This is a genomic window from Paraburkholderia sp. PREW-6R (assembly GCF_039621805.1).
In the GTDB taxonomy this organism is placed as follows: domain Bacteria; phylum Pseudomonadota; class Gammaproteobacteria; order Burkholderiales; family Burkholderiaceae; genus Paraburkholderia.
Map to the genome: position 1 here is coordinate 399,157 of NZ_CP155073.1, position 57,671 is coordinate 456,827.

The window sequence follows — 57,671 nt, forward strand, 5'->3', positions numbered from 1 at the left end:
GCAATGGTTGAACGGTTCCGGCTTTTTCTCCCGGAGGCCCGCGATGGAAATCTGTGACGAATGCTCCCGGATCGAGGGGCGTCCGGTCGATGTCCAGAGACAAGCCGGTCTTACGTTAATCGGCGTTGCCGAATGCAACGGGCAGCTCGCGCTCGAGCATTACCGCTGCAACCATTGCCGTGCCGTGATCGCGCGCCGTTTCACCGGCGACTCCGACGAGCGTGTGTGGAGCGTGGTGGAAGTCGCCCGCGAGGACAGTGCGCGCCGTTAGCCGAACCGCGCACATTCATTCCAAAACACTTTCCGTGACCCACCAAGGGTAAACCTTGGACCGTGATCTGGCGGCCCTGAGCGGCCCAATTACGCCGACTCTCCCGCAACGGAACACTTTCCCGTCTTGACATTCATCCCGCACCCGACAATACTTCATCCATAGTTTGTACGGACAAAGTAACAAAGACGTACAAGCAGGCCACAGCGACAATTTTCATGGAATCGGAGTGAGCGCCACATCGCTGACCCCGGTCGACACAGGAGACAAGTATGGAGTCCGAAGTCGTAAGCAAACCCCGTATCCGCGCCAGCTACGGCCGCTACCTCGAAGATTTCAACGTGGGCGATATCTACGAGCACCGGCCGGGCCGCACCATCACCGAAGCCGACAATATTCACTTCTCGCTGCTGACGATGAACTTCCATCCCATGCATTGCGACGCTGCTTACGCCGCGAAAAGCGAATTCGGCCAACTGCTGGTCAACAGCGGCTTGACGGTCGCGGTCGTGCTGGGGCTCACGGTGAACGACGTGAGTGGCAAAGCGATCGCCAACCTGGGATGGAAAGAAATCCGCCTGACGGGTCCGGTTTTCTGCGGCGACACGATCTATGCGGAGTCCGAAGTGCTGGAAAAGCGGGAGTCGAAATCGCGCCCGGGGCAGGGCATTGTCACGGTGCATACGCGCGCGTTCAAGCAGGATGGCTCGCCGATCATGGATTTCGTGCGTAGTGCGCTCGTACCCCAACGCGGCCACGGCGTCGACGATTGACAGGGGCTCCCGCATTTCACCGTCTGGTCTGAACGTCGTTTTCCGCGGCGGGCGGGCGCAGAACGCAACACAAAGCAGCGCAAAGCAGCACAAAGCGTCACCCATGCATCACTAAAAAAACGAAGTGACCAACCCACGCCGACCCGTGCGCAAGAAACGGGCGGCGCGCTGATTCCGGCGACGCCAGCAAGGCGCCGCAATCCAGCGGCATGAATCCGTTGCATGCACACCAAGGAGACAAAGGTGGCTATCGGTATCGTCAACTCGGGCGCGCGACTCGATCGCCTGCCTATCGCGTCGTTTCACTGGAAGGTGCTCGGTCTCATCAGCGCGGGCGCATTTCTCGATGCCTTCGACATCTATCTCGCCGCCGGCGCACTGGGCGCGATGGTCAAGGCCGGCTTCTCCGATCTGAAGCTGAACGCACTCTTCATCTCGGTGACGTTTCTCGGCATGCTGATTGGCGCGGGCTTCGCCGGCTATCTCGGCGACCGCTTCGGCCGCCGATCGTCGTACCAGACCAATCTGCTGATTTTCGGTGTCGCGTCGATCGCGGCGTGCTTCGTGCCGAACATGACGTGGCTGATCGTCCTGCGTCTCATTATGGGCGTGGGCCTCGGCGCGGAACTGGTGGTCGCCGCGGGCACCTTGTGCGAGTTCATTCCGCCGGCCTCGCGCGGACGCTGGACCGCGCTGCTCGCGCTGATCATCAACTCCGGCTTGCTGGTGTCGACGGCGATCGGCTACGTCGTGATTCCGCTTCTCGGCTGGCGCTATATGTTCGGCATTGCCGGCGTGGGCGCGATCATCGTGTGGGTGCTGCGCCATCGCATGCCGGAGTCGCCGCGCTGGCTTGAATCGGTCGGCCGCACCGACGAAGCCGAAGCAACCGTCTCGGCAATCGAGCAGGAAGTGCAGCGTCAGAAAGGGCCGCTGCCGCCGGTCACGCGCACCGAAAGCCTCGAAGTGCCGAAAGCGCCGTTCTCCGCGCTGTTTTCCCAGTCGATGCTGGGCCGCACGCTCGTCGCCGTGCTGACCGCGGTCGCCGTAAACATTTCGGTGTACGGCTTCGTCGCGTGGCTGCCGACGTTCTTCGTGAAGGAAGGGCTCACGATCGTGCAATCGCTCGGCTTCACCACGCTGATGGCGTTCGGCGCGCCCGGCGGCGCGTTGATCGGCTTTCTTTGCGCGGACCGGATCGGCCGGGCGCGCGGCCTCGTGATCTTCTCCGTCGCGACGATCGTGGTCGGCTTCATTTATCCGAACATGCATGCGGGGTGGGCGATCAGCAGTGTCGGCTTTGTTCTCGTCACGTGCATCTATACGGTCACCACACTTGGTCTGTTCGCCTATATCCCCGAACTGTTCCCGACCGAACTGCGCCTGCGTGGCACCGGCACGGCGGGCGTCTGCGGACGCGCCGCGTCGATGAGCACGCCTTACCTCGCGGTACTGCTCTACAACTCGTTCGGTGTGTCCGGTGTGCTGGCGATGGTGAGCGGCGTGCTCGCACTTCTGGTGGTGGGCATTCTGCTGCTGCGCGTGGAAACCAATCAGCACGCGCTCGAACGCATCTCGCCGAGCCTCGACACCGACTCCGATTCGCTGCCCGCTACCCAGCAAGGATAAATCGACATGACTTCATCCGATTCACAACCTACGCTTTCCGACCAATACGCGCGCTTTGGTCTCGGTCTGCGCTTGAGCGATGTGCCGCGCGCCGTGCAAACCCGCGCGCGCCATCTGATGCTCGACGCCATTGGGATCGCGTTCGCGTCGCGCGGCTATCCGTATGCGGACGTGTCGTTTGCGGCGTTCTCCGAACTCTCCAGCGGCGCCTCGCCGGTGATCGGCTACGGACGCCGGCTTGCGTTACGCGACGCCGCGATGATGAATGGCGTGCTGATCCACGGCCTCGATTTCGACGACACGCACTCGCGCGGCGTCATTCATTCGACGACGAGCGCGCTGCCTTGCGTGCTCGCGCTCGCCGATCGCGACGACCTGAGCGGCGCGGATCTGCTTGCCGCCTATATCGTGGCGATGGAAGTGTCGACGCGCGTCGCGTCGGCGGCGAAAAGCGGCTTCCACAAGGCGGGCTTTCATCCGACCGGACTCGTCGGCGCGTTCGGCTGCTCGGTGGCCGCCGCCCGTCTGCTGCATCTCGACGAAGCACGCACGGCCAACGCGCAGGGCATCGCACTTTCCATGGCGGCCGGCAGCCTCGAATTTCTCGAAGACGGCGCGTGGACCAAACGCGCGCATCCCGGGTTTGCCGCCGCGTCGGCGATCACGGCCGCGACGCTGGCAAAACACGGTTTTACCGGCCCGCGCCGCGCTTACGAAGGACGCTTCGGCCTCTATGCCAGCCACCTCGGTCAACCGCTCGAAGACGCCGATCTCCAGCTCGCTCTGGAGGGCCTCGGCAGCAGCTGGCAAATCGAAGAGGTGGCCATCAAACCGGTGCCGGCATGCCACTTCACCCATGCCGTTGCCGACGCCGCCATCGCGTTGCATCGCGAGCATGGCTTTTCCGTGAACACCCTCGATTCGATCCGACGCGTGGTGGCCAAAGTGCCGCGCGGCACCGTGGAGATCGTGTGCGAGCCGGTGGAGCCGAAGCGCAAGCCGGTCACGAGCTACGACGCGCAATTCAGCGTGCCTTACATCGTCGCGACGGCGCTGCTCAAAGGCCGCTTCACGCTCGACGAACTCGAACCCGCCGCGCTCGCCGATCCCGAAGTACTGGCGCTGGCTGCGCGGGTCGATTACGAGATCGATCCGGATTCGACCTTTCCGCGGCACTACACCGGCGAAGTCGTCGTGCAACGCAACGACGGCACGCAAGTCGCGCATCGCGAGGCGATCAATCGTGGGTGCGCCGAGCGGCCGGTGAGCAACGAGGACATCGTCGCGAAGTTCTACGAGAACGCGCAACGCTCCGTCTCGCGCAGCGCCGCCGAACAGATCGCGCAAGCCGTTTTGCAACTCGACGAACGGCCGGCTCGCGCACTTGCCGACACGCTCGCCGGACACACCGCATCCTGAGGAAGTCACCATGACCGCTACTGAACTCGACACGCTGGAAAACGATCAACTGATTCTCGACATGCTGGACCGCTTCCTCGATACCGAGGTGCGTCCGTATGTTCACAAGTTCGACCACGACGACATCTACCCGGCGGAGATCGTCGAGAAGATGAAGGAGATGGGCCTGTTCGGCTGCATCATCGATCCGGAATACGGCGGCCTTGGCCTCTCGACGCGCACCTACGCGCAGATCATCACGCGCATTTCGCGGGTATGGATGTCGGTGAGCGGCATCATCAACTCGCACCTGATTCTCGCCATGCTCGTGCAACGCAACGGCACGCCGGAGCAGAAACAGAAATATCTGCCGAAGTTTGCGACCGGCGAATGGCGCGGCGGCATCGGTCTCACTGAACCCGACTGCGGCACGGATCTGCAGGCGATCCGAACCACGGCGAAACGCGTGGGTGACGAATATGTCGTGAACGGCAACAAGACATGGATCACCAACAGCAAGTACGGCAACACGCTCGCGCTGCTCGTGAAAACCGACCCGACCGCGCAGCCGCGTCATCGCGGCATGAGCCTTCTGCTGGTGCAGAAGGGACCGGGCTTCGAGGTCAGCCGGCAACTCGAAAAGCTCGGCTACAAAGGTATCGATACCTGCGAGCTGTCGTTCAACGATTACCGGGTCTCGACGGACGCGCTGATCGGCGGCGTCGAAGGCAATGGCTTGCAGCAGATTCTCGGCGGCCTCGAACTCGGGCGGATCAACGTGGCCGCGCGCGGGGTGGGCGTCGCACAGGCCGCGCTCGACGAATCGGTCAGCTACTCGCAGCAGCGCAAGACGTTTGGCAAGCCGATCTGCGAACACCAGGCTATCCAGTTGAAGCTCGGCGAAATGGCGACCCGGGTCGAAGCGGGCCGTCTGCTGGTGGACGCCGCCGCAAAAAAATACGACCTCGGCGAGCGCTGCGACATGGAGGCCGGCATGGCGAAATACTTCGCAACCGAAGCCGCGCTGGAAAACGCCACCGAGGCCATGCGCATTCATGGCGCGTATGGTTATTCGAAGGAATACAACGTGGAGCGTCTGTATCGCGACGCACCGCTTCTCACGATCGGCGAGGGCACCAACGAGATGCAGCGGATCATCATCGCGAAGCAGTTGATCGAAAGGAGCCCGGTATGAGCTTGCCTCTCACGGGCGTGCGCGTGCTCGCAATCGAACAGTACGGCGCCGGGCCGTTCGCGACGCAGCATCTCGCCGACCTCGGCGCGGAAATCATCAAGATCGAGCATCCCGCTAATGGCGGCGACGTGGGCCGCGCGGTCGGGCCATACTTTTTCGGCGAGGGTGACAGCCATTTTTTCGAAGCGTTCAACCGCAACAAATGCAGCCTGACGCTCGACCTGAAGAAACCGGAAGCGCGCGCCGTGCTGCTCGATCTCGTCGCGAAGAGCGATGCGGTCTTCAACAACCTGCGCGGCGATCTGCCGGCCAAACTCGGCCTGACCTACGAGCAACTGAGCGAAGCGAATCCGAAGATCGTGTGCGCGCATCTTTCCGCCTATGGCCGCACGGGCAGCCGTGCCGCGTGGCCTGGCTACGATTATCTGATGCAGGCGGAAGCGGGCTATCTGTCCGTGACCGGCGAGCCGGACAGTCCGCCGGCGCGCTTCGGCCTGTCGATCATCGATCTGATGACCGGCACGACCGCGGCCATGGCGCTGCTCGCGGGCCTTGTCGAAGCGAGAGCGTCGGGCACCGGTCGCGATATCGACGTGAGCCTCTTCGATGTCGCGTTGCATAACCTTGCGTACGTCGCGACGTGGTATCTGAACGGCGGCGTGGTGACGGGACGCGAGAACCGTTCGGCGCACCCGTCGCTGACGCCGAGCCAGCTGTACAAGACGAAAGACGGCTGGATCTTCCTGATGTGCAACAAGGAGAAGTTCTGGAGCGTGCTCGCCGAAGTGGTCGACAAACCTTCGTGGGTGACCGATCCGCGCTTCAGCAACTTCAAGGCGCGCCTTGAGCACCGCGAACTGGTGCAGACCGAACTCGACACGGTTCTTTCCACCGCGACGACCGCGCAATGGCTCGACCGTTTCGGCGGACGCGTGCCGGCCGCGCCGGTCTACAACGTCAAGGAAGCGCTGGAAAATCCGTTCGTCGCCGAGCGCGGGTGCGTGGTGGACGCCGAGCATCCGCGCTTCGGCAAGATTCGCGGCGTGGCGGCGCCCGTGCGCGTGAACGAACCATTGCCGACGCGTGCCGCGCCGGATATCGGTCAGGACACGCAGCGTCTGCTGGACGAGCTGGGTTACGACGACGCACGGATTGCTTTGCTGAGAGAGGCGGGTGTGGTGCAATAAGGCCGGGGCGGACACCTGCCCGCCCATGACTTCCTTGCACATCCAGATGGCCACGACGACAGTTCTCGGGCAGCAACCGCGCTACATGCAACTGGCACAAACGCTCCTCAACGAGATTCAGGGGGGGCGGTTTCCAGTCGGCGCATTGCTGCCCACCGAGTTCGAGCTATGCGAGCAGTTCGGCGCGAGCCGCTTCACCGTGCGGCAGGCGATCAAGCAGCTCGAACAGCGCGGTCTGGTGGACCGGCGCCCCGGCATCGGCACGCGTGTGAAAGCGACGCAAAGCGAGACTGCCTATCATCAGGTGATGGAGCGGCTGAGCGATCTGCATCGCTACACGGCGGATACCGAACTGGAAATCGAGTCGACGCAAACCGTCGAGCTCGACGATGCGGAACTGCTCGAACGCCTCGGCGCGAAGCCCGGCGAAACCTGGCTGCTGGCCGAAGGCATTCGCCGCTCGCCCGATAGCGTCGAGCCGATCTGCCACACCGAGGTGTACATCCACCCGGCGTTCCGTTCGCTCAGCGGACTCGGCGGCCGTTCGCACGTGCCGATCTATACGTTGATCGAAAAGCAGTTCGGTGAGCAGATCACCGAAGTGGAGCAGGAAATCCGTGCAATCGCGATGCCGGCCAAACTCGCGCAACGCCTGAACGCGAAACCGCGTTCGCCCGCGCTGTGGTTATGCCGCCGGTATCTGAACCGGCGCGCGCAGGTGGTCGAGTTGACGATCAGCGTGCATCCGGCGGATCGCTATAGCTATTCGGAAACATTTCAACGCGACTGGCACGGCAACTAGCGTCGTTGCAGCGCGCCGGTCCAAGGGGAGCCACGTGGAAGCACGCAGTTATCTGTTCGTACCGGGCGATCGCCCTGAGCGCTTTGCGAAAGCGCTCGACACCGGCGCCGACGCGGTCGTGATCGACCTCGAAGACGCCGTCGCGCCGGCGGCGAAAGCAACCGCACGCGACACGCTGCGCCAGTGGCTTGCCAGCGCGGACACGTCGCGGGTAATCGTTCGCGTGAATGCGTCGGGTACGCCGTGGCATGGCGAGGATGTCGCCATGGTGCGCGACGCGCGCGTGCCCGTCGTCATGTTGCCGAAGTCGGAAAGCGCGCAACAGCTCGGCGATGTGGCGGCGCGCCTGTCGCCGCCGGTGCGGCTCGTCGCGTTGGTCGAGACCGTCGCGGGCGTGGTGGCCATGCGTGAGATTGCCGCCGCGCCGTCGGTCGCGCGTCTCGCGTTCGGTACAGTGGATTTTTGCGGCGACGCGGGTATCGAAGGACTCGGCGTCGAGCTCGATTACGTGCGCTCGCAGATGGTGATCGAGTCGCGCTTTGCCGGGCTTGCCGCGCCTGTCGACGGCGTGACGCTCGAACTCGACAATGCCGACCGTCTCGCACAGGACGTCGCCAGCGCGCGCCGCTTTGGATTTGGCGGCAAGCTGTGCATTCATCCGCGCCAGGTCGACGCGGTGAATCGCGGCTTCGCACCGAGTGAGGAGGAGCGCCGCTGGGCCGCACGCGTGATGGCCGCGTGCGCCGAACATCCGCAAGGCGCATTCGCCGTCGACGGCAAGCTGGTGGACCGCCCGGTCATCGAACGCGCGAAGCGGATCGCGGCGTTCGGTTAAGCCGGCGCGTCAGCGTCGCAAATGCTCAAGCGCATCTCTCATCGGCGCGCTGGAAATGACGATGGGGCCCGTGAACGGCGTATCCAGATCGACAATCACATAGATCGCCGACGCAATCGAGACCGCCCCGAGCATGACCGTGACGAGCGCCAGCGCGTTGCGCGGCGCGATCAGCCCAAAGCTCAGAAAGATCACGCACGTCCAGAAAGTCAGCGTCGTGAAGAATGGCTGCGAGATCGAGCTATGCGCTTCTTCGATGAGTTTCCAGCGCGCGTCCACGGTGCGCCGGTACTGCTGCAGCGCGTCGTCGAGCGCGCGTTGTTGCAACGGGTCGTGCGCGCGTAATTGCCGCAGACTCCGGCCGACCGCGGTCAGCATGTCGCCGAGCCGGGTGTTCTCCAGTCTCTGCGAAACGTCCTGCGCGCCAGTGTCTCTCGGATAATCGCCGGCGGGCGCGGCCTCGCCCGGCCACGTCGACGCGATCGCGGAGGCCGTGTAAGCGCGCAGCAGGCCGCGCGCTTCGCTGGTGTCGGCGCCGTATTCACGCAACGTCGTATCCAGTTCGATCAGGTCGGATGCGTACGTGCGCAGATCGTTCGACGCCGTGTCGAAACTCGATTTCGCGGACGCCGTCATCAGGCCCAGCACGAGCGCCGCGAACGTCACCAGCATGCCGATCACGAGCTGGATCAGTTGCACGGTTTCGTGCGCCTTGTGCTCCTCGGGCAAAAGCGGGCGCACCCCGACGCCGATGCCGGTCGCGATCAGCAGTAACGCAAAAACCAGTAGAGCCGAATCTACTTCTGACATGGGAGTGCTCCGAAATCGCGCGCTTCGTCACTTTCGCCTAATGGCCGGCTGCCCGACACCCGGGTAGTCCCGCAAGTGTTACGTGTCGCTCGCGGCCCACATATTGAGCTGTCGCAAAGCCGCAGCCCCGGGCCATCAAGTTTTCCGGCGAGCCGCCGTAGTCCTCCATGTGGCATTCGCTTACATTCAAGTCGAGGGTGCGATCTGGCCCATGGAGACACGCCAATGTTGAAAAATCTTTCAATCCGCACCTGCCTGACCGTCATGATCGTTTTCTTCGGCGTCGTGCTGCTGTTCGGCGCGGCGGCCGGGCTGCTGTCGCTGCGTTCGAGCAACGCGTCGTTGCAGCAGATGTACACCGTCGATACACCCGCCGTCGCCGATCTGGAAGGCAGCGCCGGGCAGTTGTTGCGCCTGCGGCTTGCGCTCGCCACCTATGCGTCGCTCGTCGACCTGAACGATCAGGACGGCGCGACGGCGGTGCTCAAACGCTTCGAGCAGTACCAGAAATCATCGGATGAGCGTCTCGCCCACTATCTGAGCCGCGCAAGCGCCGACGCGCAGGAGCAGCGTCTGATCAAGGACATGCAGGACAAGCGCGACACGTTCCTGCATGAAGGCCTCGAACCGGCGCTCACCGCGCTGAAGGCGGGCGACCGGACGGCGTTCCAGCAATTGCAGGCGCACAAGCTGCCTTCGCTCTATGGCGCGTACGAGAAGGCGATGCTTGCGCTCGAGCAGTTGCAGCTCGACCACGGCGCGCAGCGCTACCAGGACGCACAGAATATGTTCTTTGCGATCAGCGTCGCGGTGGCGGCCGGCATGGTGCTTTCGCTGCTCGGCGCCTGGCTTGGCCGCGTAGTGCTGGTCCGCGCGATCGTCAGTCCGGTCGATGCCACCATCGCCCAGTTTCAGCGCATCGCCAATGGCGATCTGACCAGCCGGATCGATGTGAACAGCAACAATGAAATGGGGCGCCTCGCGGCCGCGCTGCGCAAGATGCAGGACTCGCTGATCGCGACCGTGAACTCGGTGCGTCAGGGCACGGAATCGATCGACACCGGGGTCAGCGAGATTGCCGCGGGTAATACCGATCTGTCGCAACGGACCGAAGAACAGGCCGCATCGCTCGAGGAAACGGCGGCGAGCATCGAGCAGCTGACCTCGACGGTCAAGCAGACGGCGGAGAACGCCAGGCAGGCCAGCTCGCTCGCCGAAGGCGCGTCGAGTCTCGCGGCGCGGGGCGGCGAGTTGACCGGTCAGGTGGTGGGCACGATGCACGGTATCGTCGATGACTCGCGGCGGATCGCGGACATTATCGGCGTGATCGAAGGGATCGCTTTCCAGACCAATATTCTGGCCCTGAACGCCGCCGTCGAGGCCGCGCGCGCGGGCGAGCAGGGGCGCGGCTTTGCGGTGGTGGCGAGCGAGGTGCGCTCGTTGGCACAACGCAGCGCGGCGGCCGCGAAAGAGATCAAGGCGCTGATTGATGCATCGACAGCGCGCGTGCAAGCCGGCTCGCAACTGGTCGAGCGTTCCGGCTCGACGATGACGGAAATCGTCGATTCCATTTCCCGCGTCAGTTCGATCATGGGCGAGATTGCGTCGGCTGCCAGCGAGCAGAGCACGGGCATCGACCAGGTGAATCTTGCCGTCGCGCAGATGGATGAAGTGACCCAGCAGAACGCCGCGCTCGTGGAACAGGCGGCGGCCGCTGCCAGCTCGCTGGAAGAGCAGGCCAGAAGACTGAGTTCCGCGGTCGCGGTGTTTCAGACAGCGCCTGCGAGAACGGCATCGTCTGCGGGTGTGAAAGCCGACGCCGCTTTTGCAATCGGCGAACCGGCGGTGCTCTGATCATCATGCCGCTTCGGGCTGCGGGCGGCTCGACAGCGGCTCGACAGCGGCTCGCCTAGCTGAACAATCGCATCAAGGCGATGCGTGCATTGCTGACGCGTTCGCTTTCGCCGATCCGCCCCGGCAGCAGGTGAAATTCGACGGGCGGCAGCGTAGGCAAACCGATGCTGGATGGACATGCCATCACGCCTGCGCCGATCGACGATTCATTCAGGCAGGAAATGCCCAGGCCTGCCTTCAACGCCAGCTGTAATCCCGCCACGCCCGATGCGGAGTGCGAAACGATATACGGCACGCTGTGCTCGTCCAGCAGCTTCACGACGAAGCGCTGCAACTGGCACGTCGAGGGCAGCAGCACGAGCTTATACGGCTCCCCGACTTGCGCACCCGCGTCGGCGGCGCTGACCCACAGCAGCTTCTCGCGCCGCACGACTGTGCTCTGTGCTTCGGCGCGTTTGCTTGCGGCTCGCGTGGCGCCCGTAACGAGGCGCAGCGAGAGACCGATGTCGAATGACGCGTCGTCGCCCGCACTGCTGTCGATCACCGCGCTCGGCAGCACCGTCACGTGCAGCTTGAGACGCGGATACTGCTCCGAGAACGTCTTGAGAATGCGCGCGATGTCGTGAGGACGGTAATAGTCCGTGATCGCGATGCGCAGCTCGCCGTCGAGCGAGCGCCCTTGCAGGTCTTCGAACGCCGCTTCGCTCATGGCGAGAATGCGCCGCGCGTGATCGAGCAGGCGGCTGCCCGCAGGCGTGGCGCTCACGCCTTGCTTGCTGCGCACGAAAAGCGGCTGACCGGCGCGTTCTTCGAGCTTCTTCAACTGCTCGCTCACCGACGATTGCGACAGGAATACCCGTTCCGCACCCGCCGACACGCTCCCGGATTCGGCAACCGCTATGAATGTGCGCAACTGTGTCAGGTCGAATCCACGTTGACTCATGATTCGCTTTATCCGATGGATGTGATCTGTATTTCCGGCTTTTCCGATGGAAGCCTCGCCCGTAGCATACCTCCACATCAGCACTTTGGGGGCAATCATGGAACACCAGGCGGGCGTGTCGGGCTTATCGGGCGTGGAGAGCGGGGTGCGGTCGGCGGGGCATCGGTGGAAAGTGCTGGGTGTTGGCTTTGCTGCGAACGCCAGCTTTTCCGCGGCTTTTTCTGGCATTCCGACCACCGCGGTTTTCTTGCGCTCGGGCTATCACCTCGGTAACGACGGCCTCGGGCTGGTGCTCGGCATGCTTGGCCTCGGCATCGCGGTCAGCGAGTTGCCGTGGGGACTGCTCACCGACAGGTGGGGCGACCGTCGCGTGTTGCTGCTCGGCCTGCTCGCAACCGCCGCTGCTTTGGCCGGGCTCGCGGTCTTCGCGTCGCCGTCGGCCGCTCACGTGCCGGGCGTGACGACGCTCGCGCTCGGCCTGCTGCTGGTCGGCCTGCTCGGCGGCAGCGTCAACGGGTCGAGTGGACGCGCCGTGATGGCGTGGTTTCGGGAGGGCGAACGCGGGCTCGCGATGAGCATTCGGCAGACCGCGGTGCCGGCGGGCGGCGGTCTCGGCGCGTTGCTGCTGCCAATGCTGGCCGCGAAGGGCGGCTTCGTCAGTGTGTATGCGCTGCTGGCTGCGGGTTGTGCGGTCACGGCAGGATTCGCATGGTGCTGGTTGCATGAACCCGCGAACGCCGTGTCGGACGCGAAAAATGACGCGTCGTACCCTTCTTCTTCTCGGGCCGGCGCAGCGGTGCCGGCCGCGCCGGCGGTGTCGCCGCTGCGCGATATCGGTATCTGGCGCGTGGCGCTCGGCGCGGGCGTGCTGTGTGTACCGCAACTGGCTATCGTCACTTTCGGCACCGTGTTTCTTCACGACTTTATCCACGCCGGCGTGCTGGGCATCAGCGTCACGATGGCCGCCGTGCAAACGGGCGCGGCGCTCGCGCGAGTCTGGAGCGGCGGCTGGACCGACCGGCGCGGCAACCGGCGCGCTTATATGCGGGCGTGCAGCATGTTGACCGCACTGTTGTTCGCCGCGCTCGCACTGGCGACGGGCGTCGCAGGCCACCATCACGCGGCGTTCACAACGGCGTTCACAACGGCGTTCACAACGGCGTTCGCGCTGATGGTGATAGCCGGCGGCGTGAGCGCGTCGGCGTGGCACGGCGTTGCGTTCACGGAAATGGCGACGCTTGCTGGAACGAGCCGCGCGGGCACCGCACTGGCGATCGGCAATACGTGCTTGTTCCTTACGCTGTTCGTGACGCCGCTTGTGATTCCGCCGCTGCTGTCGCTCGGTTCATGGCCGATGGTGTGGGCAGTGGCGAGCGTGTGTGCGCTGGTTGCGTTGCCGGTTTTTCCGCGCGCGGTTCGTCAGCGCGAACGGGGTGCACCGCGCACCTGCGACGCAACACGCTGACGCGTAGATCCGCCGTTCAGACACGGTTTGCACGAAGCGCGAGTATTCGTATCGGATAAATATGCCTTTCTACTTTCATAGGACCGAAATCGATTAATAGCCTGGTTGCAGGATTCGGACCGATCCGATTTCCGCGGCGTGTTGACGATGATTTTATGGTTTGTCCGGATGTTTAAGCCGTATCCGGATTCATTAATACAGGCGCAGATTAATCGGCCGTATTTTGCGTATTAGCCAGTCATCCACACTACAACGAGAAAAAATCCTGTGAGTCTCCGAATCATTCTTGCCGACGATCACCCGTTCGTTCTTCTCGGCATTCGCGCAATACTGGAAAGAGTATCAGGCGTCACCGTAGTCGGCGAAGCGGATACGCCTCGCTCGTTGATTGAATTATTGCGGTGCACGCCGTGTGATGTACTTGTCACGGATTTGGCTATGCCCGATGCGTCCGCAGACGTGGACGACGGCCCGAGCCTCGTGCGGCGCGTCCGGCAGGACTGGCCCCAACTGCGCATTGTGGTGCTCACCGCACTCACGAATAGCGCGACGCTCGCCGCGTTGCTTGCGGAAAGCGAAGTCAGCGCGCTGGGCAAAACAGAGCCGCTGCTTGAGCTGGGCGACGCAATCGGAACGATCAACAGCGGCGCGCGGTATATCGGGCCCTCGATTCGCGCGATGCTGGAGCATCCGGCAACGTATGAACTGCAATCCGCGCCCGCGCGGCCGTTGTCGGGCAGGCAAAGCGAAGTGGTTCGCCGAGTGATAAGCGGCCAGTCGATCCCTGAAATCGCGGACGCGCTCGGCTGTCACCGCAGCACCGTGACACGCGAGAAGCGCAAAGCGATGGCCAGACTGGGTGTGACAAACGATCCTGGACTTTTCTCATATGTTCGCGGACATTGGATTATCGATTCCTAATTTTTAATCTTATTCTTAAGCCATTTATAGCTGAAATGGGTTAGGCGATTCGGACGTATCTTATATTTAACTCCGCAGAAATGAATAATGATCTGCAATGACTGGTTACACCAGCAGCAGCGGACACTGATAAACGGAGGAGGAATAGAAAGATGAACGATACCGCTGAGATAAGCGCCCCGGCGAGAACCATCATCGCAGACGATCATCCGTTGGTTCTACTCGCAATCGAAAATCTGATGAGTACCTTTTCGAACGTGAAGATCGTGGGGCGTGTTGCCGACGCAACTGAGCTTTTCGAGGAACTCGAGCGAACTCCCTCCGATCTCGTTTTAATGGACCTTTATATGCAGGGCGAATTCGGCGACGACGGATTCGACGTCATCCGCGAATTTAAAGCGCGCTATCCGCGCATAGCGCTCATCGTGCTGACCATGGAGACCGATGCCGCCGCGTTGCAGAAAGTGATTTCGCTTGGCGTGGACGGGTTGATCAGCAAGCGCGACCGGATCGATCTGATCAAGGTAGCCGTGGTCACGGCGTTGGCGCGAGAGTGTTACGTCGGGCCGGCGGTACGTGCGTCGATCGCCAACGCAGCCATGACGCAGCGGCTCGACTATGTGCGGAAAATGCTGTCACGCAGGGAACTCGAAGTGTTCACGCAATATGCATCGGGATACGCGGTCACGGAGATCGCGGCGCGCGTGGGCCGAAGCGTGAAGACGATCAGCGCGCAAAAATGCACGGCCATGCGCAAGCTTTCTCTGCAAAGCGACGCGGAGTTGTTCCGCTTCGCGGTGGAGCACGGCGTGATTGCCGAGGAAAGCGTGAGAAAGCCGTCACGGCGCGGCCAGTGAGCCGCTACGACCTGTAGCGCACCGATGTCGCGCCGTGCGGGCGCGACGAACAGAAGATGAACTGGCGCGGCCCCGGGGAAGCACGTGAAGTGCGGGGCACGCCAGTCGATAAAACAACACAACTAGAACATGACACACAAGATTCGCGTCATCGTGGCCGACGATCACGAATGCATTCGCGTCGGCGTCAAGCGGCTTCTCAAAACCGCTCCGAACATCGAAGTCGCAGGGGAGGCGGCGCACACCGAAGGTCTCGCCGAACTCCTCGATCGCTGCGCGTGCGACGTCATTGTCTCGGACATCGGCATGCCGGGCATTCACGGCGCGAGCAATGCCGTTTCTTTCTTGCGCCGCCTGCTGCGCGGTCGGCCGCGACCCGAGGTAGTCGTGCTCACCATGATCAGTCATCCTCATATGTTGTCGGGGCTGCTGAATCTGGGCGTCGGCGGCATTGTCGATAAGAGCGATACGACCGGCGCGTTGATCGACGCTATCGAGCAGGTCGCCGCCGGGCGCGTCTATCTGTCCGCGGCGGCGCGCTACGCGCTGGAAAGCGCTGACCCGCCGCCGCAGTTGCGCGCGGGGGCGCTCAGCGCGCGCGAGTGGGAGGTCTTCCAGCTCTATGTGCAGGGCCTGGCGGTGCATGAGATCGCGCTGCGGCTTAAGCGCAGCGGCAAAACGATCAGCACGCAAAAGCGGAGTGCGATGCGCAAGCTCGGACTGGTGACCGAGTCCGATCTGATCGAATACGCGCGCCAGATAGGATTGATATGAACGCGCGGCGCGTACTTGTCTGCGTTCGTCAATCGAAAAGCAAGTTTAGGACTCTTCTGATTGGCCCTACAACGTTGACGACTCATAGTGCCGAATTCGCCGCGGTTTTGCTTTCGCCTTTCAATCGACGTTGCGGATCGATTCGCCACACTGAGCGACAGGAAAGCCGGAGGTTCGGGCAGATGTCATACAGTGCTTTTCTGCGCGTCGTCTGCCTCATACAGACAAAGTGGAGGCGGCATGGTCGCGCTGGGTAAGCGGTTGTTGATCGAAGGCATAGGCACCGCCTGGCTGGTACTCGTTGGTTGCGGCAGTGTCGTGTTGAACACCGGCGCACTCCAGCAGGGTTACGGCGTGCTGGACGTGTCGATCGCATTCGGCCTCGCGTACATCACCGCCGCGTACGTGCTCGGTAACCACTCCGGCGCACACTTCAATCCGGCTGTCACGGTCGGCTTCACCGTTGCGCAACGTTTCCCGGTCAGGGATCTGCTGCCCTACATCGCCGCGCAGATTCTGGGCGCCACGTTAGCGGCCGCGCTGCTCGTCTATCTGGCGAGCGGCCGTCCGGGGTTCGAACTCGGGGTGAGCGAATTTGCGGCAAATGGCTTTGGCGAGCATTCCCCCGCCGACTACCAGCTGCATGCGGCCTTCGTCGTGGAATTCGTGCTGTCGTTCATGTTCGTCGTGACAAACCTCCTGCTGGCGAGGCGGCGCAATCTCCGGCTGGTCGCACCGCTCGTCGTCGGCGCCTGTCTGACAGTCGTCTATCTCATTTCTATTCCGGTCACGAACGGCTCGGTGAATCCCGCCCGTTCCACCGGCCAGGCGCTCTTCGTCGGCGACTGGGCGCTGGACCAGCTGTGGCTGTTCTGGGCGGCGCCCATGTCGGGCGGCGTCGCGGCCGGCGCGCTGCTTTCGTTGCTGCACGGCAAGTCCGACACGGCTGCCGCCGCGCGTGGCGAAGCGGTGTGAGAGGCACGTCGTGCGGATTTTTCTGGCGACGCGCTTGAGCATGGGGGGCAACGCAATGCGTCGGGCGTTTTGCCAGATGCGCGCCTACCTGCTCGCGCTGACCTGCTGCATGGCATTGCAGACCGCCGCCGCCGCGCCCGCGCCGTCTCCGCCGCCGTCCGCGCCACCATCGGGCGCGTCTGGCGCAGGCGCCTTTCCCGCCAGACTCACCGTAGGTGTGCTCACTCATAACTGGCTGCCGTTCGACTCGATGCAGGACGGCCACCCCGGTGGTCTGAGCTTCGATTATTTGCGAGCGCTCGTCGGGCCGGACGTCGAAATCGAACCGCGTGCGTTCGACGACATGCCTGAACTGCTCGCCGCCGCGTGTGCAGGCAACGTCGACGTGCTGATGAGCATGGCTCGCACGCCCGAGCGTGAACGCTGCCTCAGTTTCACCGCGCCCTACTTTCGCGCGACCACGTCGGCGGTGGTACGGCGAGACGTCGGCGGATTCGAGCGTGCCGAACAGCTGGCGGGTGCGCGTATCGCAGTCGAAAAGGGCTTTGCACTCGAACGGTCGTTGCGCGAGCGTTTTCCGCGCGCGCAGATTGTCTCGTACAGCACGACGCACGACGCGCTGTTGGCCGTCGTGCAAGGGCACGCCGATGTTTATCTCGGTTTCACCCCGGCCGTGCTTTACGCGCTCGCCACGGACGAGTTCCGCAACCTGCGCGTGGCCTTCGAAGAAAGCGGCAAGACCGCCGATCTGCGCTTCGGTGTGCCGCGAAGCAACGCCGCGCTCCGGGATCGACTCGACGCGGCGCTCGCCTCGCTGAATCCGGCCGACGAGGCCGCGATCCGTGTGCGCTGGCTGTCGGCCCCGTTCGACGTGACGTCCGTATCAACCGCGCCGCGACTCGTGCTGACGCCGCAGGAGCAAACGTGGCTGCGATCGCTGCCGCCGTTGCTCGTGGGCGTCGACAGCAACTGGCGGCCATTCAGTTACGTCGACGAAGCCGGTCAGCCGGCAGGCGTCACGGCGGATTACCTCGCCTACCTGAGCCGCGCGCTCGGCGTCACGTTCAAACCAGTCGATTCGGCTGACTGGGCAGCTACCGTGCAGGCTTTTTTGCGGGAGCAGTATGCAATGCTCGCCACGGTGTCCAGTCACGACCCCGGCCTCAAAACCGCGCTGCACTCGCGCGTGTACGAAAGCTTTCCACTGGTGATCGTCGCGCGCGAGGACGAGCCGGCGGCGCGCTCGCTCAGCGACTTCGCGGCGCGGCGTGTGGTCGTTCCTCCGCATGTCGCCGAGTCGATGCCGGTCGACATCGCATCCATTCCGCCGGATCACATCGCCGCCGCGCCGAGTCTGGACGACGCGCTGAATCGCGTGGCCACCGGCGAGGCAGACGCAGTGATCGCCAATGTGGCGACCGTGGACACCGTGCTCAGGGAACGTTATCCCGGCGTGCTGAAGATCGTCGGCGCGCTCGGCGCGTCGGATTCGCTCGACTTCGCCGTGCGCGGCAATTTGCGCCCGCTCGCCGGATTGATCGACCGCGCGCTGCTCGCCATGCCGGCGGCCGACAAGCTACGTATCCGGCAGAAATGGGTGGGCGGCGCTGCGTCGCAAGGCGGCGTGTGGAGCGTCACCGCGGTGCGTCTTTTGCCGCTGCTGATCGGCATTGGTGTCGTGCTGTTGGTCACGCTGCGCGCCTATCTGTTGCTTCAGCGTGAAGTCAGATTGCGCAAGCAGACCGAGCGTGAACTGGCGCTGCAACTGAACTTCCAGGAAACCATGATGAAGATGGTGCCCTATCCGCTGGTTGCGAAAGATCTGCAAGGCCGCTATATCGCAATCAATCGCGCGTATGAAGACGCATGCGGTCTGCGTCGCGAGGAGGTAATCGGACGCACGACCGTCGAGGTCGGAACCTGGGGCGTGGAAAACAGCCACCTGCTGGACGACATGTCACAGCGCATGCTCGATGGCGGTGAGCCTTCACAGGTCGAGTTGCAGTTCGAAGGGAGCGCAGGCGATCTGCGGCATGGGCTCTTCTGGACGAGTCTTTGCCGTGGTGCGGACGGCCAGCCGGTGTGCGTGCTGGGCACCATGGTCGATATCACCAATATCCGGCGCGCCGAAATGCTCGCGCGTGAGACCGAGCGGCGCCTTTTCGACGTCACCCGCTCGTTGCCGGCCGTGGTGTTTCAGTTGCGCCGCACGCCCGATGGTGCGTACTCGTTCCCGTATGTCGGCGGCGACACGCGGCATCTTCTGCGTCAGGGCGACGCGGTGTCGTCAGGCCGCGAGCCGTTCGATCTGGAGCGCGTGTGCGAGCCTGACCGTCAGTTCGTACGGAGCGAGCTGGAGCGCTCGGCCCGTTTCGAATCGCCAGTCCAGATGGAGTTCCGTTTCGAAAGCGACCACGAGCAGAAATGGGCGCGTGCTGAACTGGTGCCGCGGCGTGAGCCGGATGGCAGTGTCGTGTGGAGCGGTTACGGGGTGGACGCGAGCGCGGAGCATGCGCGCGCCGAAGAACTGGCGCGGGCGCGCGACATCGCGGAAGCCGCGTCGCGTGCCAAGGACGACTTCTTCGCGATGATGAGCCATGAAATTCGTACGCCGATGAATGGCGTGCTCGGCCTCGTCGAAGTGTTGGAGCGCACGCAACTGAACGCCGACCAGGGCGAAATGCTCGGCATGATCCACGAATCGGCGGGCGCGTTGCTGCAGATCATCGACGACCTGCTGGACTATTCGAAAATCGAAGCCGGCCGCTTGACGATCGAAGCCGAGCCGATCGACATACGCGAACTCGTGGACAACGCGGTGGGGCTGCTCGCGGGGCGCGCACATGAAAAGGGTCTGAAAGTGCGCGTAGATATCGCGCCGGACGTCGCGGCCACGCTGCGCGGCGACAGCGTGCGAGTACGGCAGATCCTGTTCAATCTGCTCGGCAACGCGATCAAGTTCACGCCAGATGGCGAAGTGGACGTATGCGTGTCGGTCGCGTCGCAAACGGGTGGCGTGCAGACGCTGGAAATGACGGTGGCCGATACCGGTATCGGTATCGCGCCCGAGGTTCAGGCCAAACTGTTCGAACCGTTCGTGCAGGCCGAGTCGTCCACTACGCGCCGCTTCGGCGGCACCGGGCTCGGTCTGACGATTTGCCGCAAGCTGATCGAGCTGATGAACGGATCGCTGTCGTTGCGCAGCGAGCCCGGCCAGGGCACGAGCATGACTGTGCGGCTCGCCATGCCGGTCGAGACGCGGCGCTATTCGGTCAATGGCCTTCGCGGCAAACGCGCGATCGTCATGTGCGGCGACGTTCAGGTGAGCCAGGCGCTCATCCATTTCGGCACGGCGCTCGGGCTCGAATGGCGGAGCCTCTCGCCCGATGCCGCGCAACTGAACGACGCCCACGCGCTTGCCAACACCGATCTGCTTTTTGTGAGCGAGGCCGTGCAGGTGCCCGCTCGCACCGGTCCCACGCCCCGGGTCATCTATCTCACGGAGAAACCCAAGCCAACCGGTTACCGTGTTCTCGAGAACAACGTGCGACTCAGCATCAATCCGATATCCTGGCGCGGTTTCGGCGCGGCATGTGCGGCGGCAATGACAGGCCTGCCGGCGATGACGCAGCGCGCAGCGGGTGCGGCGCGCCATCCCGAGGGTGCCGCCGTGCCGCCGGATCGTGAGCAGGCAATCGCGAGCGGCCGGTTGATCCTTGTCGCAGAGGATCATCCGGTGAATCAGGAGTTGATCCGTCATCAACTGGCGTTGCTCGGTTTCGCCTGCGACGTGGCGAATGACGGCGCGGAAGCACTGCTCGCGCTCGAACGCACGCACTACGGTTGCCTGATCACCGATTGCCATATGCCCAACATGTCGGGCTACGAACTCACGCGGCGTGTTCGGGAAGCCGAGCAGGGCGGCGCGCAGCGCTTGCCGATTCTCGGCATCACGGCAAACACCGCGCCGGAAGACCTGAATCTCTGTCGTGATGCAGGTATGGACGACAGTCTCGTGAAGCCCACGCGTCTTGCTACTTTGCGCGATTATCTGAGCCGCTGGTTCGGCACCGACAGCGCGTGGCAAGCGGCGCCCGCGGAGCCCGGCGGTGCAGCGGTAATAGCAGACTCACCGGTTAGTTCGGCCACTGCGCCATTCGTGCCGGTCGACCTCGGTCACATGACGCAGTTATGGGGCAGTGAATCGACGGTCAAGGCATTGCTCGACTCGTTCGTTTCGTCGGTGAGGAAAGACGTGCAGTCGTTGTCGCCATTGCTCGAATCCAGCGATGTAGCGCGGGTGCGCGAGTGGCTCCATCGGGTGACGGGGGCGGCGAGCGTGTTGCAGTACCCGCCGCTGATTAGCGCGCTGGAGGAATATCGTCGCGATATAGCGGGCAAGACGCCGGAGCGTGTGCGTTGCGAAGGGCTGGCGCTGGTCGACAGGTGCAATGCGATGCTCGACGGAATCGAGCAGCAAGCCGCTTTGCTTGCTTGACGGATCTGCGTCACCGTAGTGCGTGAGTGTCGTTTCAAACGGGCTGCGTGAAAAAAAACGCGGCCGAAGCCGCGTTAAAGATTTGGAGACATCCCTCGATGAAGGAGTCACTTCTCGCAGCCGGAAGCATAACCGGGATGACGCAATCGATTCACAACAAAAACCGCAATTAACTGTTTGAATAAATCGATTTAAACATGGCAGCGCGCGGCGCGCGCGAGTGCCAGTCGCATCGTATGCGGTGTGCCGGCATGCGCCTGTCAGCCCAAACGGGCCCGGGCGATTTGCACTAGTATGTGGTGGCTGCGCACGACATCGAACGTCGGTGTGGCGGCGCATCCAGTCCGGAGAAGACCATGAGTGCAATTCGAAAATTGAACGTTGCGGTGGTGTTGTGGGCATTGGCGTCGGGCGTCGCCCTCGCGGATACGGTGGCCTTGAAAGCGGATCTCGAACCTTCGAGCGAAGTGCCGCCGCGCGTGAGTCACGGGCACGGCATGTTGAACGCCACATTCGACACGTCGACCCAATCGCTGCAATGGACCGTCACTTACGAAGGATTGACCGGGCCGGCAACCGCCGCGCACTTTCACGGTCCCGCGCCGGTCGGGCAGAACGCCAAGGTCCAGGTGCCGATTGGCAAAGACGCGCTCGGCAGCCCGATTAAAGGTTCTGCTGCACTCACCGAGCAGCAGGTGACGGATCTGATGGCGGGTCAGTGGTACTTCAACATTCACACCGCACAGAATCCGATGGGCGAGATTCGTGGACAGGTTCTGCCCGCCAACTAGCGCACGACCCACGCTGTATCCGGCGGTACGCGCGGTTTTTGAGATTAGAAGCCGGCGTCCACCGATGCCGCCGCGAACGCACGTAACATGACAGGACACACCAAGGAGCGTGTCCTATGAGTTGGCAAAGTGCACTCGCATGCTGGTTTCTGCGCAGGCAGTTTCGTCCGGAAACGCTCAAGCCGACCATCAACGTTGAGAAAGCGCGTGCGCTGACTGCCCGGCGCGCCTGGTCGCCACGCGTGCCCAAGGGTTGGGTTCTGCGCGAATGCAATGGGCCGAACGACATGCCGCTGCGCGGCGAGTGGTTCGGGCCCGTCCATTCTGCGCAGGCGTCGAACATACACGCATCGACTGACCGGCCAACCGTGCTGTATTGCCACGGCGGCGGTTACTACTTCTGCTCGCCGCGCTCGCATCGCTCAATCGTGTTTGGTCTTGCAACGCGTGCCGATGCGCCCGTCTTCTCGCTCGACTACCGGCTTGCGCCCGAGCACCGTTTCCCCGCCGCGCTCGACGACGCCTGCGCCGCCTACCGCCGGCTCATAGCGACGGGCATTGCTGCGGAGTCGATCGTGATGGCGGGCGATTCCGCGGGCGGCGGCCTCGCGCTCGCCACGCTGCTTGCATTGCGCGACGCCGGCGACCCGCTGCCGTCCGGATGCCTGCTGTTCTCGCCGTGGACCGATCTGGCAGCCACCGGCGCGACCCTTCGCACCAACGACGGCCGCGATCCCATGTTCAGCGGTCCCGCCATCGCGCTTGCCGCGAAGGTCTATCTCGGCGACGCGCCGGCTACGCATCCGTATGCTTCGCCCGTCTATGGCGATCTGAACGGCTTGCCGCCGCTATACATCATGGCCGGCAGCACGGAGGTGTTGCTGGACGACTCGCAGCGCGTCGCGGACAAAGCGCGCGCTGCGGGCGTCGACTGCGAATTTGAAGTGTGGGAGAACATGCCGCACGTGTGGCCGATGTTCGCGCCGTTCATTCCGGAAGCGAACCGCGCGCTCGACAATGCCGCCGCCTTCGTCCGCCGGGTGACGAGCGCGCGCAGCGGCGCGGCCGCTCAGCCACCGGGCGCGATGTCGATGGTCTGATAGGCGGACTCGATCGCCTGGTGGCCGTACTGGCGCTCCAGACGTCGCACGGTGAAGTGGCCGTGCGCGACCTGCTGGAAGTGATCGATGAACACGGTGTTGACCATTGCGCCGAGTACCGCGCCGATCGCGGGGATCGACTTGGCGGCAATCTGTTCGCTGACCTGCACGGAAAAGCGCGATGCAATTGTGTTGAGCAGACGCAGCAACGCCGCCGAACCGTGCGCGGTGAACCCCTTCGTCGCAATCTCCGACGATGCCTTCGACACCGCCTGCGCGAGTGCACCGCGCATGATGAAGTAGCCGAAGTCGGCGTCGTCGTCGGACTTCGACGTGCCGCCCATACCGAGTACGGTCAGACATTGGAGTTGCGTGTCGATCGCGGTCAGATCCTCGCCCTCGCTGCGCGCAATGTCGCAGATCGAGCGGAACATCAGCGTGGTCGTCACCGGCAACTCGACGGGCAGCGCGAACATGCCGAAAGCGCCGCCGGCCGCGCCCGTGGTCGCCACCGCGAACTTGTGCAGCAGGTTGCTCGGCCTGTCGGGGACGACCAGCGGTGAAGCGCCGTCCTGGCGCCCGAGCGTGCGCAGCGCGATCGACAGGCACTTGCGCAACGCCAGCTCGGTGGCGTCCGTGACCTTCTCGTTGGCGAAAGCCGGCATGCGCGAGAGCAGCTTCTCCAGCGGCGAGCCGACGATGCTCGCCAGCTTCATTGCCAGCGCGGGACTTTCCAACTGGTGTTTCGCGCGCCGCAGCGCGGCCAGATCGTGATCGGATAACGGTTGTGCTTCGAGCGAACTCGGCTCCATGTGCCTCCCTGGCGTAATCCGTTGTCTGTATCGAGTCGATGGACGGGGCTTGCGCTCCGTCGCCGTGGTCCAGCTTAGAGCGCGACCGCGTGGTATGATTCCCAATCGTTTGACAAGTCAACTGTTGTACTATCAAAAATGGCTGTCCATACCGCGGCTCACCATTCGAGTGGGCAAGTTTTACCATTCCGCGAATCACTGCTGGCGATGCTCGGCATCTCTTTTGTCACGATGCTGGTCGCGCTCGATCAGACCGTCGTCGGCACCGCGCTGCCGACCATCGTCGCCGAACTCAAGGGTTTCGAGCTGTACGCGTGGGTTGCGACGTCGTACCTGTTGACCTCCGTCATCACGGTGCCGATTTTCGGGCGGCTCGGCGACTATTACGGGCGAAAACCATTCGTGATCGCGTCGATCGTCGTCTTTACGGGGGCCTCCGTGCTGTGCGGCGCGGCGAACAACATGCTCTTTCTGGTGCTTGCGCGGGGATTGCAAGGCATCGGCGGCGGCATGCTGGTCGGCACCGCGTTCGCCTGCATTCCTGATCTTTTCCCGGACTCGGTGGTGCGCCTGCGCTGGCAGGTGCTGATGAGTTCCGCGTTCGGCATTGCGAATGCCGTTGGGCCGTCGCTCGGTGGTTTTCTCACGCAGTATTACGGCTGGCGCTCGGTGTTTTACGTGAATTTGCCGGTCGGCTTGCTGTCGTTGTTCTTCGTCTGGCGCTTTCTGCCGCATCTGCGGCACGTCGAACATAAGGGCAAGATGAGGCTCGACTGGCCCGGCGCGTTGCTGATTGCCGTCGCGCTCGGCTCGTTGCAACTGTTCGTCGAAATGCTGCCGAAGCATGGCGTCACGCTGACTGCCGCCGCATTGCTTGCGTTGAGCGTGGCGTCCGCCTACGCGCTGTGGCAGTGGGAAAAGCGTTGCCCGACCGCAATCCTGCCGGTCGATATGTTCCGCAACGCCAGCCTTTCCGCGCTCTTCACACTCGCCGTGATGGGCGGCTTCTCGATGTTTTCGCTGTTGTTCTACGCGCCGCTGCTCTTCCAGGGCGGCTTTGGAATGTCGCCGAAAGAAGCGGGGCTCGTGATTACGCCGCTCGTCGTGTTCATCACGGTCGGCAGCATTGCCAACGGACGGATCGTGTCGCGCGTGCGCAATCCGAATCTGATGCTTTATGTGGGCTTTGCGCTGCTGGCGCTGGCGTGCCTGGGTGTGGTCGTCGCCACGCGTGCCATGCCGCAATGGTTGCTGATGACCTTCATGGTGCTGGGCGGCCTCGGGCTCGGCTTCGTGATGCCCAATCTCACGATCTTCGCGCAGCAAACGGCGGGTCGCGAGCATCTCGGCATTGCCACGGCGCTGCTGCAGTCGCTGCGGATGATCGGCGGCATGATCGGCACCGCGCTTACCGGCACGCTGGTGAGTCACATGTATGCGAGCGGCGTGCGCAGCACGCTGGAAAGCGACCACGCGACGCACTGGTTTCCGGACCTGGGCGATCCGCAGATCCTCATCAATCACGACGCGCAAAACACCTTGCTCGGCCAGTTGGCGCATGCCGGCCACAATGGCGCGATGCTGCTCGAAAGCGCGCGCGAGGCGCTCGTCTCCGCCATTCATGTGGGTCTTGCGATGGCGGCAATCGTCGCCGTGCTGTCGGTGTGGCAAAGCCGGCGCGTGCCGCCGGTCAAGCTCCAGCGCAAGCTCGAGCCGGTGATCCACGCGGATTGATTTTGCGACTTATCGTTGGGCTGGAACATCATGGAAGAACAGGACCGTGTCGCCGTCATGCAGCAGTTCGGCCGCACTTATCGGGCGTTCATGTCGGCATTCGAGACACACGTGGGCCATCCGCTGCCGCGCTGGCGCATTCTGCTCGCGTTGCACGAGCAGGCGGGTGAATCGTCGCAAAAGCGTCTGGTCGAGCGCTTGCGTGTCGATCCGGGTGCGCTCACGCGTCAGTTGAAGACGCTGGAAGGGATGGGCTGGATCGCGCGCAGCATGGACACGCGCGATAACCGGGTGACGAACGTGCGTCTGACGCACGCCGGGCTGATGGCAACAGAAGCCAGCTTGCCGCGTCGCAATGCTTTTCTGCACGACACGATGGCCACATTGCCCGAAGAAGCGCTGGGCGCGCTGTCGGGCGCGTTGCAGATGCTCGAGGCGCGGATTGGCGAAGTGGCGTCCGCGTCCTCTTCTGATGAAGCCGGCGCCGATCAGAAAAACGTTTCGATGACCTCGGTGACGCGATAAGCCGGATCGACCACGAGCACCTGGCGCCATTTGTCGAACGTCAGGCACGGATGTGAAATGTCGAACGCGATCATGTCGCCCACTCTCAGATCAGCGCCAGCGGGAATCCGCAGATATGCGTGCTGATCCATCAAACCGAAAATCTCCCAGCCTTCGTCCGCCGCAATATCTCGCGGCGCCTCGTTACCCGGACGATAATGACGCGCCGGTTCGGGCAGGCCTGCGTCGAAAGCGGAGTCGCGTTTGCCGAGGCCGATGATCGCGCGATCCGGTTCGGGAATGGATTGCACATACGCCCACAGTTGAAGCGCCGGCACCAACCCTTCGCCCATTTTCTTTGCGACCGGATTGCGCGCAAAAATCTCAGTCTGCGCCTTCCGATAGATGCCGACGTCATGCGTGAGGTAGCAGCCGGGCCGCAATACGACCTCTACCTTGCCGGTTCCGGATGCCTTCGCAAATTCTTCCGCGACCACGTCGTACCATGCCGAACCCGCGCCCGACAGCACCGCCGGCGTGCGGGCGAAGCGTCCTTCTTCGACCAGTTCGCGTGTCACGGCCACTGCGCTTTGCAGGAACGCGCGCACGTCCTGTTCTTCTTTCAGCACGCCCTCGTACAACTCGACGCCCGCAAGCTTCAGTGCATTTGGATAACGGGCGATCGCTTCGAGCACCGCGTTGCGCTGCGCTGCGTCGCGCACGCCGGTGCGCCCGCCCGGCACGCCGAGTTCGAGCAACACCTGCAGCGTCTTGTTCACTGACGTAAAGAATGTGCCCAGCTGCTCGACGCCTTCCGCGGAATCCACGAGGCAAAAGAATTCGAAGTCCGGATCGCTCAGCAGTTCGGCGACCATCATCATATTGCGACGGCCCACGAGCTGATTAGCCATGAGGATGCGCGTAACGCCGCCGTGATAAGCCGCGCGCACCTGATGCGCGGTGGCGAGCGTGATGCCCCACGCGCCGGTTTCCAGTTGCCGCCGGAACAGTTGCGGCGCCATGGTGGTCTTGCCATGAGGCGCGAGCTTCACACCGTATTCGGCGACGAACGCCTGCATCCACTTCAGGTTGTGTTCTACGCGATCGGCATACAGCACGGCAGCAGGCAGGCTGACGTCTTCGTTCAGCAGATTCCACTCGAGGCGTGCGGCGTCCGTGAGCTGGATGCTGGTGCCCGGAACCATGCCCAAGCCCTTGCTATAAGGATCGATCGTTGCGCCCTGATAGTTTGTAACTTTCATGTCTCCCTGCTCCATCGTCCGTTTAAATTGCACTAAAATTGACTTTAGCATGTTACCGAAAGTACGATGTGCAGAGAAATGTTATTTAATACCACAGCCTGCGGAGGCGCTTCGACGTCCTTTGCGGCCTCCCGCCGTGCGTCATGAATTCAACCGCTGAACCGCTGACCTTCGACATCGTCGCACGCATTGCCGAATGCGCGCCCGAGTTGCGTTCGGCTGAACGCAAGGTCGCTGCGCTGATTCTCGATGATCTGACCGGCGCTTCGCGCGCCAGCATCGGCGCGTTGGCGGAGCGCGCGCAAGTGAGCGTGGCGACGGTCACGCGCTTTGCCAAGGCAGTGGGCTGTCGCGACGTCCGCGAACTGAAGCTGCGGCTTGCGCAGGCGGCGGCGGTCGGCCAGCGCTTCCTGCAGCCGGGCAGCACCAGTGGCGCGCCCGAGCCGATCGCCACGCGCGTATTCGATGAACTGCAGACCACGCTGGCGCACAACCACCAGTTGTTGCGCCAGGCGCCGCTGAGCGAGGCCGCTGCCGCGCTGCGCGAAGCGCGCATGATCTACGTGTTCGGCATGGGCGGCGGGTCCACCGCGCTTGCCGACGAGATGCGTTTCCGGCTCGTGCGCCTCGGCCGGCCCGTCGCGACCTATCAGGATGCACTCCTGCAGCGCATGGTGGCGAGCACCGTGTCGCGCGAATGTGTAGTGATCGCGTTGTCCACTACGGGGCGCGTGCCGGAAATGCTCGAGAACTGCAAGATCGCGCGCAGCTACGGCGCGACGGTAATCGCGCTGACCGCGCCGGCCTCGCCGCTCGCCAAGCTCGCCGACTGGGTCATCCCGATCGTTGCGTTCGAAACTGACTTCATTTACAAGCCTTCGTCATCCCGTTACGCGATGATGATGGCGCTCGATGTGCTCGTCACCGAACTTGCGGTCAGCCAGGGCGACGAGAGCCGCGAACTGCTGCGCCGCATGAAACACGCGCTGGATACGCATCGCGGCGGCGGCGATCGACAACCGTTAGGAGACTGATACATGCATTCGCATCCCGAAGCTGCCGATACGCTGATCGTCGGCGCGCAACTCTACGACGGCACCGGCGCGCCGCCTGTCGAGCGTGACGTGGCAGTCCGCGACGGCCGCATCGTCGCGATCGGCAATCTGTCGAACTGGCTCGCCGAAGAAGTGATCGAAGCCGAGGGGCGGGCGCTCGCGCCGGGTTTTATCGACGTCCATACGCACGACGACACGCACGTCATCCGCTCACCGCACATGCTCCCGAAGATCTCGCAGGGCGTGACGACGGTGATTGTCGGCAACTGCGGGATCAGCGCGTCGCCGGTGTCGCTCAAAGGCGATCCGCCTGATCCGATGAACCTGCTTGGCGAGCGCGACGCGTTCCAGTATCCGACCTTCGCCGCGTATGTCGATGCGGTGAATGCGGCGCGGCCGGCGGTGAACGTCGGCGCGTTGATCGGACACACGGCGCTGCGCAGCAACCAGATGGACCGGCTGGACCGCGCGGCGACGCAGCAGGAGATCGAGGCTATGCGCGCGCAGTTGGAGGAGGCGTTGGCAAACGGTGCGCTCGGGCTGAGCTCGGGCCTCGCGTATGGCTCCGCATTCGCCGCGCCGACCGAAGAAGTGATGGCGCTGGCCGAACCGCTCGCCGCTGCTGGCGCGTTGTACACCACGCACATGCGGACCGAGTTCGACGCGATCCTCGACGCGATGGACGAAGCGTACCGCGTCGGACGTCATGCGCACGTGCCGGTGGTGATTTCGCATTTGAAGTGCGCGGGGCCGTCGAACTGGGGGCGCAGCGAAGAGGTGTTGAAGTCGCTGGAAGGCGCGCGGCGCATGCAGCCGATCGGTTGCGACTGCTATCCGTACGACCGCAGTTCGTCGACGCTCGATCTGAAGCAGGTAACCGGCGACATCGATATCACGATCACGTGGTCCGAGCCGCATCCCGAAATGGCGGGCAAGCTCGTCAGGGAGATTGCAGCGCAATGGGGTGTCACGCAGCAGGAGGCGGGCAAGCGCCTGCAACCGGCGGGCGCCGTGTATCACAACATGTCGGAAGACGACGTGCGGCGCATCCTGTCACATCCCGCAACGATGGTCGGTTCGGACGGCTTGCCGAATGATCCGTTGCCGCACCCGCGCTTATGGGGCGCGTTTCCGCGCGTGCTGGGTCATTACGCGCGCGACGCCCGGCTGCTGCCGCTCGAAGAAGCGGTGCGCAAGATGACCGGTTTGTCCGCGCGTCGGTTTGGACTGGCGCAGCGCGGCGAGGTGCATATCGGCTATCACGCGGATCTCGTGCTGTTCGACCCGGCCAAAGTGCGCGACGCCGCGACGTTTGAAAAGCCGCAGCAGGCGGCGGACGGCATCGACGCCGTGTGGGTGAACGGCGTGCTCACTTACCGCGACGGCGAAGTGACCGGCGAGCGTGCTGGACGATTCGTGGCGCGCGGGGCGGCGTCGAAAGGCGACGCGCACGGCGCGTTCTGATGGTTTTGATTGCGGCGCGCGGGGCGATTTTGCCGAACGCGTGCTGGACCTTTTCAGGGAGTGGAACGATGAAGCGATATGGCGTTGAAGGTGGCAAAGGAACAGGTGGTCAGCATATGCCGTTTGCGCGTGCGGTCGAAGCGGACGGCTGGCTGTTCGTCTCTGGTCAGACGCCGATGGAAAACGGCGAGGTGATCAATGGCGGGATTGTCGAGCAGTCGCATAAGGCGATTCAGAACGTGATCGCGATTCTGAAGGAAGCGGGCTACGGCACCGAGCATGTCGTGCGTTGCGGTGTGTGGCTCGATGATCCGCGGGATTTTGCTTCGTTCAACAAGGTGTTTCGCGAATACTTCGGGGACAATCCGCCGGCGCGGGCGTGTGTGGTTTCGTCGATGGTGATCGATTGCCGGGTCGAGGTGGATTGTGTGGCCTACAGGAAGCCGGCGGAGTAAGAAAAGCCAGCGGTTCGCGCCGCCGGCCATCAAGCGAGCCGCATGGCTCGAAGTGGCCGGTGGTTCGATCTACGAATGATCGCTGCAAGATGCAGTCGGCCCCGTTGATTCGTTACTGGAAACCCGCCACGCCGTGGCGGGAATGCCGGAATCACTGCCGCGCCAACCTCATGTTGTCCGGCATCGGCAAATTATAGTTCGTGCGAAAAGGATTGATATCCAGGCCGCCGCGCCGCGTATAGCGCGCATACACCGCCAGTTTGACCGGCTTACAGGCCTTCAGCATATCGATAAAAATCTTTTCGACGCACTGTTCATGAAACCCGGTGTGATTCCGGTAAGAGATGATGTACCGGAGCAAACCGGCATGATCGATTTGCGGCCCGACGTAATGAATCTGCACGCTTCCCCAATCGGGCTGACCGGTCACCGGACAATTCGACTTGAGCAGATTGGAAACCAGCGTCTCCTCGACCGGCGATTCATCCAGCGCCGCTTTTAACAGCGACGCATCCGGATGATAAATGTCCGTGTCCAGATCGAGACGATCCAGCGACATCCCGTCAAACTCTTCCATCTGCATTTTGCCGAAATCGCCCGGCGCAGTCAGATGAACCGAAACCGTTGCGCCGCACGAAGCCGATACATCGCGCTTGATCGTATCGCGCACCGTGTCGATCGAATCGAACGAGGTCTGCGCAAACGAACCGAGATAGAGTTTGAACGATTTGGATTCGACGATATTCGGCGAGTCGGCCGGCACGAAAAACGTGGCCACGGCGATCTGCGGCTTGCCTCGCGCATTCAGCCAGGACAGTTCATACGCGTTCCAGATGTCCGTGCCGAAAAACGGTAACTGCGCGCCGATGCCGATCGCGTCACGCGCATTCTTGCGTGCAATCGGAAAGAGGAGCGAAGCATCGTATTGTTCGGTGTAAGCAGAGGGTTTGCCCAGCGGTGACTGTTCAGGTGTCATGATGCGTTCACTATGCCACTCAGCACGTGCCCCGTCGCCGTAACGACGCGGGCCGATTCGCAATGGCCGATTTGATCGTCGAAGAAAAAGTCTGGCTCGAACTCGCGCAGGAATGCGCTCTTGTCGAGGCCACCGAGGAACATCGCTTCGTCGATTTCGATGTTCCACGCCATCAAAGTGCGGATCGCGCGTTCGTGCGCGGGCGCCGAGCGCGCCGTAACCAGCGCGGTGCGGATATGCATGGGCGCAGCATGGTCCGCGAGTTTCTGCAGACGGTGCAGTGCTTCGAGCAACGGCTTTAGCGGGCCGTCCGCGAGCGGCAAATCCTTGTTGTGAATCTCGTGGCCGACGAATGCGCGCAAGCCGTCCTTCTGGAACACGCGCTCGGCTTCGTCCGAAAACAGGACGGCGTCGCCGTCGAACGCTATGCGGATTTCGTCGGGGTACGTGCTCGCCATTTTCGCCGATTCCGGCAAGACGCGCGCAGCCGGGAATCCGGCAGCCAGCGCATCGCGCACATCTGCCTGATTTGCGGACAAGAACAGCGACGCATTCAGCGGCTTCAGATAGCCGAATGGTGCGCGTCCCCGTGTGAAAACGCCGCGCTCGATCGCGAGGCCGTGTTCGCGGCACGAGTGGAAGGCGCGCAATCCGCTGATCGGGTCGCTGCGCGACAGAATCACCACTTCCACGCGATGGCCGCCGGCGTTCAATGCGAGCAGTTTGCGGATCAATGGAAACGCCACACCCGGTTTCGCGGGCAGTGTCAGCCGGTCGCGCTGCAACGCTTCATAAGCGTGCAAGTCGCCTTCCTCGTACACGCGGTTCTCTTCCTCGAAGTCGAACAGCGCGCGCGATGAAATGGCCACTACCAGTTTATCGACGAGCGTGAGAGCCATCGTGTTGCGTGTTCCAGTCGTTAAAGATCATGCGAGGAATAATCGATACACCGGGTTCTGCGTCTCTTCCCAGTTCGGGTAACCCAGCGTCGCGAGGAAGCGGTCGAACTCGCGGTTTTCGCTCTCCGGCACCTGGATGCCGACGAGAATCGAACTGTAGTCCGCGCCCTGGTTGCGGTAATGGAACAGGCTGATATTCCAGTTCGGCGCCATCGACTTCAGGAATTTCATCAGCGCGCCGGGCCGCTCGGGAAACTCGAAACGGAACAGGCGTTCGTCGCGGGCGAGCGGCGAGCGCCCACCCACCATGTAACGGATGTGCTGCTTCGAAAGTTCGTCGAACGTCAGATCGACCGTCGCGAAATCGTGCGCCTCGAACGCACCCGCAATCTGCGCCGATTCGCTGCGATTCCTGATCTGCACGCCAACGAAGATATGGGCGGAGTGCGCATCGGCAATACGGTAGTTGAATTCGGTGACGCTGCGCGTGCCGACCAGTTCGCAGAAGCGCCGGAAACTGCCGCGCTCTTCGGGAATCGTCACCGCGAACACGGCCTCGCGTGCTTCGCCCACTTCGGCGCGTTCGGCGACGAAACGCATGCGGTCGAAGTTCATGTTCGCGCCCGAGGTGATCGCGATCAGCGTCTGGTTCTCGATGCCTTCGCGCTCGGCATACTGCTTCGCACCGGCGACAGCCAGCGAGCCGGCGGGCTCCAGCACGCTGCGCGTGTCCTGAAACACGTCCTTGATCGCTGCGCACAGCGCGTCCGTATTCACGAGCAGCACGTCGTCGAGATACTCGCTGCACAGGCGGAAGGTTTCCTCGCCGACGAGCTTGACCGCCGTGCCATCCGAGAACAGACCGACCTCATTGAGCGTGACGCGCTCGCCCGCTTTCAACGACGCGGCCATCGCGCACGAATCGTCGGTCTGCACGCCGATCACCCTGATCTCGGGACGCACCGATTTCACATACGCCGCCACGCCCGCCGCGAGACCGCCGCCGCCGATCGGCACGAAGATCGCGTGGATCGGCCCCTGATGCTGGCTGAGGATCTCCATCGCCACCGTACCCTGTCCCGCGATCACGTACGGATCGTCGAACGGATGCACGAAAGTCAGGCCGCGCTCTTCCTGCAGTTCCAGTGCGTGTGCGTAAGCGTCGCTGAACGACTCGCCGGCCTGCACCACTTCGACAGTCGGGCCGCCATGCGCGCGCACCGCATCCACCTTGACCTGCGGCGTCGTCACCGGCACGACGATGATCGCCCGCACACCTAATTTGGCCGCCGACAGCGCGACGCCCTGCGCATGATTGCCCGCCGACGCAGTGATCACGCCGCGCCCGAGCGCTTCGGCCGACATATGCGCCATCTTGTTGTACGCGCCGCGCACCTTGAACGAGAACACCGGCTGGTTGTCCTCACGCTTCAGATAGACCGGGTTACGCAGACGCGCCGACAGGTTCGGCGCGTGTTCGAGCTCGGTTTCTCGCGCCACGTCGTAGACACGCGCGGTGAGGGTTTTCTTCAGGTAGTCGTGGGAAGCCATGCGGGTGGCGCGGTGCGCTGTGTAAGACGGGAAAGGGGCAATGATAGCGCCAACGGTGCGCGCTCAGGCCTTCGCGTGGCTGCCCAGCGCGCGGTCCTAAGCGGTGCGGGATGAGTCAGGAAAGGCCACCCGACCGTTCGGTTGGCGAACATAGGGCGCAGAAACCGGGTGCCGAATCCCGCTGAAAACGCGCGAAGCCCCGTCAGCATTCCGATTGCAGCCGTCAACGCGTGGCGGGATCATGCGGTAGAATTCCGTTTTGGAATAAGGATCGGAAGATGCACTGGCAGCCTCGGATCGCCCACCTGATGCCCGTCCCGCGTGAATCTTGCCCCGCGGCGCAGCGTCATGTCCGCCACGCACGATCGTGTAGTTACTTCTGAGCGCCGCGAAGCGATCGGTGTGGACTGGCCGTCGGTCGTGCTTCGCTCCCAAGTAGATTCTCAGCAGATTTCCAGCATTGCGCCCCACGCGCACCGTCAGCCGACGCCTCAGCCTTGAGCGCGCCGGTCTGATCTACCGAGTCGTCCAAACATGAACGCACCTCAAGTATTCAATCCGCACGGGGCCGCCGCTGCGGTAGCCGCCGACCCCGAAGCGCGTCTGCGCGAAATTCCTTACAACTACACGTCGTTTTCCGATCGCGAAATCGTTATCCGACTGCTGGGCAACGACGCGTGGGCCGCGCTTGCCGAACTGCGCGCGGAACGCCGTACGGGCCGCTCGGCACGGATGCTCTACGAAGTGCTCGGCGACATCTGGGTCGTGCGCCGCAATCCCTATCTGCAAGACGATCTGCTCGATAATCCGAAGCGCCGCGCGATGCTGATCGAAGCGCTGCACCATCGTTTGAGCGAAATCGAGAAGCGCCGCCGCGCCGATCTCATCGAGCACGGCGACGAAGCGGGGGTGGACCGCGCCGCTCGTGTCGAAACGCTGGTGCAGGCGGCACGCAAAGCCGTCGACGAATTTTCGAGCGAATTCCAGAAGACCTATGATCTGCGCCGTCGCGCGACCAAGGTGCTGGGCCGCGTCACCGAAAAAGACAATATCAAGTTCGACGGCTTGTCCCGCGTTTCGCACGTGACGGACGCCACCGACTGGCGCGTCGAGTATCCATTCGTCGTGCTCACGCCGGATACCGAAGCCGAGATCGCCGGCATGATCAAGGCGTGTTTCGAGTTGGGGCTGACCGTGATTCCGCGTGGAGGCGGCACGGGCTACACGGGCGGCGCAGTGCCGCTCACGCCGTTCTCAGCGGTCATCAACATGGAAAAGCTCGAACAGCTTGGCGCGGTCGAGATGACCGAGCTGCCGGGCGTCGAACGCAAAGTCGCGACCATTTTCTCCGGCGCGGGCGTCGTCACGCGCCGTGTGACCGAAGCGGCCGAGCAGGCCGGTTTCGTGTTCGCGGTGGACCCCACGTCGCTCGACGCGTCTTGCGTGGGCGGTAACGTCGCGATGAATGCGGGCGGCAAGAAAGCCGTGTTGTGGGGCACGGCGCTCGACAATCTGGCCTGGTGGCGCATGGTCGACCCGGAAGGGAACTGGCTCGAAGTCACGCGCCTCGACCACAACATGGGCAAGATTCACGATATCGAGGTGGCGCATTTCGAACTCAAATGGTTCGACGGCAATTACGCGCCGGGCGAGAAGCTGCTGCGCACCGAGTCGCTCGACATCAAAGGGCGCGTGTTCCGTAAGGAAGGTCTAGGCAAGGACGTCACGGACAAATTTCTCGCGGGTTTGCCGGGCGTGCAGAAAGAGGGCTGCGACGGGCTCATCACGTCTGCTCGCTGGGTGCTGCACAAGATGCCGGCGCATACGCGCACCGTTTGCCTCGAATTCTTCGGCCAGGCACGCGACGCGATTCCGAGCATCGTCGAAATCAAGGATTACCTGTTCGAAACGTCGAAGCAGGGCGGCGCGATTCTCGCGGGCCTCGAACATCTCGACGAACGCTATCTGCGCGCGGTCGGCTATGCGACCAAGAGCAAACGCAATGCGTTTCCGAAAATGGTGCTGATCGGCGATATTGTCGGCAACGACGCCGACGCCGTCGCGCAGGCCACCTCGGAAGTGGTGCGCATGGCCAACGGCAAGAGCGGCGAAGGCTTCGTCGCGGTCAACGCCGAGGCGCGCAAGCGCTTCTGGCTCGACCGCAGCCGCACCGCCGCGATCGCCAAACACACCAACGCGTTTAAGATCAACGAAGACGTGGTGATCCCGCTCGACCGCATGGGCGAGTACACCGACGGCATCGAGCGCATCAATATCGAGTTGTCGATCAAGAACAAGCTGCAACTGGTCGATGCGCTCGAAGCGTTCTTCAAGGGCGGCAAACTGCCGCTCGGCAAGAGCGACGACGCCAACGAAATCCCAAGCGCCGAATTGCTGGAAGATCGCGTGCAGCAGGCGCTCGATCTGCTCAAGCGCGTGCGCATGCGCTGGGAATTCCTGCGAGACAGGCTCGATCTGCCGTTGCGCGAAGCGCAGCACTATCTGGTTGGCCTCGGCTATGAGGGGCTCGCGGAGAAGTTTGCCGATCGCGTCGACACGCAAGCGGACGCCACCGTATTTCACATCACGCAGGACAGGACGATCCGCGTGTCGTGGAAACAGGAGATTCGCGCCGAACTCCGGCAGATTTTCAATGGCGGGGAGTTCAAGCCGATCCTCGACGAAGCGCAGGCAATCCACAAGAAAGTGTTGCGTGGCCGTGTGTTCGTCGCGCTGCACATGCACGCGGGCGACGGCAACGTTCACACGAACCTGCCGGTGAACTCCGACAACTACGAGATGCTGCAAGACGCCCACACGGCGGTGGCGCGCATCATGAAGCTCGCGCGCTCGCTCGACGGGGTCATTTCCGGCGAGCATGGAATCGGCATCACCAAGCTCGAATTTCTGACCGACGACGAAATCAGCGAATTCCGCAAGTACAAGCAACGCGTCGATCCGCTTGGCCGCTTCAACGCGGGCAAGCTGCTCGAAGGCGCCGATCTTCGCAATGCCTACACGCCGAGCTTCGGCCTGATGGGCTACGAATCGCTGATCATGCAGCAGAGCGACATTGGCGCGATCTCCGAATCGATCAAGGATTGCCTGCGCTGCGGCAAGTGCAAGCCGGTCTGCGCGACTCACGTGCCGCGCGCGAATCTGCTGTACAGCCCGCGTAACAAGATTCTCGCCACCTCGTTGCTGGTGGAGGCGTTCCTGTATGAGGAGCAGACGCGCCGCGGCGTGTCGATCAAGCACTGGGACGAATTCAACGACGTCGCCGATCACTGCACCGTCTGCCATAAGTGCGTGACGCCGTGCCCGGTGAAGATCGATTTCGGCGACGTGACGATGAACATGCGCAACCTGCTGCGCAAGATGGGCAAGAAGAAGTTCAATCCGGGCAACGCGGCCGGCATGTTCTTCCTCAATGCCACCAACCCGCAAACCATCAACCTCGCGCGCACGGCGATGATGGGCGTCGGCTACAAGGCGCAGCGCCTCGGCAACGAAGTGCTGAAGAAGTTCGCGAAGAAGCAGACGGCGCACCCGCCGGCCACCGTGGGCAAGCCGCCGGTCACGCAGCAGGTGATCCACTTCATGAACAAGAAGATGCCGGGCAACCTGCCGAAAAAAACCGCGCGCGCGTTGCTCGATATCGAGGACAACAAGATCGTCCCGATCATCCGCAATCCGAAAACAACCACGGCCGACACGGAAGCGGTGTTCTACTTTCCAGGCTGCGGTTCAGAGCGCCTGTTTTCTCAGGTCGGTCTCGCTACGCAAGCGATGCTGTGGGAAGCCGGTGTGCAAACGGTGCTGCCGCCGGGCTATCTGTGCTGCGGCTATCCGCAGCGCGGCTCGGGCCAGTTCGACAAGGCCGAGCAAATCGTCACGGACAATCGCGTGCTGTTCCACCGCGTCGCCAACACGCTGAACTACCTCGACATCAAGACCGTGGTGGTGTCGTGCGGCACGTGCTACGACCAGCTCGCCGGCTACGAATTCGAGAAGATCTTCCCGGGCTGCCGGATCATCGACATTCATGAATTCCTGCTGGAAAAGGGCATGAAGCTCGACGGCGTGAACGGCGTGCGCTACATGTACCACGACCCTTGCCACACGCCGATCAAGACGATGGACCCGGTCAAGCTGGTGAACTCGTTGATGGGTTCCGAGAAAGACGGCTACAAGATCGAGAAGAACGACCGTTGCTGTGGCGAATCCGGCACGCTCGCGGTCACCCGTCCTGACATTTCGACACAAGTGCGTTTCCGCAAGGAAGAGGAAATCCGCAAGGGCGCTGCGAAGCTGCGCGGCATTCCGCTCGTCGCCGAGGCGGGTGCGAACGGGATCAATCCGGCCAATGCATCGGCCGGCGCGGCGGGTGCGCCAGAGGGCTCGGTGCTGAAGGCCGGCGACGGCCCGCAGCCGAAGGGCGCCACCGACGTGAAAATCCTCACGAGCTGCCCGTCCTGCCTGCAAGGCCTGTCGCGCTATAACGACGACGCAGGTATCGAGGCGGATTACATCGTCGTCGAGATGGCCCGCCACGTGCTCGGCGAAGACTGGATGGTCGACTACGTGCAGCGGGCGAATAATGGCGGAATCGAGCGCGTGCTGGTTTAATGGCACGACTGACGATTTTTGCCTGAGGTCGACGATGGATTGCGTTTTTTGCCGTGAAGATGGCGGCGATGTGCTGTGGCAGGACGACAGGCTGCGCGTCGTCCTCGCCGACGAACACGATTACCCGGGCTTTTGCCGCGTCATCTGGAATGGTCACATTGCTGAGTTTTCGGATCTCGACGGAAACGATCGCGATCACGTGATGAAGGCGGTGTATGCAGTGGAACGCGCGATGCGGCGCGTCCTTCATCCGGTAAAGGTGAATCTGGCGAGCCTCGGCAACCAGGTACCCCACGTGCATTGGCATGTGATTCCGCGTTTTTCGAACGACGCTCATTTCCCGCTGCCCATCTGGGCGCCCCGCCAGCGCACCGTTTCCGAAGCCATGCTGTCGTCGCGGCGCGCGCAGGCCACGTTGCTGCGCGAAGCGGTGCGGCAGGAAATCGGGCAGGCTTTCAACAATTGAGCGCATTGAGCTGCTCGCTTCACGCCAGACCTGCCGGCCGCAACGGCTCCGCCAGGTCCGGCGTTTTCCCAAAGGCCACATCATGAGCGGATTGACTCCCGATACCCCGGTGCCGACGGGCGTCGTCGTACATTCGAAGTCGCGCGTACTCGAACTTCAATACGCGAACGGCGAATCGTACCGTCTGCCGTTCGAATTGCTGCGCGTGTATTCGCCGTCGGCGGAAGTGCAGGGCCACGGGCCCGGCCAGGAGACGCTGCAAACCGGCAAGCGCGAAGTGACGATCACGTTGATCGAGGGCGTCGGCAATTACGCGCTGCAGCCGACTTTCTCCGACGGGCACAGCACCGGCATCTATTCGTGGGACCTGCTTTACGACATGGCCGTGCGCCAGGACGAACTCTGGCGCGACTATCTCGCCAGGCTGGCAGCGGCCGGCGTCGAACGCGACAGGCCGATGGCGCCGGCCGCGGCTGCGCATGGCCACTGTCACTGATACGATTCGCCCTGACCGCCGCGCTAATGCGGCGCAACATTTCAGAATACGCGAAAGGACGAGCGCGATGAGCAAAACCCACTTCGGCTTTCAGTCGGTCGACGAACAGGAAAAAGCACAGAAGGTGGCAGGCGTATTCCACTCGGTCGCCGCCAACTACGACTTGATGAACGACCTGATGTCGGGCGGCCTGCACCGGGCGTGGAAGATGTTCACGATCGCCCAGGCCAACGTGCGGCCGGGCTACAAGGTGCTCGACATCGCGGGCGGCACGGGCGACCTGTCGAAGGCGTTCGCGAAGCAGGCCGGTGCAACGGGCGAAGTCTGGCATACGGACATTAACGAATCCATGCTGCGCGTGGGCCGCGACCGCCTGCTGGACAAGGGTGTGATCACGCCGGCGCTGCTGTGCGACGCCGAGAGGATTCCCTTTCCGGACAATTACTTCGACGTGGTCACGGTGGCATTCGGCTTGCGGAACATGACGCACAAGGACGTCGCACTCGCCGAGATGCGCCGCGTGCTGAAGCCGGCGGGCAAACTGCTGGTGCTGGAATTTTCGAAGGTGTGGGATCCGCTCAAGAAGGTCTACGACGTCTATTCTTTCAAGGTGCTGCCGTGGCTGGGGGAGCGCTTCGCGAAAGACGCCGAAAGCTACCAGTACCTCGCGGAATCGATCCGCATGCATCCCGATCAGGAAACTTTAAAAACAATGATGGAACAAGCAGGCCTGGACGGCGTCAAATATTACAATTTGTCAGCTGGCGTGGTAGCTTTACACGTGGGGACCAAATACTAGGGTCTCTAACCCATCGATTTTTAAAGGAAAGTACGAAAATGTCCGATTCGAACGTGTTATCTCTCCGTAAGGTTTCGGGGTCATTGGTGAGAAGAATCGGACTGATCGCGATGGTCGGCCTGATCATGGCGGGTTCTCTCGCCTCGCTGGACGCCGAAGCACGCCGCATGGGCGGTGGCCGCAGTTTCGGCCGCCAGTCGAATACGGTTCAGCAGCAGCATCAGGCTACGCCGTCGCAGTCTTTCCAGAACAATCAGGCCACGCAGCAGCGTGCACAGCCCGCGCCTGCGCCCACGCCGGCGCCCGTTGCGCAGCCGAACCGTTCACGCTGGCTTGGGCCGATCGCCGGCCTCGCCGCCGGGCTGGGCATTGCCGCGCTGTTGTCGCACTTTGGACTGGGCGGCGCGTTTGCGGGCGCAATGGCCAATATCATCGTGATCGCCGTCATCGCCATGATCGCAATCTGGCTGATCCGGCGCTTCCTCGGCCGAAAGCGCGATGCGTCGCAACCGGCGTATGCAACCGGCGCAACGTCGTTCAATTCGGGCAGCACGAGCTATCCGCAGGAGCCACGCTACAGCGCGCCGTCCAGTGGCTCGTATCTCGAGCCGCAAGGCAGTTCGCAGAGCACGCCGACGGCATTCGCCACGCCTTCCGTGCCCGCCGGGTTTGATTCGGAAGCGTTCCTGCGCAACGCGAAGGTCTATTTCGTGCGCTTGCAGGCCGCATGGGACGTGGGCAACATGGAAGATATTCGCCAGTTCACCACGCCGGAAATGTTCGCCGAGGTGAGAGTGGACCTGTCGTCGCGCGGCACGGAATCGAACCAGACCGACGTGGTGCAGTTGAACGCCGAATTGCTCGGCGTCGAAGAGCGCGCGAGCGAGTACTTTGCCAGCGTGCGTTTTTCAGGGCTGATCCGCGAAGTGCCGGGCGCGCCGGCGGAGCCGTTCGTCGAGGTCTGGAATCTGTCGAAGGCGAACCGTGCCGGTGAAGGCTGGCTGCTGGCTGGCATCCAGCAGGTGACCCAGCATTGACGCGCGGCTGGAACGCCGCGAAGCCGATTGCGTAACGGCGTCAGCACGACTTTTCCTGTTCCGCTTTCCGGTGCAATGTTGGCCGTTCGGCATAGCGGGCCGCGAAGCGAACGGACGTTACAATAGGAACCCGCGCGAGCACCTCGCTCGCGCGGGTTTTTTCTTGCCACTCTCAATGACTCTCGCCGCCAAGCCTTTTGCCGCCGCTGTCAATCATCTGCTCGCCCGCGAGTCGTGGGCTCGTGAGCGCCTTGCTCCGTATGCCGGCAAGACCGCCCGGCTCTCGTGCCCGCCGGTCGTCCTCACGCTGCTGGTGCAGCCGGACGGCTATCTGAGCGCAGTCGGCGAGAGCGAGGCGCGGCAGGTCGACGTGACGATCACCGTGCCGTCGGAGGCGCTGCCGGCCTTCGTGCAGGGCGGCCAGGCCGCTGTGATGAAGCACGTGAAGATCGAGGGCGACGCCGAGTTCGCCACCACCATCGCGAAACTCGCCGAGCATCTGCGTTGGGAGCCGGAAGAAGACCTGGCGAAGTTCATCGGCGACGGACCGGCATGGCGAGTCGCGTCGGTCGTGCGAACGGTGGGTGAGCACGTGCAGCGCACCGGGCGCAATCTGCTCGATACCGCCGCCGAGTATCTGCTCGACGAAAACCCGCAACTGGTGCGGCGCGCAGCGCTCGACGACTTCAACGCCGAGCTGGCCCGTGCGCGTGACACGCTGGCGCGCGTGGAGAAGCGAATCGAGCGTCTCGAACAGAAGGTCGAAGCCCACGGCGCCAATGCGTCGGGCGGCGCCGCCACGTCGCGCGGCACGCGCTAGTCACCGGGCACAACCATGCGTTTTCTGCGTTTCCTCAAGATTTTTTTCACGGTTATCCGCTTCGGTCTCGATGAGATGATGCTCAGCCGCGTCAACGACCGGCGCGTGCGTCTGCTGCTGCGCATCACCACGATCGGCCGCAAGTTCGACGCGCCGCCGGGAGTGCGGCTGCGGCTCGCGCTCGAAAGTCTCGGGCCTATTTTCGTCAAGTTCGGCCAGGTGTTGTCCACACGCCGTGACCTGCTGCCGGTCGACATCGCCAACGAACTCGCGAAGCTTCAGGATCAGGTGCCGCCGTTCGACTCGGCGGTGGCGATCGGGCTGGTCGAGAAGTCGCTCGGCGCGCCCGTTGACGTGCTGTTCGACGATTTCGAGCGGGTGCCCGTGGCGAGCGCGTCGATTGCGCAGGTCCACTTTGCGAAGGTCAAGGCCGGGCAGCACGCGGGCAAGGCGGTCGCCGTGAAGGTGCTGCGCCCGAACATGCTGCCTGTGATCGATTCCGACCTTGCGCTGTTGCGCGACATCGCCGTCTGGGCCGAGCGGTTATGGGCGGACGGCAAGCGCCTGAAGCCGCGTGAAGTGGTCGCCGAATTCGACAAATACCTGCACGACGAACTCGACCTGATGCGCGAGGCCGCCAACGGCAGCCAGTTGCGCCGCAACTTTGCCGGACTCGACCTGCTGCTCGTGCCGGAGATGTACTGGGAATTCTGCACGCCCACGGTGCTCGTGATGGAGCGCATGGTCGGCGTGCCGATCAGCCAGGTCGAAACGCTGCGCGCGGCGGGCGTCGATATTCCGAAGCTGGCGCGTGAAGGCGTCGAAATATTCTTCACGCAGGTGTTTCGCGACGGTTTTTTCCACGCGGACATGCACCCCGGCAATATTCAGGTGAGCCTCGCGCCGGAAACCTTCGGCCGATATATCGCGCTGGACTTCGGAATTATCGGCGCGCTGTCGGACTTCGATAAGAACTACCTCGCGCAAAACTTCCTCGCGTTCTTCAAGCGCGACTACCACCGGGTCGCCACGCTGCATCTGGAGTCGGGCTGGGTGCCGCCCAACACCCGCGTCGAGGAACTGGAAAGCGCGATCCGCGCGGTCTGCGAGCCGTATTTCGATCGCGCGCTGAAAGACATTTCGCTCGGCCAGGTGCTGATGCGGCTTTTTTCGACGTCGCGGCGCTTCAATGTCGAAATCCAGCCACAACTCGTATTGCTGCAAAAGACCATGCTCAACGTGGAAGGGCTCGGTCGCTCGCTCGATCCCGAACTGGATTTGTGGAAAACCGCCAAGCCTTATCTCGAACGCTGGATGAACGAGCAGATTGGTCTGCGCGGCTGGTATGAGCGGTTGAAGATCGAGGCGCCGCAGTGGTCCAAGACGCTGCCGCAGCTGCCGCGGCTCATCCACCACGCGCTGGCCGAGCGTCACAACATGACCCGTGGCGGGAACGACGAGATGATTCGCCAGATCCTGCTCGAGCAGAAGCGCACCAACCGGCTGCTGCAAGGCTTGCTGCTGTTCGGCGTGGCAGTCGGCGTGGGCGTGGTGCTCGCGCGGGTGTTTCTCGCGTTCGCGTACGGCGGCTAGGCCCGCGTCCGCCTGCGTCACCCTGTTCCTGCGAGGTATGCAATGAGCGATCCGATCGAGCCTTCCGCAACAGATTTCACGACTCGCGATCCGGATTCGCCCGCGTTCTGGGACGAGCGTTTCGAGCGCCGTTTCATGCCGTGGGACCAGGCCGGCGTGCCATCGGCATTTCAGGCGTTTGCTTCGCGTCACAGTGGCGCGGCAGTGCTGATTCCCGGTTGCGGAAGCGCGTACGAGGCGCTCTGGCTGGCCGGGCAGGGTAGCCCCGTCAAGGCAATCGACTTTTCGCCGGCTGCGGTTGCGGCGGCGCGTGAACAACTGGGTGCGCAGTATGCACACCTCGTCGAGCAGGCCGATTTTTTTGCTTTCGAGCCGCCGTTCGAGCCGGCATGGGTCTATGAGCGCGCGTTTCTTTGCGCGTTGCCGCCAGGCCGGCGGACCGATTACGCGCGGCGCATGGCCGAACTCGTGCCGAAAGGCGCATTGCTCGCGGGATTCTTTTTCTTCGGGGCCACGCGGAAGGGTCCGCCTTTCGGTATCGAACGCGCCGAACTCGACGCGCTGCTCACGCCGTATTTCGACCTGATCGAAGACGAAGCGGTGAACGACTCGATTCCCGTATTTGCTGGACGTGAGCGCTGGCTCACATGGCGGCGGCGCGGGTAAGGCCGCGCGTCGCGCCCGCTGCTCCCGGGATCGGCGTGCTTCCCCGGTCAGGTCGGACTTGATTCGACCAACGCCGCCCTCATTTAAGCGGCGGGCGGCTGCGCGGAATGTTCGCCCCCAAAAACCGGGGTGGGATATTGTTTGCGGCTATAATTCAAGGCTTTGCAAGCGTTTATCAGATTTCAGTAGGGAAAAGGATCATGCCGATCTACGCTTATCGTTGTGAGTCATGCGGCTTCGGGAAGGACGTCCTTCAGAAGATGAGCGACCCGCAGTTGACGCAATGTCCCGAATGCGGGAAAGACACGTTTCGCAAACAGGTGACGGCTGCGGGCTTTCAGTTGAAGGGCTCGGGGTGGTACGTCACGGATTTCCGCGGCGGCAATAGCGGCGCTGCCGCGGCGGCCAAGCCGGACGCGGACGGCGCGTCGAATGGAAATGCTGGCGGTGCCGGCGAGAAAGCCGCCGCCAATGGCGAGAGCGCCAAATCCGACGCGGCACCGGCCAGTAGCACGGCTGCGGCGGGTTCGTCGGCCGCCTCGGCTGCGCCGGCAACGCCCGCGGCCGCACCGGCCGCTTCAGGCGGCTCCGGCAGCGGCTCGTAGGAATGCCGCCCTGCGGGGCGGCGCATACGCCGCGCAACCGGCCTCGGGCCGCGCGGCTTTCTGGCGGTACACATGACGACGAAAAAAACGACGCTCAAATCGGTGTTCCTGACCGGCCTGCTGGTGCTGGTGCCTCTGGCTATCACACTGTGGGTGCTCGGTCTGATCATCGGCACGATGGACCAGACGCTGTTGCTGCTGCCCGAGTCATGGCAGCCGGAGCGTGTCTTCGGTTTCCGCCTGCCAGGTCTAGGCGCGGTGTTGACACTCGCGTTCATCTTCGTGGTCGGTCTGCTGACGCAAAACTTCATCGGGCAGAAGCTCGTGAAGTGGTGGGAACTCGTGGTCGGGCACATCCCGGTGGTGGGTCCGATCTACACCAGCGTCAAGCAGGTGTCCGACACGTTGCTGTCCAGCAGCGGCAACGCGTTTCGCAAGGCGCTTCTGATCGAGTACCCGCGCCGCGGTTCGTACACCATTGCGTTCCTGACCGGCATTCCCGGCGGCGACGTGGTGAACCACCTGAAAGAAGATCACGTCAGCGTGTACGTGCCGACCACGCCGAACCCCACGTCCGGCTTCTTCCTGATGGTGCCGAAAAGCGAAGTAGTCGAGCTCGACATGACTGTCGACGCCGCGCTCAAGTACATCGTGTCGATGGGCGTGGTGGCGCCGTCCGCGCCGCCGGCGCCGGTGCGCCGCACGACAGTCGAGCCTCCGCTGTAACGCGGCGCGGGGCGAGTCATTGCCCGCGCGCCGTTCAACCAATGCAAAACGAAAGACAAACATCATGTCGATGAGATCTGAATACTGCGGTCTGGTGACCGAAGAACTGCTGGGCCAATCCGTTTCGCTGTGCGGCTGGGTAAGCCGCCGCCGCGACCATGGCGGCGTTATCTTCATCGACCTGCGCGATCGCGAAGGGCTCGTCCAGGTCGTCTGCGACCCGGATCGCGCAGAGATGTTCAAGGCCGCCGAAGGCGTGCGCAACGAATTCTGCCTGCAGATCAAGGGTGTGGTTCGCGCGCGTCCGGAAGGCACGACGAACCCGGCGCTCAAGAGCGGCAAGATCGAAGTGCTCTGCCACGAACTGAACGTGCTGAACGCGTCGATCACGCCGCCGTTCCAGCTCGACGACGACAACCTGTCGGAAACCACGCGCCTCACGCATCGCGTGCTGGACCTGCGCCGCCCGCAAATGCAGCACAACCTGCGTCTGCGTTACCGCGTCGCGATCGAAGCGCGCAAGTACCTCGACTCGCTGGGCTTCATCGACATCGAAACGCCGATGCTCACCAAGAGCACGCCGGAAGGCGCGCGCGACTACCTGGTGCCGTCGCGTACGAACCCGGGTCAGTTCTTCGCGCTGCCGCAGTCGCCGCAGCTGTTCAAGCAGTTGCTGATGGTCGCCAACTTCGATCGCTACTACCAGATCGTCAAATGTTTCCGCGACGAAGACCTGCGCGCCGACCGTCAGCCTGAGTTCACGCAGATCGACTGCGAAACATCGTTCCTCGACGAGCAGGAAATTCGTGACCTGTTCGAAGCGATGATCCGCCACGTTTTCAAGGAAACGATCGGCGTGTCGCTGGACGAAAAATTCCCGGTCATGCTTTATTCGGAAGCGATGCGCCGCTTTGGTTCGGACAAGCCGGACCTGCGCGTGAAGCTCGAATTCACGGACCTCACGGACGCGGTGCGCGACGTCGACTTCAAGGTGTTCAGCACGCCGGCCAACACGAAAGACGGCCGCGTTGCGGCGATCCGCGTGCCGAAGGGCGGCGAACTGTCACGTGGCGACATCGACAGCTACACGGAATTCGTGCGTATCTACGGCGCGAAGGGTCTGGCGTGGATCAAGGTCAACGAAGTGGCGAAGGGCCGTGACGGTCTGCAAAGCCCGATCGTCAAGAACCTGCACGATGAAGCGGTCAAGGCGATCATCGAGCGCACCGGCGCGCAAGACGGCGACATCATTTTCTTCGCAGCGGATCGCGCGAAGGTGGTGAACGACAGCCTCGGCGCACTGCGTCTGAAAATCGGTCACTCGGAATTCGGCAAGGCGAATGGCCTCGTGGAAACCGGCTGGAAGCCGCTGTGGGTGATCGACTTCCCGATGTTCGAGTACGACGAGGAAGACAATCGCTACGTGGCCGCGCATCACCCGTTCACGAGCCCGAAGGACGAGCACCTCGAGTACCTCGAAACGGACCCGGCGCGTTGCCTCGCGAAGGCCTACGACATGGTGCTGAACGGCTGGGAAATCGGCGGTGGTTCGGTGCGTATTCACCGTGAAGAAGTGCAGAGCAAAGTGTTCCGCGCGCTGAAGATCGGTGCGGAAGAGGCGCAGGCCAAGTTCGGCTTCCTGCTCGACGCGCTGCAATATGGCGCGCCGCCGCACGGTGGTATTGCGTTCGGTCTGGACCGCATCGTCACGATGATGGCCGGCGCCGACTCGATCCGCGACGTGATCGCGTTCCCGAAGACGCAACGCGCGCAGTGTCTGCTCACGCAGGCGCCGAGCGAAGTGGACGAGCGTCAGTTGCGCGAGTTGCACATCCGTCTGCGTACGCCGGAACCGAAGGCATAAGCATGACAAGGGTTCGAGCCGCGCGAAAAACAGCTGACAGCAGCAACTGAAGTGGTCATGAAAAAGGCGCATCTGCGCCTTTTTCGTTTTTTGCGTTACAGTCGATGCAACCGCGTCTGACCGCCTTTTGGACGAACCGCCGACAACGACTACGCCCAGCGTCGCGCCCAGTTTTCAAACCATGCAGAAACCGCCGAAGATTCCGCAATCCGTTCTCGTCGTCGTCCATACGCCCGCACTCGACGTTCTGCTCATCGAGCGCGCCGATCATGCCGGCTTCTGGCAGTCGGTCACCGGTTCCAAAGACAGGCTCGACGAACCGCTTGCGGAAACGGCCGCACGCGAAGTCGCCGAGGAGACCGGCATACGGATCGGCACCTCGCTCGTGCCGCAAAGCGCGCTATTCGACTGGCAATATTCGATCGAATACGAGATCTATCCCGAGTTCCGGCATCGTTATGCCGAGGGCGTCATTCACAATACCGAGCACTGGTTCAGCGTGCAGGTGCCCGAGCAACTCGAGGTCAGGCTTGCGCCGCGCGAACACACCGCGTTTGTGTGGCTGCCGTATGACGAGGCGGCGTCGCGCTGCTTCTCGTCGTCGAATGCGGACGCAATCCTGCAATTGCCCGCGCGGCTCGAGCGCCGGGCGAAGGAGCGTGGCCGGTGAGCGTCGGCACCGCGCGCCGTTTCGCCCGCCTGCGGCAATCGCTGCTCGGCCGCCGCTACTGGCAACGTTATCGCTTCACGGCTGGCAACCAGGTCAGGTTGCTGCGTTCCGGCGCCGAGTTTTTTCCCGCGCTGATCGAGCGCATCGACGGGGCCCAGAGCGACGTCGTTCTCGAAACCTATATTTTTTGCTACGACAACGCGGGTCAGTCGGTCAGCGCAGCGCTGATGCGCGCCGCTTCGCGCGGCGTGAAAGTGCGGGTGATCACGGACGGCGTCGGCACTGCCCGTCTTGAGATGTTCAACGAATGGCCGAAGGCGGGCATCGATCACCGCATCTACAACCCACACATTTTTGGCCGCTTCGGTTTCTCCCGTACCCACCGCAAGCTGGCGGTGATCGACGACAAGTTCGCGTTCTGCGGCGGCATCAATATCGTCGATGACTATGAGAACAACGGCGAGAAGCTGCCGTACCGCCGCTGGGACTTCGCACTCGAACTGCAGGGACCGGTCATCAGCGACGTACGTCAGGCGTTCGAACTGCAATGGCGGCGGATCAAGCTCGGGCATCGGCCAATCGAATCACTCGGGCCGGATCTGGCGCCGCAGACTGCCGCGTCGCTCGGCAGTCTGCGGCGGCGCCGGCGGCGTCGTAACGAGCAGCTGTGGGCCGGCGGACAGCCGTGTGTGGCGTTCGTCGCGCGCGATAACCTGATCAACCGCCGCGCGATCGAAAAAGCGTATCTCACGGCAATCGGCCAGGCGCGCAGCGAGGTCCTGCTCGCCAACCCGTATTTCATGCCGGGGCGCAGGCTGCGGCGCGCGCTGGTGTATGCGGCGCGCCGCGGCGTCGTCGTGAAGCTCATCATCGGACGCAAGGAATTCAAGGCGCTGGATTATGCGGTGCCGTTCCTGTATCGCTCGCTGCTGAAGGCCGGCGTGCAGATCGCGGAGTACGAAAAGACGCTGCTGCACGGCAAGGTGGCGGTGGTGGACTCGAATTGGGCGACGGTCGGCTCGTCGAATCTGGACGCGCTGAGCCTGATGCTGAACAACGAGGCCAATGTCGTGCTGGTGAACGATCCCGTGATCGACGCGCTGCGCGACGCAATTCTCGTCGCGTTCAAGGACGCGCGGCGCATCGACGAGGCGCGTTACGACGCGCGCCCGGCCAGTGTGCGCGCGCTCAACTGGCTGGCGTATTCGACCTACCGGATGGTCATGAAAGTACTGACGGTGGGCGGCTACGACTAGCGTTCTCTCGTTCTTTTCACCGAGAAACGGCGCGGCGTCGAGGAATGACAAAAAGAAGGCAAAGGCCTCTAAAAAATCTCCTTCCTCCGATTGATGAATGCCGCAGAATTGAAACTTCGTTAGAAACCGGTTTCTAATAAAGTCCTTGTTTCGCGGACGGCGCCACTCAATAATAGTACGGCCGTTCGATTTTGTTTTGGTCACATTAGAACGGTAAAAAAGCTATGCGAAAAGGCGAACAAACACGAGCCGCAATTCTGGAAGCAGCACTCGATCTGGCAAGCCGCGACGGACTGGAAGGTCTGACGATCGGCCTGCTGGCCGAGCGCATGCAGATGAGTAAAAGCGGCGTGTTCGCGCATTTCGGGTCGCGCGAAGATTTGCAGGTTGAAGTCGTGCGCGAATATCACCGTCGTTTCGAAGACGAGGTGTTTTTCCCGAGTTTGCGAGAACCTCGTGGATTGCCGCGCTTGCGCGCGATGATTTCCCGCTGGATTGAGAAGCGCATTCAGGAAGTGACCACCGGGTGCATCTACATCAGCGGCGCCGTCGAATACGACGATCGCGCGGACAACCCGGTGCGCGAGCAACTGGTGTCGAGTGTGACGATCTGGCGGGCGGCGCTCACGCGCGCTATTTCGCAGGCCATGGAAGAAGGGCATCTGCGTGCCGACGCCGATCCGCAACTGATGCTGTTCGAACTGTATAGCTTCACGCTCGGTCTGCATCACGACGCGCGTTTCCTGCATCTGCCGGATGCGGTGCGCCTCACGTGGGCCGCGCTGGAAAAACTGATTATTTCGTATCAAAGCGAAAGCCGTTAGCAGCGCCGCGAGACCACACCGATTCGACGGCGCAGAAAGTTTCGATTTACGGACTCCGCTAATGGCCTCGCTTCTCGTCAAACTTGGAGAGAGTCATGGGACAGTACGCCGCGCCGCTGCGCGACATGCAATTCGTGTTGCACGAACTGCTCAACGTCGAAGCTGAAATCCGGCAAATGCCAAAGCATGCGGATCTCGACACCGACACGATCAACGCGGTGCTCGAAGAGGCCGGCAAGTTCTGCTCCGAAGTGCTGTTCCCGCTCAACCATAGCGGCGACCAGGAAGGCTGCACGTACGTCGGCGACGGCGTCGTGACCACGCCGAAGGGCTTCAAGGAAGCCTATCAGCAATACGTCGAGGCCGGCTGGCCCGCATTGGGCTGCGATCCGGAATACGGCGGACAGGGCCTGCCCGCGTTCGTCAACAACGCGCTGTACGAGATGCTGAACTCGGCGAATCAGGCGTGGACCATGTACCCCGGCCTCTCGCATGGTGCTTACGAATGTCTGCACGCGCACGGCACCCCGGAGTTGCAGCAGCGCTATCTGCCGAAGCTGGTGGCGGGCGTGTGGACCGGCACCATGTGTCTGACCGAGCCGCATTGCGGCACCGACCTCGGCATCCTGCGCACCAGAGCCGAACCGAACAGCGACGGCTCATACTCCATCAGCGGTACGAAGATTTTCATCTCCAGCGGCGAACACGATCTCGCGGAGAATATCGTTCACCTGGTGCTCGCGCGTCTGCCAGATGCGCCCAAAGGCACCAAGGGCATTTCGCTCTTCATCGTGCCGAAGTTCGTTCCGAACGAGGCAGGCGAGCCGGGCGAGCGCAACGGGGTGAAGTGCGGCTCCATCGAGCACAAGATGGGCATTCACGGCAACGCCACCTGCGTGATCAATCTCGACAATGCGAAGGGCTGGCTCGTCGGCGAACCGAACAAGGGCTTGAATGCCATGTTCGTGATGATGAACGCCGCGCGCCTCGGCGTCGGCATGCAAAGTCTGGGCTTGACCGAAGTCGCTTATCAGAACTCGCTGCCTTACGCGAAAGAGCGTCTGCAAATGCGTTCGCTGACCGGCCCGAAAGCGCCGGAAAAGGCCGCTGACCCGATCATTGTGCACCCGGACGTGCGCCGCATGCTGCTCACGCAGAAGGCCTACGCCGAAGGCGCGCGCGCGTTCTCGTACTGGTCCGCGCTGCATATCGACAAGGAGTTGTCGCACGCGGAAGAATCGGTGCGCAAGGAAGCCGCCGACCTGGTCGCGCTGCTCACGCCGATCCTGAAAGCGTTCCTGTCGGACAACGCATTCGAATGCACTAACCATGCGATGCAGATCTACGGCGGTCACGGCTTTATCGCCGAGTGGGGCATGGAGCAGTATGTGCGCGACGCACGTATCAACATGATTTACGAAGGCACCAACGCCATTCAGGCGCTCGACCTGCTGGGCCGCAAGATTCTCGGCGACATGGGCGCGAAGATGAAGAAATTCGGTAAGCTGGTCACGGAATTCGTCGAGGCCGAAGGCGTGAAGCCGGAAATGCAGGAGTTCATCAACCCGCTCGCCGACATCGGCGAGAAGGTGCAGAAGCTGACGATGGAAATCGGCATGAAGGCGATGCAGAACCCGGACGAAGTCGGCGCCGCCGCCGTGCCGTATCTGCGCACCGTCGGCCACCTGGTGTTCTCGTACTTCTGGGCGCGCATGGCGCGCATCGCGCTGGACAAGGAAGCATCGGGCGACCCGTTCTACAAGGCAAAGCTCGCCACCGCGCGTTTCTACTTCGCCAAGCTGCTGCCGGAAACGGCCATGACGATCCGTCAGGCGCGCGCCGGCTCCAGGTCGCTGATGGAAGTCGACGAAGCGCTGTTCTGACCCGCTCATCACGGCGAGCGCCGCGCTGTTCTTGCAAGACAGCGCGGCGCGCCGCCAGGCCTGACATCGCGAACACAAGAGCCGTTCGCGACACCGCATAACTCCCCGGAGGAACGACGTGAGCAATCTGATCATTCGCAAGGTCGCCGTGCTCGGCGCCGGCGTGATGGGCGCGCAGATCGCCGCGCACCTGGTCAACGCCAAGGTGCCCGTGCTGCTGTTCGACCTGCCCGCCAAGGAAGGCGTGAAGAACGGAATCGCGCTGAAGGCGATCGAGAACCTGAAGAAGCTGTCGCCGGCGCCGTTCGGCGTCAAGGACGACGCGCAGTACATCCAGCCCGCCAATTACGACGACGACATCGGCAAGCTCGCCGAATGCGACCTCGTGATCGAAGCGATTGCCGAGCGGATGGACTGGAAGCACGATCTGTACGGGAAGGTTTCGCCGCACATCGCGCCGAACGCGATTTTCGCGACCAACACGTCGGGGCTGTCGATCACCGAACTGTCGCAAGGTTTCCCGGATGAACTGAAGGCACGCTTTTGCGGCGTCCACTTTTTCAATCCGCCGCGCTACATGCATCTGGTCGAATTGATCCCGACCGCGAGCACACGCCCGGAAATCCTCGATCAACTCGAAACGTTCCTGACGAGCGTGGTCGGCAAAGGTGTCGTGCGTGCGAAAGATACGCCGAACTTCATCGCCAACCGCGTCGGCATTTTCTCGATTCTCGCCGTCATTGCCGAAGCCGCGAAGTTTGGCCTGCGTTTCGACGAAGTGGACGATCTGACGGGCTCGCGTCTGGGCCGTGCGAAGTCGGCGACCTTCCGCACCGCGGACGTGGTCGGTCTCGACACCATGGCGCACGTCATCAAGACGATGCAGGACACACTGCAAGACGACCCGTTCTTCCCGGTCTACGAAACGCCGGCGGTGCTGGCAGAACTGGTCAAAAAGGGCGCGCTCGGCCAGAAGACCGGCGGCGGCTTCTACAGGAAAGAAGGCAAGGCAATCAAGGTGCTCGATCCGAAGACGGGCGAGTACGTGGACGGCGGCGCGAAAGCCGACGAACTGGTCGGCCGCATTCTGAAGCGTCCGCCGGCTGAGCGGCTGAAGCTGCTGCGTGAATCGCAGCATCCGCAGGCTCAGTTCCTGTGGTCGATTTTCCGCGACGTGTATCACTATATCGGCGTCCATCTGGAATCGATCGCCGATAACGCACGCGACGTCGATCTGGCCATCCGCTGGGGCTTCGGCTGGAACGAAGGTCCGTTCGAAGGCTGGCAAACGGCCGGCTGGAAGCAGGTCGCAGAATGGGTGCAGGAGGACATTGCGGCGGGCAAGGCGCTGTCGAACGTGCCGCTGCCGTCGTGGGTGCTCGAAGGTCCGGTCGCGGAGAAGGGCGGCGTCCACACGAACGAAGGCTCGTGGTCGCCCGCGTCAAAGACGTTCGTTCCGCGCTCGTCGCTGTCCGTTTATGAGAAGCAGGTATTCCGTGCGCCGCTCGTCGGCGAAACGACCACCGATCCGAAAACCTACGGCAAGACGCTGTTCGAAACCGACGCCGTGCGTGCATGGGTCGACGATCGGGCCGGCGAAAGCGATGTGCTGATCGTGTCGTTCAAGAGCAAGATGAACACGATCGGACCGTCGGTGATCGACGGTCTCACGCAGGCAATCGAACTCGCCGAGAAGGACTACAAGGGTCTGGTGGTGTGGCAACCCACGTCGCTGAAGCTCGGCACGCCCGGCGGCCCGTTCTCGGCCGGCGCGAACCTGGAAGAAGCCATGCCCGCGTTCATGATGGGCGGCGCGAAGGGTATCGAGCCGTTCGTGAAGAAGTTCCAGCAGGGCATGCTGCGTGTGAAGTACGCCAATGTGCCGGTGGTGTCGGCGGTGTCGGGCATCGCGCTCGGCGGCGGCTGCGAACTGGTGCTGCATAGCGCGAAGCGGGTCGCGCACATCGAGAGCTATATCGGTCTGGTCGAAGTGGGCGTCGGTCTGGTGCCCGCGGGCGGCGGCCTGAAGGAAGCAGCGTTGCGTGCGGCCGAAGCGGCGACGCAAGTCGGCGCAACCAGCGACCTGCTCAAGTTCGTGCAAAAGTCGTTCGAAAACGCCGCGATGGCAAAGGTCTCCGCCTCCGCGCTCGAGGCCCGCGCGATGGGCTACCTGAAGCCGTCGGACACAATTGTGTTCAACTTGTTCGAACTGCTCGACGTCGCGAAGAAGGAAGCGCGCGCGCTGGCCGCAGCGGGTTATCGTCCGCCGCTGCGTGTCACGCAGGTGCCGGTGGCCGGCCGCTCGGCCATCTCGACCATCAAGGCATCGCTCGTAAATATGCGCGACGGCCGTTTCATCAGCGAGCACGATTACCTGATCGCGAGCCGCATTGCAGAAGCCGTGTGCGGCGGCGACGTGGAAGCGGGCAGCCTCGTCGACGAGGAATGGCTGCTGCAACTGGAGCGCCGTGCGTTCGTTGACCTGCTCGGCACGCAAAAGACGCAGGAACGGATCATGGGCATGCTGCAAACCGGCAAGCCGGTGCGCAATTAAGCGACGCACGCGAGAGGAATTCAAAATGGCAAAGCAATTGCAAGACGCATACATCGTCGCAGCGAGCCGCACGCCGATCGGCAAGGCGCCGCGTGGGATGTTCAGGAACACGCGCCCGGACGAACTGCTGGTGCACGCCATCAGATCGGCCGTCGCCCAGGTGCCCGGACTCGATACCAAGGTGATCGAAGATGCGATCATCGGCTGCGCGATTCCCGAAGCCGAACAAGGGCTGAATGTCGCGCGGATGGGCGCGTTGCTCGCCGGCCTGCCGCAGTCGGTGGGCGGCGTGACGGTGAACCGCTTCTGCGCATCTGGTCTGACTGCGCTCGCCATGGCCGCCGACCGCATCCGCGTCGGCGAGTCGGACGCAATGATCGCGGGCGGCTGCGAATCGATGAGCATGGTGCCGATGGTGGGCAACAAGCCGTCGCTGTCGCCGCACATTTTCGACCGTAACGAAGACGTGGGCATTGCGTACGGGATGGGCCTGACGGCGGAGAAAGTCGCCGAGCGCTGGAAGATCAGCCGCGAAGCGCAAGACGCGTTCTCGGTCGAGTCGCACCGCCGCGCCATCGCCGCGCAGCAGGCCGGCGAGTTCAATGACGAAATCGCCGCCTACACGATCACCGAGCGTTTCCCCGATCTCGCTACCGGTGAAGTGAAGGTCAGAACGCGCGAAGTGTCGCTCGACGAAGGCCCGCGCGCGGAAACCACGCTCGAAGGACTCGCGAAGCTGCGCGCGGTGTTCGCCAACAAGGGTTCGGTGACGGCGGGCAACAGCTCGCAGACGTCGGACGGCGCGGGCGCGCTGATCGTCGTGTCGGAAAAAATTCTGAAGGAATTCAACCTCACGCCGCTCGCGCGTTTCGTCAGCTTCGCGGTGCGTGGCGTGCCGCCGGAAATCATGGGTATCGGGCCGAAGGAAGCGATTCCGGCCGCGCTGAAGGCCGCGGGTCTGAAGCAGGACGACCTCGACTGGATCGAACTGAACGAAGCGTTTGCCGCGCAGTCGCTCGCAGTGATTCAGGACCTGGGTCTGGATCCGTCGAAGATCAACCCGCTTGGCGGCGCGATCGCGTTGGGCCACCCGCTCGGCGCGACGGGCGCGATTCGTGCGTCGACGGTGGTGCACGGCCTGCGCCGCCGCAATTACCGGTACGGCATGGTGACCATGTGTGTAGGCACCGGCATGGGCGCCGCGGGCATTATCGAGCGCCTGTAAGTCTGCTGACGGCATCGAACGAACGGTCCGCAGGTCATACTGGCTTGCGGACCGTTTTACTTTCTGAGTGGGAGTACGAGGAGATGACAATGGATATTCTGGTCGAGCACGCCGACGGCGTACTGACGATCGCCTTCAACCGGGCCGACAGGAAAAACGCAATCACGGCCGCCATGTATCAGACCATGGCCGACGCGCTGGTGCAGGCGCAAGGTGACGTCGCGGTGCGTGCGATCCTGATTCGCGGCAGCGCGGGCATTTTCAGCGCCGGCAATGATCTCGAAGACTTCATGAAAACGCCCCCAATGGGCGAAGACGCGCCCGTGTTCCAGTTCCTGCGCGCAATCAGTTCAGCGGAAAAGCCCGTGGTGGCATCGGTGGCGGGCCCTGCAGTGGGCATCGGCACGACGCTGCTGCTGCATTGCGATCTCGTCTACGCAGCGGATTCGGCGAGCTTTTCACTGCCGTTCACGCAACTCGGCTTGTGCCCGGAAGCGGCGTCGAGCCTGTTGTTGCAGCGGGTCGGCGGCTATCAGGCGGCGGCGGAAAAATTGCTGCTCGGCGAAGCGTTCGACGCCGCCGAGGCGCAGCGCATGGGTTTCGTGAACCGTATCCTGCCGGCGGCGGAAGTGGATGCGTATGCCGCGTCGCAGGCCGCGAAGCTGGCGTCGCTGCCGGCTTCATCGCTGCGAGTGACGAAGAGCCTGATGAAACACGCGAGCCGCCAGGAATTGTCGACGCAGATGAGCGAGGAGGCGGTGCACTTCGGCAAGATGCTGCTCGCGCCCGAAGCGCGCGAGGCGTTCAAGGCGTTCTTTGAAAAGAGAAAGCCGGATTTCCGGCAGTTCGATTGAAGCCGACTGCCCTTGAGCTTTTCAGCGCTTTAGCGCTCTACTGTTTTCACTGAGCCGTAGCCTGCGTCGGCTGCCAGGTATCGTAGTCGACGTAGCTTTTCTCGCGGCAGAAGCTCACCAGCCGTACGCCGGCCTTGCGGGCAATCGCAATGGCCAGCGACGACGGCGCGGAGATCGTCGCGACCATCGGCACGCCCACGCGCGCGGCTTTTCGCACCAGTTCATAACTGGCACGGCTCGACAGAAAAACGAAACCTTGCTGGCTATCCACGCGGTCCAGCACGAGTTGGCCGATCAGCTTATCCAGCGCGTTGTGCCGCCCGACGTCCTCGAACGCGTAGCGAATCGCGCCCGACGCGTCGCACCATGCGGCGGCGTGCAGGCCGCCGGTGAGCCGCGTCAGCGCCTGGTGCTCCGGCAGTTCACGAGCGGCGCGCGCAATCGCATCCGGCGCGAGCCGTTGTAGAAAGCCGGTGTCCGGCACGCGTTCGGGAGTCAGATCCAGCAGATCGATGCTCTCGATCCCGCACACGCCGCAGCCGGTTCGGCCGGCCAATGCGCGGCGCTTTTCCTTTAACGCGACGAACGCCTGCTGCACGACCTGTAGCTGCACTTCGGCGTGCGGCAGTTCGGGGTCGTCATACAGCTCCACTTCGATGTCGTGAATGTCGCTACCGCGTTCCACGATGCCTTCCGAAATCGCGAATCCCACTGCAAACGCTTCCAGATCGCGCGGCGTACACATCATCACCGCGTGCGAAATGCCGTTGAAAACGAGCGCCACCGGCCATTCCTGACCGACGTGGTCGCTAACGGTTTCGACCGTGTCGCCGCGATGCCGGCGCACCTCGCGCTCCACCGCGCCGGGCTGTCCGGCTGTGTCCAGATCGTTCAAGCTACTTCACTCCTCGTGT

The 57,671-nt window shown here is 62.9% G+C and carries 48 protein-coding genes; 40 read left to right on the plus strand and 8 right to left on the minus strand.

What is annotated here, in order from left to right:
* Nucleotides 1–43 precede the first annotated feature (43 nt).
* The 8 genes from AAGS40_RS01815 (at nucleotide 44) to AAGS40_RS01850 (ending at nucleotide 8,090) form a co-directional block, all read left to right on the plus strand.
* Nucleotides 44–271 carry a hypothetical protein gene (locus AAGS40_RS01815; RefSeq protein ID WP_345812813.1) on the plus strand — a complete coding sequence of 76 codons (228 nt, stop codon included), beginning with the start codon at nucleotides 44–46 and terminating at the stop codon, nucleotides 269–271.
* A 272-nt stretch (nucleotides 272–543) separates the two neighbouring features.
* Nucleotides 544–1,044: a MaoC family dehydratase gene (locus AAGS40_RS01820; protein ID WP_345812814.1), complete on the plus strand. Its 501-nt coding sequence runs from the start codon at nucleotides 544–546 to the stop codon at nucleotides 1,042–1,044.
* A 222-nt stretch (nucleotides 1,045–1,266) separates the two neighbouring features.
* Nucleotides 1,267–2,673: an MFS transporter gene (locus AAGS40_RS01825; protein WP_345812815.1), complete on the plus strand. Its 1,407-nt coding sequence runs from the start codon at nucleotides 1,267–1,269 to the stop codon at nucleotides 2,671–2,673.
* Between the two features lie 6 nt (nucleotides 2,674–2,679).
* Nucleotides 2,680–4,092: an MmgE/PrpD family protein gene (locus AAGS40_RS01830; RefSeq protein ID WP_345812816.1), complete on the plus strand. Its 1,413-nt coding sequence runs from the start codon at nucleotides 2,680–2,682 to the stop codon at nucleotides 4,090–4,092.
* A gap of 10 nt (nucleotides 4,093–4,102) precedes the next feature.
* The gene (locus AAGS40_RS01835; protein ID WP_345812817.1) at nucleotides 4,103–5,266 is read left to right on the plus strand and encodes an acyl-CoA dehydrogenase family protein; all 1,164 of its coding nucleotides are present in this window, start codon (nucleotides 4,103–4,105) and stop codon (nucleotides 5,264–5,266) included.
* On the plus strand, nucleotides 5,263–6,453 hold the full coding sequence (locus tag AAGS40_RS01840; RefSeq protein WP_345812818.1) for a CoA transferase: 1,191 nt from the start codon (nucleotides 5,263–5,265) through the stop codon (nucleotides 6,451–6,453). Before AAGS40_RS01835 ends, AAGS40_RS01840 begins: the two co-directional genes overlap by 4 nt.
* A 25-nt stretch (nucleotides 6,454–6,478) precedes the next feature.
* Nucleotides 6,479–7,255: a GntR family transcriptional regulator gene (locus AAGS40_RS01845; RefSeq protein ID WP_345812819.1), complete on the plus strand. Its 777-nt coding sequence runs from the start codon at nucleotides 6,479–6,481 to the stop codon at nucleotides 7,253–7,255.
* A gap of 34 nt (nucleotides 7,256–7,289) precedes the next feature.
* Nucleotides 7,290–8,090, plus strand: coding sequence for a CoA ester lyase (locus AAGS40_RS01850; protein ID WP_345812820.1), 801 nt, complete (start codon nucleotides 7,290–7,292; stop codon nucleotides 8,088–8,090).
* A 9-nt stretch (nucleotides 8,091–8,099) separates the two neighbouring features.
* On the opposite strand, the gene AAGS40_RS01855 is transcribed toward AAGS40_RS01850, so the two are convergent.
* Nucleotides 8,100–8,900, minus strand: a complete 801-nt coding sequence (locus AAGS40_RS01855) for a hypothetical protein (RefSeq protein WP_345812822.1) — start codon at nucleotides 8,898–8,900, stop codon at nucleotides 8,100–8,102.
* Between the two features lie 225 nt (nucleotides 8,901–9,125).
* Between AAGS40_RS01855 and AAGS40_RS01860 the strand changes: the two genes are divergently transcribed.
* Nucleotides 9,126–10,754 (plus strand): methyl-accepting chemotaxis protein, encoded by a 1,629-nt coding sequence (locus AAGS40_RS01860; protein ID WP_345812823.1) that lies wholly within the window; start codon nucleotides 9,126–9,128, stop codon nucleotides 10,752–10,754.
* A 55-nt stretch (nucleotides 10,755–10,809) separates the two neighbouring features.
* Here the strand turns inward: AAGS40_RS01860 and AAGS40_RS01865 are convergent, their stop codons facing one another.
* A complete protein-coding gene (locus tag AAGS40_RS01865) occupies nucleotides 10,810–11,697 on the minus strand; it encodes a LysR family transcriptional regulator (RefSeq protein ID WP_345812824.1) in 888 nt (295 codons plus the stop codon).
* Between the two features lie 97 nt (nucleotides 11,698–11,794).
* Between AAGS40_RS01865 and AAGS40_RS01870 the strand changes: the two genes are divergently transcribed.
* From AAGS40_RS01870 to AAGS40_RS01905, 8 genes are all read left to right on the plus strand, one after another.
* Nucleotides 11,795–13,162: an MFS transporter gene (locus AAGS40_RS01870; protein ID WP_345812825.1), complete on the plus strand. Its 1,368-nt coding sequence runs from the start codon at nucleotides 11,795–11,797 to the stop codon at nucleotides 13,160–13,162.
* Nucleotides 13,163–13,429: 267 nt separating this feature from the next.
* Nucleotides 13,430–14,083: a response regulator transcription factor gene (locus AAGS40_RS01875; RefSeq protein WP_345812826.1), complete on the plus strand. Its 654-nt coding sequence runs from the start codon at nucleotides 13,430–13,432 to the stop codon at nucleotides 14,081–14,083.
* Nucleotides 14,084–14,235: 152 nt separating this feature from the next.
* Complete coding sequence (locus AAGS40_RS01880; RefSeq protein ID WP_345812827.1) at nucleotides 14,236–14,940, plus strand: response regulator transcription factor; 705 nt, start codon at nucleotides 14,236–14,238, stop codon at nucleotides 14,938–14,940.
* 129 nt (nucleotides 14,941–15,069) lie between these two features.
* Nucleotides 15,070–15,714, plus strand: coding sequence for a response regulator transcription factor (locus AAGS40_RS01885; RefSeq protein ID WP_345812828.1), 645 nt, complete (start codon nucleotides 15,070–15,072; stop codon nucleotides 15,712–15,714).
* A 240-nt stretch (nucleotides 15,715–15,954) separates the two neighbouring features.
* Nucleotides 15,955–16,689 carry an aquaporin Z gene (gene aqpZ, locus AAGS40_RS01890; protein WP_345812829.1) on the plus strand — a complete coding sequence of 245 codons (735 nt, stop codon included), beginning with the start codon at nucleotides 15,955–15,957 and terminating at the stop codon, nucleotides 16,687–16,689.
* A 76-nt stretch (nucleotides 16,690–16,765) separates the two neighbouring features.
* Nucleotides 16,766–21,187 carry a transporter substrate-binding domain-containing protein gene (locus AAGS40_RS01895; RefSeq protein WP_345812830.1) on the plus strand — a complete coding sequence of 1,474 codons (4,422 nt, stop codon included), beginning with the start codon at nucleotides 16,766–16,768 and terminating at the stop codon, nucleotides 21,185–21,187.
* A 356-nt stretch (nucleotides 21,188–21,543) separates the two neighbouring features.
* Entirely contained in the window at nucleotides 21,544–21,978 is a 435-nt protein-coding gene (locus AAGS40_RS01900) for a CHRD domain-containing protein (RefSeq protein WP_345812831.1), read from the plus strand.
* 116 nt (nucleotides 21,979–22,094) lie between these two features.
* Nucleotides 22,095–23,078: an alpha/beta hydrolase gene (locus AAGS40_RS01905; RefSeq protein WP_345812832.1), complete on the plus strand. Its 984-nt coding sequence runs from the start codon at nucleotides 22,095–22,097 to the stop codon at nucleotides 23,076–23,078.
* Here the strand turns inward: AAGS40_RS01905 and AAGS40_RS01910 are convergent.
* Nucleotides 23,048–23,890 carry an EcsC family protein gene (locus AAGS40_RS01910; RefSeq protein WP_345812833.1) on the minus strand — a complete coding sequence of 281 codons (843 nt, stop codon included), beginning with the start codon at nucleotides 23,888–23,890 and terminating at the stop codon, nucleotides 23,048–23,050. The two genes, AAGS40_RS01905 and AAGS40_RS01910, sit on opposite strands and share 31 nt — an antisense overlap.
* Nucleotides 23,891–24,028: 138 nt before the next feature.
* On the opposite strand from AAGS40_RS01910, the gene AAGS40_RS01915 reads away from it, so the two are divergent.
* Complete coding sequence (locus AAGS40_RS01915; RefSeq protein ID WP_345812834.1) at nucleotides 24,029–25,624, plus strand: MDR family MFS transporter; 1,596 nt, start codon at nucleotides 24,029–24,031, stop codon at nucleotides 25,622–25,624.
* 30 nt (nucleotides 25,625–25,654) lie between these two features.
* Nucleotides 25,655–26,149, plus strand: a complete 495-nt coding sequence (locus AAGS40_RS01920; RefSeq protein ID WP_345812835.1) for a MarR family winged helix-turn-helix transcriptional regulator — start codon at nucleotides 25,655–25,657, stop codon at nucleotides 26,147–26,149.
* On the opposite strand, the gene AAGS40_RS01925 is transcribed toward AAGS40_RS01920, so the two are convergent.
* Entirely contained in the window at nucleotides 26,113–27,390 is a 1,278-nt protein-coding gene (locus AAGS40_RS01925) for an amino acid deaminase (RefSeq protein WP_345812837.1), read from the minus strand. The genes AAGS40_RS01920 and AAGS40_RS01925 overlap by 37 nt on opposite strands.
* A gap of 143 nt (nucleotides 27,391–27,533) precedes the next feature.
* Here AAGS40_RS01925 and AAGS40_RS01930 point away from each other — a divergent pair, with 143 nt between their 5' ends.
* From AAGS40_RS01930 to AAGS40_RS01940, 3 genes are all read left to right on the plus strand, one after another.
* Nucleotides 27,534–28,424, plus strand: a complete 891-nt coding sequence (locus tag AAGS40_RS01930) for a MurR/RpiR family transcriptional regulator (protein WP_345812838.1) — start codon at nucleotides 27,534–27,536, stop codon at nucleotides 28,422–28,424.
* Nucleotides 28,425–28,427: 3 nt separating this feature from the next.
* Nucleotides 28,428–29,909, plus strand: a complete 1,482-nt coding sequence (locus tag AAGS40_RS01935; protein ID WP_345812839.1) for a D-aminoacylase — start codon at nucleotides 28,428–28,430, stop codon at nucleotides 29,907–29,909.
* Nucleotides 29,910–29,977: 68 nt separating this feature from the next.
* Nucleotides 29,978–30,364: a RidA family protein gene (locus tag AAGS40_RS01940; protein ID WP_345812840.1), complete on the plus strand. Its 387-nt coding sequence runs from the start codon at nucleotides 29,978–29,980 to the stop codon at nucleotides 30,362–30,364.
* Between the two features lie 151 nt (nucleotides 30,365–30,515).
* Here the strand turns inward: AAGS40_RS01940 and queF are convergent, their stop codons facing one another.
* From queF to ilvA, 3 genes are read right to left on the minus strand one after another with little or no spacing between them, the layout of a single operon-like run.
* On the minus strand, nucleotides 30,516–31,340 hold the full coding sequence (queF, locus tag AAGS40_RS01945) for an NADPH-dependent 7-cyano-7-deazaguanine reductase QueF (protein WP_345812841.1): 825 nt from the start codon (nucleotides 31,338–31,340) through the stop codon (nucleotides 30,516–30,518).
* Nucleotides 31,337–32,239 (minus strand): 5'-nucleotidase, encoded by a 903-nt coding sequence (locus tag AAGS40_RS01950; RefSeq protein WP_345812842.1) that lies wholly within the window; start codon nucleotides 32,237–32,239, stop codon nucleotides 31,337–31,339. Before AAGS40_RS01950 ends, queF begins: the two co-directional genes overlap by 4 nt.
* 27 nt (nucleotides 32,240–32,266) lie before the next feature.
* Nucleotides 32,267–33,832, minus strand: a complete 1,566-nt coding sequence (ilvA, locus tag AAGS40_RS01955; protein WP_345814465.1) for a threonine ammonia-lyase, biosynthetic — start codon at nucleotides 33,830–33,832, stop codon at nucleotides 32,267–32,269.
* Between the two features lie 492 nt (nucleotides 33,833–34,324).
* Between ilvA and AAGS40_RS01960 the strand changes: the two genes are divergently transcribed.
* The 18 genes from AAGS40_RS01960 to AAGS40_RS02045 all read left to right on the plus strand — a co-directional run bounded on the left by AAGS40_RS01960 (nucleotide 34,325) and on the right by AAGS40_RS02045 (nucleotide 56,757).
* A complete protein-coding gene (locus tag AAGS40_RS01960) occupies nucleotides 34,325–38,419 on the plus strand; it encodes an FAD/FMN-binding oxidoreductase (protein ID WP_345812843.1) in 4,095 nt (1,364 codons plus the stop codon).
* A 34-nt stretch (nucleotides 38,420–38,453) separates the two neighbouring features.
* Entirely contained in the window at nucleotides 38,454–38,885 is a 432-nt protein-coding gene (locus AAGS40_RS01965; RefSeq protein ID WP_345812844.1) for an HIT family protein, read from the plus strand.
* 82 nt (nucleotides 38,886–38,967) lie between these two features.
* Entirely contained in the window at nucleotides 38,968–39,381 is a 414-nt protein-coding gene (locus AAGS40_RS01970; protein ID WP_345812845.1) for a DUF971 domain-containing protein, read from the plus strand.
* Between the two features lie 67 nt (nucleotides 39,382–39,448).
* Nucleotides 39,449–40,180, plus strand: coding sequence for a bifunctional demethylmenaquinone methyltransferase/2-methoxy-6-polyprenyl-1,4-benzoquinol methylase UbiE (gene ubiE / locus AAGS40_RS01975; protein WP_345812846.1), 732 nt, complete (start codon nucleotides 39,449–39,451; stop codon nucleotides 40,178–40,180).
* Between the two features lie 38 nt (nucleotides 40,181–40,218).
* Complete coding sequence (locus tag AAGS40_RS01980) at nucleotides 40,219–41,217, plus strand: TIM44-like domain-containing protein (protein ID WP_345812847.1); 999 nt, start codon at nucleotides 40,219–40,221, stop codon at nucleotides 41,215–41,217.
* 175 nt (nucleotides 41,218–41,392) lie between these two features.
* Nucleotides 41,393–42,037 (plus strand): SCP2 sterol-binding domain-containing protein, encoded by a 645-nt coding sequence (locus AAGS40_RS01985; protein ID WP_345812848.1) that lies wholly within the window; start codon nucleotides 41,393–41,395, stop codon nucleotides 42,035–42,037.
* 15 nt (nucleotides 42,038–42,052) lie between these two features.
* Nucleotides 42,053–43,630 carry a ubiquinone biosynthesis regulatory protein kinase UbiB gene (gene ubiB / locus AAGS40_RS01990; protein ID WP_345812849.1) on the plus strand — a complete coding sequence of 526 codons (1,578 nt, stop codon included), beginning with the start codon at nucleotides 42,053–42,055 and terminating at the stop codon, nucleotides 43,628–43,630.
* A gap of 42 nt (nucleotides 43,631–43,672) precedes the next feature.
* Nucleotides 43,673–44,296 (plus strand): methyltransferase domain-containing protein, encoded by a 624-nt coding sequence (locus AAGS40_RS01995; RefSeq protein ID WP_345812850.1) that lies wholly within the window; start codon nucleotides 43,673–43,675, stop codon nucleotides 44,294–44,296.
* Between the two features lie 200 nt (nucleotides 44,297–44,496).
* Complete coding sequence (locus AAGS40_RS02000; RefSeq protein ID WP_345812851.1) at nucleotides 44,497–44,901, plus strand: zinc ribbon domain-containing protein; 405 nt, start codon at nucleotides 44,497–44,499, stop codon at nucleotides 44,899–44,901.
* 72 nt (nucleotides 44,902–44,973) lie between these two features.
* Nucleotides 44,974–45,627 (plus strand): DUF502 domain-containing protein, encoded by a 654-nt coding sequence (locus tag AAGS40_RS02005; RefSeq protein ID WP_345812852.1) that lies wholly within the window; start codon nucleotides 44,974–44,976, stop codon nucleotides 45,625–45,627.
* 64 nt (nucleotides 45,628–45,691) lie between these two features.
* Nucleotides 45,692–47,491 carry an aspartate--tRNA ligase gene (gene aspS / locus AAGS40_RS02010; RefSeq protein ID WP_345812853.1) on the plus strand — a complete coding sequence of 600 codons (1,800 nt, stop codon included), beginning with the start codon at nucleotides 45,692–45,694 and terminating at the stop codon, nucleotides 47,489–47,491.
* A gap of 181 nt (nucleotides 47,492–47,672) precedes the next feature.
* Nucleotides 47,673–48,161 (plus strand): dihydroneopterin triphosphate diphosphatase, encoded by a 489-nt coding sequence (nudB, locus tag AAGS40_RS02015; protein WP_345812855.1) that lies wholly within the window; start codon nucleotides 47,673–47,675, stop codon nucleotides 48,159–48,161.
* Nucleotides 48,158–49,417, plus strand: a complete 1,260-nt coding sequence (gene clsB / locus AAGS40_RS02020) for a cardiolipin synthase ClsB (protein ID WP_345812856.1) — start codon at nucleotides 48,158–48,160, stop codon at nucleotides 49,415–49,417. The genes nudB and clsB overlap by 4 nt, the downstream gene beginning before the upstream one ends.
* A gap of 224 nt (nucleotides 49,418–49,641) precedes the next feature.
* Nucleotides 49,642–50,241, plus strand: a complete 600-nt coding sequence (locus tag AAGS40_RS02025; protein ID WP_345812857.1) for a TetR/AcrR family transcriptional regulator — start codon at nucleotides 49,642–49,644, stop codon at nucleotides 50,239–50,241.
* Nucleotides 50,242–50,336: 95 nt separating this feature from the next.
* Entirely contained in the window at nucleotides 50,337–52,124 is a 1,788-nt protein-coding gene (locus tag AAGS40_RS02030; RefSeq protein ID WP_345812859.1) for an acyl-CoA dehydrogenase C-terminal domain-containing protein, read from the plus strand.
* A 118-nt stretch (nucleotides 52,125–52,242) separates the two neighbouring features.
* A complete protein-coding gene (locus tag AAGS40_RS02035) occupies nucleotides 52,243–54,678 on the plus strand; it encodes a 3-hydroxyacyl-CoA dehydrogenase/enoyl-CoA hydratase family protein (RefSeq protein WP_345812861.1) in 2,436 nt (811 codons plus the stop codon).
* Between the two features lie 25 nt (nucleotides 54,679–54,703).
* On the plus strand, nucleotides 54,704–55,903 hold the full coding sequence (locus tag AAGS40_RS02040) for an acetyl-CoA C-acyltransferase (protein WP_345812863.1): 1,200 nt from the start codon (nucleotides 54,704–54,706) through the stop codon (nucleotides 55,901–55,903).
* A gap of 83 nt (nucleotides 55,904–55,986) precedes the next feature.
* A complete protein-coding gene (locus tag AAGS40_RS02045; RefSeq protein WP_345812864.1) occupies nucleotides 55,987–56,757 on the plus strand; it encodes an enoyl-CoA hydratase in 771 nt (256 codons plus the stop codon).
* A 46-nt stretch (nucleotides 56,758–56,803) separates the two neighbouring features.
* Here the strand turns inward: AAGS40_RS02045 and fdhD are convergent, their stop codons facing one another.
* Nucleotides 56,804–57,652 carry a formate dehydrogenase accessory sulfurtransferase FdhD gene (fdhD, locus tag AAGS40_RS02050; RefSeq protein ID WP_345812865.1) on the minus strand — a complete coding sequence of 283 codons (849 nt, stop codon included), beginning with the start codon at nucleotides 57,650–57,652 and terminating at the stop codon, nucleotides 56,804–56,806.
* Nucleotides 57,653–57,671 lie beyond the last annotated feature (19 nt).

Coding starts and splice junctions, on each gene's coding strand:
- AAGS40_RS01815 (WP_345812813.1), top strand. CDS start 44: ATGGAAATCTGTGACGAATGCTCCCGGATCGAGGGGCGTCCGGTCGAT.
- AAGS40_RS01820 (WP_345812814.1), top strand. CDS start 544: ATGGAGTCCGAAGTCGTAAGCAAACCCCGTATCCGCGCCAGCTACGGC.
- AAGS40_RS01825 (WP_345812815.1), top strand. CDS start 1,267: ATGCACACCAAGGAGACAAAGGTGGCTATCGGTATCGTCAACTCGGGC.
- AAGS40_RS01830 (WP_345812816.1), top strand. CDS start 2,680: ATGACTTCATCCGATTCACAACCTACGCTTTCCGACCAATACGCGCGC.
- AAGS40_RS01835 (WP_345812817.1), top strand. CDS start 4,103: ATGACCGCTACTGAACTCGACACGCTGGAAAACGATCAACTGATTCTC.
- AAGS40_RS01840 (WP_345812818.1), top strand. CDS start 5,263: ATGAGCTTGCCTCTCACGGGCGTGCGCGTGCTCGCAATCGAACAGTAC.
- AAGS40_RS01845 (WP_345812819.1), top strand. CDS start 6,479: ATGACTTCCTTGCACATCCAGATGGCCACGACGACAGTTCTCGGGCAG.
- AAGS40_RS01855 (WP_345812822.1), bottom strand. CDS start 8,900: ATGTCAGAAGTAGATTCGGCTCTACTGGTTTTTGCGTTACTGCTGATC.
- AAGS40_RS01860 (WP_345812823.1), top strand. CDS start 9,126: ATGTTGAAAAATCTTTCAATCCGCACCTGCCTGACCGTCATGATCGTT.
- AAGS40_RS01865 (WP_345812824.1), bottom strand. CDS start 11,697: ATGAGTCAACGTGGATTCGACCTGACACAGTTGCGCACATTCATAGCG.
- AAGS40_RS01870 (WP_345812825.1), top strand. CDS start 11,795: ATGGAACACCAGGCGGGCGTGTCGGGCTTATCGGGCGTGGAGAGCGGG.
- AAGS40_RS01880 (WP_345812827.1), top strand. CDS start 14,236: ATGAACGATACCGCTGAGATAAGCGCCCCGGCGAGAACCATCATCGCA.
- AAGS40_RS01885 (WP_345812828.1), top strand. CDS start 15,070: ATGACACACAAGATTCGCGTCATCGTGGCCGACGATCACGAATGCATT.
- aqpZ (WP_345812829.1), top strand. CDS start 15,955: ATGGTCGCGCTGGGTAAGCGGTTGTTGATCGAAGGCATAGGCACCGCC.
- AAGS40_RS01895 (WP_345812830.1), top strand. CDS start 16,766: ATGCGCGCCTACCTGCTCGCGCTGACCTGCTGCATGGCATTGCAGACC.
- AAGS40_RS01900 (WP_345812831.1), top strand. CDS start 21,544: ATGAGTGCAATTCGAAAATTGAACGTTGCGGTGGTGTTGTGGGCATTG.
- AAGS40_RS01905 (WP_345812832.1), top strand. CDS start 22,095: ATGAGTTGGCAAAGTGCACTCGCATGCTGGTTTCTGCGCAGGCAGTTT.
- AAGS40_RS01910 (WP_345812833.1), bottom strand. CDS start 23,890: ATGGAGCCGAGTTCGCTCGAAGCACAACCGTTATCCGATCACGATCTG.
- AAGS40_RS01915 (WP_345812834.1), top strand. CDS start 24,029: ATGGCTGTCCATACCGCGGCTCACCATTCGAGTGGGCAAGTTTTACCA.
- AAGS40_RS01920 (WP_345812835.1), top strand. CDS start 25,655: ATGGAAGAACAGGACCGTGTCGCCGTCATGCAGCAGTTCGGCCGCACT.
- AAGS40_RS01925 (WP_345812837.1), bottom strand. CDS start 27,390: ATGAAAGTTACAAACTATCAGGGCGCAACGATCGATCCTTATAGCAAG.
- AAGS40_RS01930 (WP_345812838.1), top strand. CDS start 27,534: ATGAATTCAACCGCTGAACCGCTGACCTTCGACATCGTCGCACGCATT.
- AAGS40_RS01935 (WP_345812839.1), top strand. CDS start 28,428: ATGCATTCGCATCCCGAAGCTGCCGATACGCTGATCGTCGGCGCGCAA.
- AAGS40_RS01940 (WP_345812840.1), top strand. CDS start 29,978: ATGAAGCGATATGGCGTTGAAGGTGGCAAAGGAACAGGTGGTCAGCAT.
- queF (WP_345812841.1), bottom strand. CDS start 31,340: ATGACACCTGAACAGTCACCGCTGGGCAAACCCTCTGCTTACACCGAA.
- AAGS40_RS01950 (WP_345812842.1), bottom strand. CDS start 32,239: ATGGCTCTCACGCTCGTCGATAAACTGGTAGTGGCCATTTCATCGCGC.
- AAGS40_RS01960 (WP_345812843.1), top strand. CDS start 34,325: ATGAACGCACCTCAAGTATTCAATCCGCACGGGGCCGCCGCTGCGGTA.
- AAGS40_RS01965 (WP_345812844.1), top strand. CDS start 38,454: ATGGATTGCGTTTTTTGCCGTGAAGATGGCGGCGATGTGCTGTGGCAG.
- AAGS40_RS01970 (WP_345812845.1), top strand. CDS start 38,968: ATGAGCGGATTGACTCCCGATACCCCGGTGCCGACGGGCGTCGTCGTA.
- ubiE (WP_345812846.1), top strand. CDS start 39,449: ATGAGCAAAACCCACTTCGGCTTTCAGTCGGTCGACGAACAGGAAAAA.
- AAGS40_RS01980 (WP_345812847.1), top strand. CDS start 40,219: ATGTCCGATTCGAACGTGTTATCTCTCCGTAAGGTTTCGGGGTCATTG.
- AAGS40_RS01985 (WP_345812848.1), top strand. CDS start 41,393: ATGACTCTCGCCGCCAAGCCTTTTGCCGCCGCTGTCAATCATCTGCTC.
- ubiB (WP_345812849.1), top strand. CDS start 42,053: ATGCGTTTTCTGCGTTTCCTCAAGATTTTTTTCACGGTTATCCGCTTC.
- AAGS40_RS01995 (WP_345812850.1), top strand. CDS start 43,673: ATGAGCGATCCGATCGAGCCTTCCGCAACAGATTTCACGACTCGCGAT.
- AAGS40_RS02000 (WP_345812851.1), top strand. CDS start 44,497: ATGCCGATCTACGCTTATCGTTGTGAGTCATGCGGCTTCGGGAAGGAC.
- AAGS40_RS02005 (WP_345812852.1), top strand. CDS start 44,974: ATGACGACGAAAAAAACGACGCTCAAATCGGTGTTCCTGACCGGCCTG.
- aspS (WP_345812853.1), top strand. CDS start 45,692: ATGTCGATGAGATCTGAATACTGCGGTCTGGTGACCGAAGAACTGCTG.
- nudB (WP_345812855.1), top strand. CDS start 47,673: ATGCAGAAACCGCCGAAGATTCCGCAATCCGTTCTCGTCGTCGTCCAT.
- AAGS40_RS02025 (WP_345812857.1), top strand. CDS start 49,642: ATGCGAAAAGGCGAACAAACACGAGCCGCAATTCTGGAAGCAGCACTC.
- AAGS40_RS02030 (WP_345812859.1), top strand. CDS start 50,337: ATGGGACAGTACGCCGCGCCGCTGCGCGACATGCAATTCGTGTTGCAC.
- AAGS40_RS02040 (WP_345812863.1), top strand. CDS start 54,704: ATGGCAAAGCAATTGCAAGACGCATACATCGTCGCAGCGAGCCGCACG.
- AAGS40_RS02045 (WP_345812864.1), top strand. CDS start 55,987: ATGACAATGGATATTCTGGTCGAGCACGCCGACGGCGTACTGACGATC.